At 72.6% G+C, this 54,916-nt stretch carries 57 protein-coding genes and 2 pseudogenes (1 of these 59 cut by a window edge); 13 read left to right on the top strand and 46 right to left on the bottom strand.

From position 1 onward, the window contains the following. The 21 genes and pseudogenes from ABD371_RS24305 to ABD371_RS24210 all read right to left on the bottom strand — a co-directional run. Positions 1-828, bottom strand: partial view of a PIN domain-containing protein gene (locus ABD371_RS24305; RefSeq protein ID WP_344480153.1) — the 5' portion only. 357 nt of this gene lie to the left of the window's left edge; the window shows 828 of its 1,185 coding nt (coding positions 1-828); its start codon is at positions 826-828; its stop codon lies off the left edge, out of view. A gap of 101 nt (positions 829-929) precedes the next feature. Continuing rightward, positions 930-1,421: a hypothetical protein gene (locus ABD371_RS24300; protein ID WP_344480150.1), complete on the bottom strand. Its 492-nt coding sequence runs from the start codon at positions 1,419-1,421 to the stop codon at positions 930-932. A gap of 127 nt (positions 1,422-1,548) precedes the next feature. Next, entirely contained in the window at positions 1,549-2,301 is a 753-nt protein-coding gene (locus ABD371_RS24295) for a hypothetical protein (RefSeq protein WP_344480147.1), read from the bottom strand. A gap of 110 nt (positions 2,302-2,411) precedes the next feature. Continuing rightward, positions 2,412-3,125 carry a helix-turn-helix transcriptional regulator gene (locus ABD371_RS24290; RefSeq protein ID WP_344480515.1) on the bottom strand — a complete coding sequence of 238 codons (714 nt, stop codon included), beginning with the start codon at positions 3,123-3,125 and terminating at the stop codon, positions 2,412-2,414. A gap of 131 nt (positions 3,126-3,256) precedes the next feature. Then, positions 3,257-3,742 carry a hypothetical protein gene (locus ABD371_RS24285; RefSeq protein ID WP_344480145.1) on the bottom strand — a complete coding sequence of 162 codons (486 nt, stop codon included), beginning with the start codon at positions 3,740-3,742 and terminating at the stop codon, positions 3,257-3,259. Positions 3,743-4,438: 696 nt separating this feature from the next. After that, positions 4,439-4,810 (bottom strand): annotated as a pseudogene (locus ABD371_RS35880) (NUDIX domain-containing protein); the annotation flags it as partial. A 281-nt stretch (positions 4,811-5,091) separates the two neighbouring features. Then, positions 5,092-5,526, bottom strand: a complete 435-nt coding sequence (locus ABD371_RS24280) for an NUDIX hydrolase (RefSeq protein WP_344480142.1) — start codon at positions 5,524-5,526, stop codon at positions 5,092-5,094. Beyond that, entirely contained in the window at positions 5,523-6,704 is a 1,182-nt protein-coding gene (locus tag ABD371_RS24275; protein WP_344480139.1) for a GntR family transcriptional regulator, read from the bottom strand. The genes ABD371_RS24280 and ABD371_RS24275 overlap by 4 nt, the downstream gene beginning before the upstream one ends. Beyond that, the gene (locus tag ABD371_RS24270; protein ID WP_344480136.1) at positions 6,701-7,153 is read right to left on the bottom strand and encodes a hypothetical protein; all 453 of its coding nucleotides are present in this window, start codon (positions 7,151-7,153) and stop codon (positions 6,701-6,703) included. Before ABD371_RS24270 ends, ABD371_RS24275 begins: the two co-directional genes overlap by 4 nt. 40 nt (positions 7,154-7,193) lie before the next feature. After that, positions 7,194-7,541, bottom strand: coding sequence for a hypothetical protein (locus ABD371_RS24265; RefSeq protein WP_344480133.1), 348 nt, complete (start codon positions 7,539-7,541; stop codon positions 7,194-7,196). After that, positions 7,538-8,221, bottom strand: coding sequence for a hypothetical protein (locus ABD371_RS24260; protein WP_344480130.1), 684 nt, complete (start codon positions 8,219-8,221; stop codon positions 7,538-7,540). Before ABD371_RS24260 ends, ABD371_RS24265 begins: the two co-directional genes overlap by 4 nt. Positions 8,222-8,269: 48 nt before the next feature. Then, on the bottom strand, positions 8,270-8,752 hold the full coding sequence (locus tag ABD371_RS24255) for a LuxR C-terminal-related transcriptional regulator (protein ID WP_344480127.1): 483 nt from the start codon (positions 8,750-8,752) through the stop codon (positions 8,270-8,272). 40 nt (positions 8,753-8,792) lie between these two features. Beyond that, positions 8,793-9,980 carry an acyl-CoA dehydrogenase family protein gene (locus ABD371_RS24250; protein ID WP_344480124.1) on the bottom strand — a complete coding sequence of 396 codons (1,188 nt, stop codon included), beginning with the start codon at positions 9,978-9,980 and terminating at the stop codon, positions 8,793-8,795. Between the two features lie 39 nt (positions 9,981-10,019). Further along, entirely contained in the window at positions 10,020-10,580 is a 561-nt protein-coding gene (locus tag ABD371_RS24245; protein ID WP_344480121.1) for a GAF domain-containing protein, read from the bottom strand. Beyond that, a complete protein-coding gene (locus tag ABD371_RS24240) occupies positions 10,577-11,188 on the bottom strand; it encodes a GTP-binding protein (protein ID WP_344480119.1) in 612 nt (203 codons plus the stop codon). Before ABD371_RS24240 ends, ABD371_RS24245 begins: the two co-directional genes overlap by 4 nt. After that, the gene (locus ABD371_RS24235; protein ID WP_344480116.1) at positions 11,178-11,561 is read right to left on the bottom strand and encodes a DUF742 domain-containing protein; all 384 of its coding nucleotides are present in this window, start codon (positions 11,559-11,561) and stop codon (positions 11,178-11,180) included. Before ABD371_RS24235 ends, ABD371_RS24240 begins: the two co-directional genes overlap by 11 nt. Beyond that, positions 11,551-12,006, bottom strand: a complete 456-nt coding sequence (locus ABD371_RS24230; RefSeq protein WP_344480113.1) for a roadblock/LC7 domain-containing protein — start codon at positions 12,004-12,006, stop codon at positions 11,551-11,553. Before ABD371_RS24230 ends, ABD371_RS24235 begins: the two co-directional genes overlap by 11 nt. A 47-nt stretch (positions 12,007-12,053) precedes the next feature. After that, positions 12,054-13,628 carry a sensor histidine kinase gene (locus tag ABD371_RS24225; RefSeq protein WP_344480110.1) on the bottom strand — a complete coding sequence of 525 codons (1,575 nt, stop codon included), beginning with the start codon at positions 13,626-13,628 and terminating at the stop codon, positions 12,054-12,056. 316 nt (positions 13,629-13,944) lie between these two features. Beyond that, positions 13,945-14,769: a DUF6302 family protein gene (locus tag ABD371_RS24220; RefSeq protein WP_344480107.1), complete on the bottom strand. Its 825-nt coding sequence runs from the start codon at positions 14,767-14,769 to the stop codon at positions 13,945-13,947. A 129-nt stretch (positions 14,770-14,898) separates the two neighbouring features. Next, the gene (locus tag ABD371_RS24215; RefSeq protein WP_344480105.1) at positions 14,899-15,426 is read right to left on the bottom strand and encodes a hypothetical protein; all 528 of its coding nucleotides are present in this window, start codon (positions 15,424-15,426) and stop codon (positions 14,899-14,901) included. Further along, complete coding sequence (locus ABD371_RS24210) at positions 15,423-15,653, bottom strand: DUF5999 family protein (protein ID WP_344480512.1); 231 nt, start codon at positions 15,651-15,653, stop codon at positions 15,423-15,425. Before ABD371_RS24210 ends, ABD371_RS24215 begins: the two co-directional genes overlap by 4 nt. Before the next feature lie 225 nt (positions 15,654-15,878). On the opposite strand from ABD371_RS24210, the gene ABD371_RS24205 reads away from it, so the two are divergent. Then, on the top strand, positions 15,879-17,141 hold the full coding sequence (locus ABD371_RS24205; RefSeq protein WP_344480103.1) for a helix-turn-helix domain-containing protein: 1,263 nt from the start codon (positions 15,879-15,881) through the stop codon (positions 17,139-17,141). 15 nt (positions 17,142-17,156) lie between these two features. After that, the gene (locus ABD371_RS24200) at positions 17,157-17,636 is read left to right on the top strand and encodes a hypothetical protein (protein WP_344480100.1); all 480 of its coding nucleotides are present in this window, start codon (positions 17,157-17,159) and stop codon (positions 17,634-17,636) included. Positions 17,637-17,740: 104 nt separating this feature from the next. Here the strand turns inward: ABD371_RS24200 and ABD371_RS24195 are convergent, their stop codons facing one another. Beyond that, entirely contained in the window at positions 17,741-18,049 is a 309-nt protein-coding gene (locus ABD371_RS24195) for a hypothetical protein (protein WP_344480098.1), read from the bottom strand. 678 nt (positions 18,050-18,727) lie between these two features. Between ABD371_RS24195 and ABD371_RS24190 the strand changes: the two genes are divergently transcribed. Both ABD371_RS24190 and ABD371_RS24185 read left to right on the top strand, forming a co-directional pair. Then, complete coding sequence (locus ABD371_RS24190; protein ID WP_344480096.1) at positions 18,728-19,192, top strand: ATP-binding protein; 465 nt, start codon at positions 18,728-18,730, stop codon at positions 19,190-19,192. Next, positions 19,192-20,136 carry an aldo/keto reductase gene (locus tag ABD371_RS24185; RefSeq protein WP_344480094.1) on the top strand — a complete coding sequence of 315 codons (945 nt, stop codon included), beginning with the start codon at positions 19,192-19,194 and terminating at the stop codon, positions 20,134-20,136. Before ABD371_RS24190 ends, ABD371_RS24185 begins: the two co-directional genes overlap by 1 nt. A 140-nt stretch (positions 20,137-20,276) precedes the next feature. Here the strand turns inward: ABD371_RS24185 and ABD371_RS24180 are convergent, their stop codons facing one another. The 5 genes from ABD371_RS24180 to ABD371_RS24160 all read right to left on the bottom strand — a co-directional run bounded on the left by ABD371_RS24180 (position 20,277) and on the right by ABD371_RS24160 (position 25,339). Then, positions 20,277-21,020, bottom strand: a complete 744-nt coding sequence (locus ABD371_RS24180) for a creatininase family protein (RefSeq protein ID WP_344480093.1) — start codon at positions 21,018-21,020, stop codon at positions 20,277-20,279. Further along, entirely contained in the window at positions 21,017-22,261 is a 1,245-nt protein-coding gene (locus ABD371_RS24175) for an NsdA family TPR-like regulatory protein (RefSeq protein WP_344480091.1), read from the bottom strand. Before ABD371_RS24175 ends, ABD371_RS24180 begins: the two co-directional genes overlap by 4 nt. A 3-nt stretch (positions 22,262-22,264) precedes the next feature. Beyond that, a complete protein-coding gene (locus ABD371_RS24170; protein WP_344480090.1) occupies positions 22,265-22,735 on the bottom strand; it encodes a PPC domain-containing DNA-binding protein in 471 nt (156 codons plus the stop codon). A gap of 17 nt (positions 22,736-22,752) precedes the next feature. Continuing rightward, positions 22,753-23,751, bottom strand: a complete 999-nt coding sequence (locus ABD371_RS24165) for an asparaginase (protein WP_344480088.1) — start codon at positions 23,749-23,751, stop codon at positions 22,753-22,755. A gap of 73 nt (positions 23,752-23,824) precedes the next feature. Then, entirely contained in the window at positions 23,825-25,339 is a 1,515-nt protein-coding gene (locus tag ABD371_RS24160) for a transcriptional regulator, XRE family protein (protein WP_344480086.1), read from the bottom strand. A gap of 210 nt (positions 25,340-25,549) precedes the next feature. On the opposite strand from ABD371_RS24160, the gene ABD371_RS24155 reads away from it, so the two are divergent. The 4 genes from ABD371_RS24155 to ABD371_RS24140 all read left to right on the top strand — a co-directional run bounded on the left by ABD371_RS24155 (position 25,550) and on the right by ABD371_RS24140 (position 27,721). After that, positions 25,550-26,440, top strand: coding sequence for a helix-turn-helix domain-containing protein (locus tag ABD371_RS24155; RefSeq protein ID WP_344480085.1), 891 nt, complete (start codon positions 25,550-25,552; stop codon positions 26,438-26,440). Next, positions 26,437-26,679 (top strand): DUF397 domain-containing protein, encoded by a 243-nt coding sequence (locus ABD371_RS24150; RefSeq protein WP_344480083.1) that lies wholly within the window; start codon positions 26,437-26,439, stop codon positions 26,677-26,679. Before ABD371_RS24155 ends, ABD371_RS24150 begins: the two co-directional genes overlap by 4 nt. Before the next feature lie 177 nt (positions 26,680-26,856). Beyond that, positions 26,857-27,456 (top strand): hypothetical protein, encoded by a 600-nt coding sequence (locus ABD371_RS24145; protein ID WP_344480082.1) that lies wholly within the window; start codon positions 26,857-26,859, stop codon positions 27,454-27,456. A 1-nt stretch (position 27,457) separates the two neighbouring features. Beyond that, positions 27,458-27,721 carry a hypothetical protein gene (locus ABD371_RS24140; protein ID WP_344480080.1) on the top strand — a complete coding sequence of 88 codons (264 nt, stop codon included), beginning with the start codon at positions 27,458-27,460 and terminating at the stop codon, positions 27,719-27,721. Positions 27,722-27,767: 46 nt separating this feature from the next. Here the strand turns inward: ABD371_RS24140 and ABD371_RS24135 are convergent, their stop codons facing one another. Both ABD371_RS24135 and ABD371_RS24130 read right to left on the bottom strand, forming a co-directional pair. Next, positions 27,768-28,970, bottom strand: a complete 1,203-nt coding sequence (locus ABD371_RS24135) for a helix-turn-helix domain-containing protein (RefSeq protein WP_344480079.1) — start codon at positions 28,968-28,970, stop codon at positions 27,768-27,770. 94 nt (positions 28,971-29,064) lie between these two features. Further along, positions 29,065-30,084 (bottom strand): beta/alpha barrel domain-containing protein, encoded by a 1,020-nt coding sequence (locus ABD371_RS24130; protein WP_344480077.1) that lies wholly within the window; start codon positions 30,082-30,084, stop codon positions 29,065-29,067. Between the two features lie 684 nt (positions 30,085-30,768). Here ABD371_RS24130 and ABD371_RS24125 point away from each other — a divergent pair. Next, positions 30,769-31,599, top strand: a complete 831-nt coding sequence (locus ABD371_RS24125; RefSeq protein ID WP_381734480.1) for an aminoglycoside phosphotransferase — start codon at positions 30,769-30,771, stop codon at positions 31,597-31,599. Between the two features lie 187 nt (positions 31,600-31,786). Here the strand turns inward: ABD371_RS24125 and ABD371_RS24120 are convergent, their stop codons facing one another. Then, positions 31,787-33,130: an NsdA family TPR-like regulatory protein gene (locus ABD371_RS24120; protein WP_344480073.1), complete on the bottom strand. Its 1,344-nt coding sequence runs from the start codon at positions 33,128-33,130 to the stop codon at positions 31,787-31,789. A gap of 358 nt (positions 33,131-33,488) precedes the next feature. Here ABD371_RS24120 and ABD371_RS24115 point away from each other — a divergent pair, with 358 nt between their 5' ends. Continuing rightward, positions 33,489-33,716 (top strand): erythromycin esterase family protein, encoded by a 228-nt coding sequence (locus ABD371_RS24115; protein WP_344480071.1) that lies wholly within the window; start codon positions 33,489-33,491, stop codon positions 33,714-33,716. A 79-nt stretch (positions 33,717-33,795) separates the two neighbouring features. Here the strand turns inward: ABD371_RS24115 and ABD371_RS24110 are convergent, their stop codons facing one another. Then, positions 33,796-35,757, bottom strand: coding sequence for an ABC transporter ATP-binding protein (locus tag ABD371_RS24110; RefSeq protein WP_344480069.1), 1,962 nt, complete (start codon positions 35,755-35,757; stop codon positions 33,796-33,798). After that, positions 35,754-37,562: an ABC transporter ATP-binding protein gene (locus ABD371_RS24105; RefSeq protein ID WP_344480068.1), complete on the bottom strand. Its 1,809-nt coding sequence runs from the start codon at positions 37,560-37,562 to the stop codon at positions 35,754-35,756. Before ABD371_RS24105 ends, ABD371_RS24110 begins: the two co-directional genes overlap by 4 nt. Positions 37,563-37,858: 296 nt before the next feature. Between ABD371_RS24105 and ABD371_RS24100 the strand changes: the two genes are divergently transcribed. Then, positions 37,859-38,743, top strand: a complete 885-nt coding sequence (locus ABD371_RS24100) for a phosphotransferase family protein (RefSeq protein WP_344480067.1) — start codon at positions 37,859-37,861, stop codon at positions 38,741-38,743. A 34-nt stretch (positions 38,744-38,777) separates the two neighbouring features. On the opposite strand, the gene galE is transcribed toward ABD371_RS24100, so the two are convergent. Together galE and ABD371_RS24090 are read right to left on the bottom strand one after the other, a co-directional pair. Beyond that, positions 38,778-39,740: a UDP-glucose 4-epimerase GalE gene (galE, locus tag ABD371_RS24095; RefSeq protein WP_344480065.1), complete on the bottom strand. Its 963-nt coding sequence runs from the start codon at positions 39,738-39,740 to the stop codon at positions 38,778-38,780. Next, the gene (locus ABD371_RS24090) at positions 39,740-40,279 is read right to left on the bottom strand and encodes a D-glycero-alpha-D-manno-heptose-1,7-bisphosphate 7-phosphatase (protein WP_344480064.1); all 540 of its coding nucleotides are present in this window, start codon (positions 40,277-40,279) and stop codon (positions 39,740-39,742) included. Before ABD371_RS24090 ends, galE begins: the two co-directional genes overlap by 1 nt. A gap of 140 nt (positions 40,280-40,419) precedes the next feature. Between ABD371_RS24090 and ABD371_RS24085 the strand changes: the two genes are divergently transcribed. After that, positions 40,420-41,556, top strand: coding sequence for a glycosyltransferase family 4 protein (locus ABD371_RS24085; RefSeq protein ID WP_344480062.1), 1,137 nt, complete (start codon positions 40,420-40,422; stop codon positions 41,554-41,556). Between the two features lie 188 nt (positions 41,557-41,744). On the opposite strand, the gene ABD371_RS24080 is transcribed toward ABD371_RS24085, so the two are convergent. The 12 genes from ABD371_RS24080 to ABD371_RS24025 form a co-directional block, all read right to left on the bottom strand. After that, positions 41,745-42,605 carry a galactose-1-phosphate uridylyltransferase gene (locus tag ABD371_RS24080; RefSeq protein WP_344480061.1) on the bottom strand — a complete coding sequence of 287 codons (861 nt, stop codon included), beginning with the start codon at positions 42,603-42,605 and terminating at the stop codon, positions 41,745-41,747. Next, positions 42,593-43,630, bottom strand: a complete 1,038-nt coding sequence (locus ABD371_RS24075) for a zinc-dependent alcohol dehydrogenase (RefSeq protein ID WP_344480059.1) — start codon at positions 43,628-43,630, stop codon at positions 42,593-42,595. The genes ABD371_RS24080 and ABD371_RS24075 overlap by 13 nt, the downstream gene beginning before the upstream one ends. Positions 43,631-43,679: 49 nt before the next feature. Next, complete coding sequence (locus tag ABD371_RS24070) at positions 43,680-44,282, bottom strand: SIS domain-containing protein (protein ID WP_344480058.1); 603 nt, start codon at positions 44,280-44,282, stop codon at positions 43,680-43,682. Between the two features lie 73 nt (positions 44,283-44,355). After that, complete coding sequence (locus ABD371_RS24065) at positions 44,356-45,132, bottom strand: phytanoyl-CoA dioxygenase family protein (protein WP_344480056.1); 777 nt, start codon at positions 45,130-45,132, stop codon at positions 44,356-44,358. A 61-nt stretch (positions 45,133-45,193) separates the two neighbouring features. Continuing rightward, on the bottom strand, positions 45,194-46,327 hold the full coding sequence (locus ABD371_RS24060) for a DegT/DnrJ/EryC1/StrS family aminotransferase (protein WP_344480055.1): 1,134 nt from the start codon (positions 46,325-46,327) through the stop codon (positions 45,194-45,196). Further along, positions 46,324-47,271: an NAD-dependent epimerase/dehydratase family protein gene (locus tag ABD371_RS24055; RefSeq protein ID WP_344480053.1), complete on the bottom strand. Its 948-nt coding sequence runs from the start codon at positions 47,269-47,271 to the stop codon at positions 46,324-46,326. Before ABD371_RS24055 ends, ABD371_RS24060 begins: the two co-directional genes overlap by 4 nt. After that, positions 47,271-48,251 (bottom strand): radical SAM protein, encoded by a 981-nt coding sequence (locus tag ABD371_RS24050; RefSeq protein WP_344480051.1) that lies wholly within the window; start codon positions 48,249-48,251, stop codon positions 47,271-47,273. Before ABD371_RS24050 ends, ABD371_RS24055 begins: the two co-directional genes overlap by 1 nt. Continuing rightward, complete coding sequence (locus ABD371_RS24045; protein ID WP_344480050.1) at positions 48,248-49,036, bottom strand: glycosyltransferase family 2 protein; 789 nt, start codon at positions 49,034-49,036, stop codon at positions 48,248-48,250. The genes ABD371_RS24050 and ABD371_RS24045 overlap by 4 nt, the downstream gene beginning before the upstream one ends. A gap of 38 nt (positions 49,037-49,074) precedes the next feature. After that, positions 49,075-50,139 carry a GHMP family kinase ATP-binding protein gene (locus ABD371_RS24040; RefSeq protein ID WP_344480048.1) on the bottom strand — a complete coding sequence of 355 codons (1,065 nt, stop codon included), beginning with the start codon at positions 50,137-50,139 and terminating at the stop codon, positions 49,075-49,077. Continuing rightward, complete coding sequence (locus ABD371_RS24035) at positions 50,136-51,356, bottom strand: 2-deoxy-scyllo-inosose synthase (RefSeq protein ID WP_344480046.1); 1,221 nt, start codon at positions 51,354-51,356, stop codon at positions 50,136-50,138. The genes ABD371_RS24040 and ABD371_RS24035 overlap by 4 nt, the downstream gene beginning before the upstream one ends. A gap of 5 nt (positions 51,357-51,361) precedes the next feature. Beyond that, positions 51,362-52,180 (bottom strand): DNA methyltransferase, encoded by an 819-nt coding sequence (locus ABD371_RS24030; RefSeq protein WP_344480044.1) that lies wholly within the window; start codon positions 52,178-52,180, stop codon positions 51,362-51,364. Positions 52,181-52,433: 253 nt separating this feature from the next. Further along, positions 52,434-53,672, bottom strand: a complete 1,239-nt coding sequence (locus ABD371_RS24025; protein WP_344480042.1) for a DegT/DnrJ/EryC1/StrS family aminotransferase — start codon at positions 53,670-53,672, stop codon at positions 52,434-52,436. Positions 53,673-54,517: 845 nt separating this feature from the next. Between ABD371_RS24025 and ABD371_RS24020 the strand changes: the two are divergent. Then, positions 54,518-54,916 (top strand): annotated as a pseudogene (locus ABD371_RS24020) (Na+/H+ antiporter subunit A); the annotation flags it as partial.

Genomic DNA, 54,916 nt, shown 5'->3' with positions numbered 1-54,916 from the left:
GACGGAGAGGGGGTCCGGCCGGGGTGCCGTACGCGGGGCCGGTGTCCGTCGGTGTCCGGCGGGGGTTCGTGTGCCGGGGCTCTGGAGCGGGGTGGGCGGTGGGCCTTTGACGAGGCGTTCGGCGAGGGTGCGGGCCTGCTGCGGGAGGGCCTCGCCGAGGGTGATCTCGTGTCCCCGGGAGTCCTGGCAGGTGCTGCATGCCGGGTCCGCGGTCACCTGGATGCCCGGCGCGGCCTTGCTCAGCCGGTAGCGCAGCAGGCCGGCGAGCTGGTCGAGATGCCGCGGGTTGTTCTGGCGGAAGTGCGCGGTGGGGGTGCCCAGCAGGCGCAGCACGAACAGTGTCTGGGGGACGGTGAGGTTGCCGATCGCGACGCGGCCGCCGTCGGCCCGGGGGAGGACGGAGCGCATGGGGCAGCGGTGGAGTTCGCCGAGCCGGAGCAGGACGGTGCGCAGCTCGTGCGCGGCGCGGTGGGCGTCGGGCATCTCCCGCCACACCAGGGCCGTCAGCGCCCTGACGTCTTCGGTGGTGGGCAGGGAGATCCTGGCCTGGCGGAACACGTCCTCCGGGACGGTGACGCGGGCGGTGATCCGCCGCTCGCGCAGGGCCGATTCGAGGGCGCGGGCCTGATCCGCGGTGAACTGCCGCGCCGGATCTACGGGGATACCGGCGAGGACATACGGGGTCGAGGTGGCGAACGCCACCGTGTACACGGCGCCGTCCTGCCGGCCCAGTTCGACGGGGTTGAGCAGGCGCACGGTCAGTGCCTGGCGGAGCGCGAAAAGCGCGGTGACGCCGGTTACTTCGTGTGCGGCGGTCGGCTGGGGCATCGCAGGATCCAGAGGTCGGGGCCGGTGCCGGGTGGGTCGGGCGGCGTGCAGGGCGGGCGGGGTGTGGCAGGGCGGTGTCGGCCCGTGGGGGACGCCGCTGTTCATGCCGGGACCGGTGCCGGGGCGGGGACGCCGTCGGGCCACGGGCTGCCGTGGGCCGTGAGGTGGGTGAGGAGCCGGGACAGCGGCATCCGCACCAGCTCGCCGGTGCCCCTGCGGCCGGGGGCACCGGTGCGGACCAGTACCGGATCGGGCAGGGGTGGCTGGTCGAGATCGACGAGCCAGTACCCCCCGGCGTGGTCGTGGCCGACGGTCATCCACGCGCCCCCGCCCGGGACTTCCTGCGGGGCACGGTTGCGGCACGGCAGCTCGATGACGTCCTCGCCGTCGTACAGGTCCCCGGCGACGGTGCGCAGGGTGTGGCCGTCGGGCCAGGTGACGGCCATGAGAGCCCGGACGGGCAGGGGGACCGGACGGCGCCCGGACGGCGTGATGACGGTCTGGTGCTTGCGGGCGTAGATGTCCGGGATGATGCCGCCGAGGCGGGCGAGGTGCGCCCGGATGCCGGGGTGAAGGACAACGGTTCGTGTCATGAGAGGGGTCCGTTTCAATGTCCGCCGCGGCCGGCGGCAGTGGGGTGGAGAGGAGGGGAGGGGAGGCGTCGCAGGCTCCGCCCAGTACCGTCCGCGTCGTTGGCGTGAACGAGCGCCAGTTGGGCGGTCACCGTGAACCCCCGCGCCGCTTCGCACGGGTGGGTGCGGTGGTGAGGCGGTCGGTCAGGGCGCGGATGTGGTCGAGCGGGGCGGGCCCGATGCGGATCTCGTCCGGGCAGGCGTGCCGGGCGCACCCGGGTGTGGCGGTGACGGCGACGCCGGGCATCACCCGCCGCACCCGGCTCTGGACCAGCCGCCGCAGCTCGTCCAGCCGGCGCCAGTCCGTGTAGCGGAACGCAGGGCCGCCGAGCGTGCGCTGGAGGGCGATGGCCTGGGGGACGGTCAGGGGACCGATCTCGACCTGCCCGTCGCACACGCGGGGCAGCGGCACGGACCTGAACAGGAACGGACGGCGGCGGATCGAGCAGAGCGCGGCCCGGAGCTCGACCGCGGTCTGATGCTCCTGCGGCATCTGCGACCACACCAGGCCCGCGAGCCGTGTCATCGCCTCCGAGCGTGTCAGCGTGAAACGGGGGCCCCGCACGAACGGCCCGCCAATGTCGACCCGTACCTCTATGCCCCGCTGTCGCAGCGCCTCTTCGAGCGTGCCGGCCCGGGGCTCGGCGAAGTCGTCCAGAGGGATGCCGGCAAGGGTGCCGCTCGCCCGGGTCAGGGTGATGACGAGCGTCTCGTCACTCTGACTGGCGTCGTGGTGATGGCGTGGCATCGGGCTCCACTGCCGGACGTTCAGCGCGTCGAGGAGGGCTCGGCAAGGGGTCTCGTGGTCGGCCGGATCCGGCCCGGGTGCGGGCGTGGTCATCGGGATGCTCCTCATGGGGGACGGACGTGCGGAGCGATCCGCGGTGGGACGGCGGCGCGGCTCCGGCCGGGTGCCGCCGGTCCGACGGACGGTGGGGGTGGCGGGCGGCATCAGATCAGCCCTTTCCGCAGGGCCATGCCGACGGCGTGCGTACGGTTCCGGAGCTGATACCGCCCTGTTACGCCGTGGAGCGTGTACTTGACCGTGCGCACGGAGAAGTTCTGGCGTTCGGCTATTTCGGTGATTTCGTGCCCGTGCGACAGGTCCCGCAGGACCTCCTGCTCCCGATGGCTCAGTTTCATCAGGGCGAACACCGTCAGGGCTTCCGACTGGCGGTGGCTCTGGTACAGACGTCCGATCTGGCCCAGCAGGGCCCCCTGTAGATCCGCAGGCAGATAGCCCAGCCCCGCCCCGACCGTCTTCACGGCATCCACCAGTTGGTGGTGCGAGGTGATCTGTCCGCGCCGCAGAATCCCGAGAACGCCACACTCGGCCGCTTCCGCGATCTGGTGGGCCTCAAGATGCGTCACCACCAGCATCAGATGAGCTGACGTGGTACGCCGGATCGTGCGCAGCGCATCCAGCCTGGCGTCGTCCAGTGCGTCGACGACCAGCACGATCACAGCAGCCGGGCCGTCCGATTTGTTCTGGATCCGGATCTTGGGGCTGGAGCGCAGCAGGCTGGTCATCCCGGTCTGCGACACCAGGTCGTCGGCGCGGATCTCCACCGTGATGAGGTTCTCCGTCCCTGTCGGCTGACGGCGCTGCGGTGGTCCGGTGTCGGGCGGGCTGGATTCGGTGGTCGGGTCGGCCGGTTGGGGCATGAACACGGTCCTGACGGTCGGCGTCGGGGGTGTGGTGCCGGGGGCGGGCCGGGTACGGGTGGCCGGATCCCGCTGGCGGTCGTTCGGCGCCCCGAGGAGGGCAGGGGAAACCGAGCGTTCGGCGGGATGGCTCATCGCGCCGGCTCCGGGGCTGGTCGGGTGATCAGGACGTTCAGGGTGTGCCCGAGGGCGACGAGCTGGGCGTTGGTACGGGCCCCGGCCCGTACGCGGAGCCGACCGGTCAGGGACGGGAGATCGCGCGGGTCGAGCCCGGCGGCCCGGGCGATGGCCGGGGTCTCGGAGCGGGTCGCGAGCGCATGCCGCAGGAGCACCTCGCTCCCGCTGAACACCGGCCGGTTCCCGCCACGTGCGGGCGACGCGGGGGCGGTGAGGTCCCCGGCGGTGATCGCGGCGTGCACCAGCGCGGGCCGGGCACGGACCCCGTACCGGGCGGCGGCCTTGGTGAGGAGCACCTTCACGTCGCCGACCGGGATCCGCAGGTAGTTCGCCGCCTCGGTCGTCGTCATACCCGCCGCCAGGGTCATCAGCAGCTCCCCGGCAGTGGCACGGGTATAGACGGGGCGGGCGGCGGAGAGGCCGGTTCGGCTGCGGGGCATCGGGGTTCCTGCCGGTGCGAGGGCTGCGGGCGAACAGCCGGATCGGAAGAGGACAGTGAAGGGACGTGGAGGAGAAGCACGGCGGCGAGGTGCGCCCGGTGCAGGGCGGCGGCCCGGCGTTGAAGGGTGCGTACCGCGTCCGTGGTCTCGTCGGCGGTGTGGCCAAGTCGGCGGGCGATCTGGAAGTCGGGCAGCCCGCCGGTCACGAGCTCGGCCAGCAGCCGGTCCGTGCCGTCCAGGACCAGCGGGCCCGCAGCATCGGAGGGCGAGGGGACGTGCTCCGTGGTGATCAGCCCCCGGGCGACCGCGCGGGTCACGGGGCGGACGAGCCACCGCGGCACCGGAAATGGACCCGCCAGGGGCAGTTCCGGGCACAGACCGAGGGCTGTCCGGAGCAGCGTGTCCCGCACGTCCCAGTAGCCCGTTCCCAGGGCGCGGGCCGCCTCCCACAGACTCCCCCCGGCAGCCGTGTGCCGGAGCACCGCCAGCCCCAGGTCTCCGCCGGACGGCAGGAACAGGGCCGGGACCGCCCGCCCGCTCGCCGGTATTGGGGGTGCGGGCCCGGGTGGGCGGGCGGGAAGGGGAGGGCGGGGTCCCGCCGGGCCGGGCAGCATGCGCTGTTCGCCCCTGGTCCAGGCCGAGGTAGCGCCGTACGGGTCTGGTGACAGGGTCCGCCAGGTACCCGGCAAGGTCGGTGTGGGCGATCCAGGCTGCCCCGGCGATCTTGCGCGGGTCGGCGGTGTACGCGGCACGGCTGCCCGACGCGAGCGCGCACCCCACATGGACGGGACGCTCCGGGGTCCCGGGCCCGGTACGGTCACCGAGCACCCGGACGGCGACCGCGTCGACCCCGGTCACCTCCCGTACTCCGCGCACCGCCGCCTCCGCCAACTGCTCCCCGTCCCCGACGGGCACGGTGGGGAACTGCCACACCTGCTTACCCCTGGGCAGGCGGCGCAGGACGAGCAGCACCCGGTCCTGATGGCTGATGACCGCAGCGGCGTCGCACGGCGTCCGCGGCAGCGGAGCCGTGCGGGGCAGTGCTGTGTTCGTTGGCGCGGTGGGCATAGCGGCGGTTCGTCTCCGATGGCTGAGGGCGGCGGGCATCCGGTGTGGTCAGAGCTGGGTTTCGGGACCGGCCAGGTAGAGCCCGCCGCCGGCGGCCTGGATGCGGTCCAGCTGCTGGTTGCAGAGGGCGGTGTGGGCGCTGACGGTGACCTGGCTGACGGCGGCGATGGCGTGGGCACGGCCTTCGGCGAGTGCTCGGACGGCGCGGGCCCAAGCCGGGGCCCAGGGCGGGGTCTGTGTCGCCGCAGCCGTCCCGCTCCGTGTCGGTGAGCTTCCAGTGGTTACGGCCCGCTCACGAGGTGGTCGCGGACGGGTTCGTGGAGGCCGGGCAGGTAGCTGTCGAGCACGGCTGGCTCCCTCGATATCCACGCGACCTCGGCGATCTCCCGGGGGGAGGCCCGGTACGCGGTACCGCCCGCCGGGGTACAGGCGATGTAGGTGAGGTGCCGGCCCGTGCGGATCCGCTTGCCGAGCCGCTCGCCCGCGGTGACGGTGAGACCGGTCTCCTCCCGGGCCGCGCGCACGGCGCTCTGCTCCAGACTCTCGCCCGGCTCGGTCTCACCACTGGGAAAGCGCCAGCGCGGCCCGCCCGTGGTGGTGCGCGGCCGGATCACCAGGGTCTGTCCGCGGCCGCTGATGACGGCGACGACACGGACCGGCCCCGACGGCCCGGACGGCGCGGCAGGTTCGGGGCCGGAGCCGGGGGTGGTGGTCATGAGAGCGCTCCTGTCGTGCGGGAGGGGGAACCGTGGGCCGGGACAGGCGCGGCCCCGGGGTGCGGGGCCGGAGCGGGAGACCGGGCTGTGCGGAGGGCGGCGGCGAGGACCGCCAGATGCCACGGCCGCAGCCACACCACCTCCGGCAGCGCCGCCCCGGCCAGTTCCGTGAGCACCCGGATGCTGTGGCCGGCGCGCGTCCCGTTCGCGGCCCGGCGGTCGGCCGGTGCGAAGGCGGAGGCGATGGTCCGGAGCTGGAGCCACTGCGTGTGCACGTCCTCGTCGGTGACGGGGGTGCGGCGCAGCCACTGCTGGCGGACGGTGTGGAGCAGCCGGTCCGTGACCGGGACGGTGGGGTACGGGGTGCCGGGCGGGAGCGGGTCGGCTCGCGGGCCCGGGGGCAGGGCGCGGGCGGCGGGCAGGATCTCGGCCCGGCCCGAGACCGGGAGGTCGAGCAGGCGGGCGTCGGCGAGGAGGTGCAGGGCGGCGGTGACGGGAGGCTTCTGGCAGACGAACAGCCGGGTGAGGACATCGGCGGCAGGCAGCCGGCCACCGGGCTGGTGGAGGCCGGCGGCGATCTGCGCGCGGATCCGGCCGGCGAGGTAGCGGGCCTGGGCGGAGAGGGTGTCGTGTGTGGCGGGGACGAAGTACCGCGTGCCGCGCATCTCCAGCTTCCTGGTGGCGGTGAGGTCGTCGAGAGCGTCCTGGACGCGGCCGCGCGCCACGCCGAGTTCGGTGGTGAGCTGCTTGGGGGAGAGCGCGGCCCCGGCCGGGTACCGGCCGGAGGTGATCCCGGCGGTGAGGTGTCCGGTCACGTCGGCGATCGTGGGCCCGGGCACGGTGGTGAGGGTGATCGCGCGCAGGAGTTCTCGCAGCGCGGTGGCGAGGCGGATCACGCACTCGGTGGTCGGGATGGGATCCGGCGCGCGGTCCGCTTCGGCCAGCAGGGTGTTCCACCGGGCGGTCGCGGTCGGGGAACTTGTCTCGGTGTGGCGGCAGGCGCGGGCCACCGGGACCCAGTGCCGCAGGCGCGCGGTGAGGACGGCGGCGTTCCGGGCGAGCACGGGTGGCGAGGTGCGGCCGGGCTGGGGCAGCCGCCCGGCCCGGGAGAAGTCGGCCCGGAGCACCTTCCGGGTCTGCGTGTCCAGCACCAGAACGGAGGGCGTGACGCCGGTCATGCGGCGGCCTCCGGCTCGGTGGAGAGGGCGGTGGCGAGCTGGTGCGGCAGCAGGGGCGCGGTGAGGATCCGGCCCGGGAACGGCCGGCGGACCCAGCACCCGGCAGTGGCACCGGTAGCGACACGGGCAGCCGGTGCGGGGAGGGTGACCCGGGTCCCGGCCGCCCGGTAGTCGGCGCCGTCGGGCCAGACCGGTGTGCCGGAGCGGGGCGGCACCACGAACCCCCACACCGGGCCGTCGGTGAACACGGCCCCCAGCGGCGCCGCGCGGCGGGCGAGATCGTCCACGGCGCGGCGGGCCAGGTCCGCGGGCAGCAGCACCGCCTCCCACTCGGGGCCCACCGGCACGGGCCCGGAGGTGGCAGTCAGGTGCTGGAGGGCCTCCCGTACGGCGGCATCGGGCGGCAGGGCATCGGGTAACGGTGCGGGCGGGACGAGCAGTGCGGGCATACGGGTTCCAGGGAGAAGAGGGTTTGGCGGGGCGGGGTGGTCAGGGTGCGTGGAGGAGCTGGACGGCGACGGCCGCGATGATCAGGAGGGCCGGTCCGCCCAGCCACCAGCGCGGCATCCGCATCCCGGCCGCGAGCGCGGCGGTGAGCGTCACCGCGAACGCCTCGGTGCCGACGGTGACCAGGACGTGCAGGGTGACCGTTTGCCGGGTGGCGAGATGGCTGTCCGGTGCCGTGCCGGGCTCCGCGAGGACGGCCGTGAGCAGCGCGGTCGCGGCGATCAGATGCAGCGTGCCCAGGGTGAGGGCACCGGCCGCGGTCAGTGCGGCGTGAGCGAACGAGGCCGGTGGCCGCCCCGGGCGGGAGGCGGGTTCGCGGGTGTCGCTCACCGGCCCCGCCCCTGCGGGCGGCGGGCGAGGTCGGGCTGTGGGCGCACAGTGGATTGCGGGGGTACGGGGGCCGGCTGGGGCCGGGCCGCTGGAGTGGTGGGCACGGTGGTTCCTCTCCGCGCAGCGCGCGGGATCGGGTTCGGGGCGGCGGTGCGGGTGTGCAGCGGCAGGACGGCCGCCAGGTGCACGCGGGGGCGTGAGGCGGCCCGTTGCCGCAGTTCCCGCAGTGCCGCGTCGAGGTCCGGTAGCGGATGCCGCCCTGGCGTGGCGGCTTGGCGGTTGGCGAGATGGCTGAGGATCGCGCGGGCCGCCGCCTCGTGCGCGCCGGTGGGTTTCCAGGGTCTGCCCGCCGGGACGGGCACATGTTCGGCCGTGACCGGGCCGCGCGTCACGGCCACGGTCACGGGGCGGATCGGCGGGAGCCGGGAGGCGGTGGTGATGCCGGTCGGGGCCAGGTCGGGACAGAGCGTCTGGACGGCGCGGTAGCGGGCGTCTCCGTACGACGTCCCGAGTGCTCCCGCCGAATCCCAGAGTGTCCGTCCCGCCGCTCCGGGCTCCGGGGCAGGAGTGAGCGCGCCGGCGGTGGCCGTCCGGAAGGTGTCCACCTCGTTGCCGTCGTACCGGCGCCCGCTCTGCGGCCCGGGCGGGCGTCCGGCCCGGCCCGAACGGAACAGTTCCATTGCTTGCCCTGCTCCCCTTCATGTAGTGCGGTCTGCTGGTCGGTGTGGTCAGGCGGTGCCCGGTCCGGGTTCGGAGGCGGGGTGCAGGATGCGGTAGGCGAATCCCAGATGAACCAGATGCGGGTGGGACCGGGCGCCGGTCCGCGACATGAGGTCCTTGAGCCGGGCAGAGACCTCGCCCGGGAGCAGACCGGCCGCTTCGGCCACATCCGGCATCAGGGCACAGGTGGCGACCGCACGGATCAGCTGCCGGTCCTCGTCCGTGAGTCCTTCGGGTGGCTCGACCGGTTCCGGGGCGGGCAGTTGCCCGTTCAGGTAGGCGTTGTGGACTTTGGTGGGCGCGGACGCGGCATAGAGCTTGTTGCCCGCGGTCCGCATGTGCGCGTGGACGGTGAGGACCTTGACGCCCAGCTCGACGGCTGCCTCCTTGGCGCTGAGGCCGCTCGCGACTCTCATCAGGGCGGAGATCTCCGCCGGGGTCAGCGGGGTGGGGCGCGCGGGAGCGGACGGCGGGCGCAGCGGTCGGTCCATGGCAGTTGGTTCCCATCTGGGCAGGGCAGGGAATGGGAGATCAGGCGGAGTGGGCCAGCGCGACGGACGGCGGTGTGAGGGGCCGGGCGAACCGCTGCGACCACTGGACGTGACGGCTGGGATCGAGCGCTTCCTCGGCGAGGCGGTGGCGCTGGATGTCCGAGGTGCCGGCGGGGGGTTCGACGCACAGGGCGTCGCGGAGGTAGCGCTCCATCGGCATGCTGGTGAGCAGCCCTGCGGCGCCGTGGGTCTGCATCCCGAGGTCGGTGGCGCGGCGGACGGCTTCGACCGCCTGGAGTTTCGCGGTGATGAGGTCCATGTCGCAGGGCTCGGCGCGGTCGAGGCGGCGGGCGGCGTGGTAGACGGCGAGCTCGGCCACCCGCAGGTCCGCGGCGATCTGGCCGAGCCGGTCGCGGACAACGCCTTCGCCGGCGATCCGCGGACGGCCGGAGACAAAATCCACAGTCTGGCCGAGGACGGCGCGGTGGATCCCCAGCGCGACCGCCGCGAGGTTGAGCCTCCCGTACAGCACCGAGCTGGAGTAGGCGACGGCGAGCCCTTCCCCGACTTCGCCGACGCGGTGGCTTTCGGGGACGCGGACGCCGTCGAGGATCAGCTCACCGAAGGAGAACCCGCGGAGCCCGACGCGGGGTTCGTGCGGTGCGAGCGAGACGCCCTTGCGGTCGTGCTCGACGAGGAAGGCGGTCAGCCCGCGCGCGCCGTCGCCGGTGCGGACCACCACCCCGTGCAGGCCCCCGATGTGGCTGTTGCCGACGAACACCTTCCGCCCGTCCAGGATCCACCCCCTGCCTTTGCGGCGGCCTGTTGAGGCCATGCCCAGGACGTGTCCGCCCGAGGCGGCCTCGGTGACGGCGATCGTCGGCAGCACACTGCCGTCGGCGACCTGCGGCAGCCACTCCTCGCGCTGCTCCTCGGTCCCGAAGTGGTCGATCTTCGCCGTGCCGAGGATGGACGCCTGGACCGCGGCCCCCATCGCGGCGCTCACCCGTGAGAGTTCGTCGACGAGGGCCGTCTTGGCTTCGTGGCCGGCGCCCATTCCTCCGTAGGCGGCGGGGATGGTGACGCCGATCCAGCCCTGGCGGGCCATCTCGCGCACCAGGCCGTCCTCGATTGCCCCGCTCGCCTCCATGTGGGGTATCCGGGGGGCGATCTCGGCTTCGGCGAAGGCGCGGACGGCGGCACGCAGCTCGGGGTGTCTGTCGGGCATCGGCTTCCTCTCCAGGACAGGGCGTACGGCGGATGGTGGTCAGCGGGAGAGCCGGAGCAGCGGGAGGATCCCGGCGCAGTGCTCCGTGATGAGCGCGGCGAGTTCGTTCTCGGTGGACTCGGGCCGGGGCCGGGTGTCGACCAGGCAGACGGTGCCCAGGACCAGGCCGTCGCGGGGGTCGGTGATCCGGGCGCCCGCGTAGGCCCGGATGCCGATCTGGTCCACGACCGGGTTGGACTTGAACCGGGCAATCGCGTACACGTCGGGCAGGACGAGGTTCTTGGAGCGGCGCAGGAGGGAAGGGCAGTAGCCCTCCTCCAGGGTCATCGTCCGGGTCACGATCGGCAGATCGGGACGGTCCTCGGCCCGGTAGAGGCCGATGAACGTCTGGCGCTCCCCGATCCGGTTGACCATGGCGTAGGCGGCGCCGGCGGCACGGCCCAGAGCGGCGGCGGCCTCGTCGAGGTCGGGGCGCGGGGCGTCGGTGATCCCGAAGTCGGCGAGGCGCTGCTCGCGTACGGCGGCTTCGTACGCGGCGGTGTCGGGTTCCGCGGCCCGCAGGCCGGGCGGGAGGGGGATCGGGTCGAGCGGGGAGGTCACAGGAGCGCTCCTGATGCGGACGGGGTGGACGGGTGCGTCTGGGAGCGGACGCGGATGAGGAGCGTGGCCAGGACGTTCCGGGCGGAGTCGGGGTCGCGGGCGTCGCACGTCACCACCGGAACGTCCGGAGGGACGCCGAGGGCGTCGCGGACCTCGCCGGCCGTGTACCGGTGGGGGTCCTGGGCGAATTCGTTGACGGCTATCACGACCGGCAGCCGGTGCCGTTCGGTGAAGTCGAGCGGGGTGAAGGCGTCTTCGAGGTGGCGGGTGTCGACGAGGACGACGGCGCCGACCGCGCCGCGGGCGAGTTCCTCCCACAGAAGCTCGAACCGCTTCTGCCCGGGGGTGCCGAACAGGAACAGCTCCACCGTCATGGACGGTGCGGGGTAGGTGCGGCGGCCGAAGTCGAACGACACGGTCGTCGTGGCCTTGGTCTCGCGGCCGTTCAGGGAGTCGGTGCCGGCGCTCGCCTCGGTGACGGGCGCCTCGGTCGTCACCGGGGTGATCTCGCTGACCGCGGCGATCAGGGCCGTCTTGCCCGCTCCGAACCCGCCGGTGACGAGGATCTTCATCACCGCGCGCGCCGGGGAGGTGGGCTCACCGGCCATGGCCCGCCCCCGCTTTCACGCCGTCCTTGCGGAGCCCGGCCAGGACGGCGTCGAGCACCATCAGACCGTCCTCGGCCTCGTCGTGGAGATGGACCATACGCAGCACGCCCTGCTGCACCAGATCCGCGAGGAGGACCTTGACCACGTTGGTGGGCAGGGACACGGTGCCGGCCAGCTCGACGACGGACCGGGCGGCCCCCCGGGTGAGCGCGACGAGCTCCTGCTCCTCGGGAACCCGGACCTCGTCGCCGTGGCCGGGCACCGCCTCCACCTGGGATTCCATCCGCAGCGGCAGGTGCGGAACCGTCCGGCCGCGGGTGAGGGCGTAGAGACGGACCTTGGGGTCGGCGACCCACGGGGATTCACCGCTCATGGGTCACTCCCCTTTCACCGGCAGCCAGCGGCGCACGGCTGGGGGTGGCCAGCTGCTCGCCGAGCCGCTTGCCGATCAGGCCCATCTCGTGTCCGACCGTCCCGGCGTTGGCCTCGGTGTCGGTGATCACCGTCAGCAGCGTCCCGCTCCCGGCGCTCATCACGAACAGCAGGAACTCGCTGTGCTCCAGGAAGAACTGCCGCACGGCGGTCTCCGAGTTGTCCGCGCCCAGCACCCCGGCGGCACTGCGGCTGGAGGCATGGAACGACGAGCCCAGAGCCCCGATCCGCTGGGCGTCGTCCATGCTCAGACCGCTGGAAGAGCGGGTGATGCCGTCGAGGGACGCCAGCACCGCGCGGGTGTGGTGTCCCACCTGCTCGGCGAGGTTGTCCAGCAGCCACCCCAGGCCGGTCAGCCGGTTCGGGTTGATGCTCTCGCTGGTCATGAAGACTCCTTCGATCAGGGCGTGAGGTGAGAGGAAAGAGATCGGGGTCAGCCCGGATGCTGCGCGCCGCTGCCGGTGCCGGTGGCACGGCGGGCCCCGGCACGGAAGGCGTGCACGAGCTGCGGCGTCGCCGGTGCACTCGGGGGCGCGGTGGACGGCTCGATGGGTTCCGGCTCGGGTGCGGGTAGGGGGCGGGCGCGGCGCGGAAGCCGGGGCCGGTCCCCGCCCGGGGAGTTCTCGCCCGGCTCCGCCTCCCCGGGCGCGGGCGCCGTTGCCGGGGTGCGGTGCGGCAGGGCCGGGCGCTCGCGGTCCGCGACGACGCCGCCGGCGTCCGGGGCGGGGGCGAGCGGGCGCGGAGCCGGTCGGTGCGCACTGCGGCGCGGGGCCGGCGGGGCTTCGGGCGCGGTGGTGATCAGCTCCCTCGGCAGCCACACCGAGGCGGTGTGGCCCTCCTCCGGCGAGGGATTCGCGGACAGTTCGACCCGCAGCCTGTACGAATCGGCGAGCCGGGCGACCACGGGCAGCCCGATCAGCCCGCGGTGGAGCCGCTCCCGTTCGACCGCCTGGTCGGGAGACGCCAGCAGGGCGTTCGCCTCCGCCAGGGCCTGCTCGGTCATGGGCAGCCCGCGGTCCTCCACGGTGATGAGCAGCGCACCGCCGTCCCACCGGGAATCGACCCGCACCTCGTCGTTGCTGTAGCGCATGGCGTTGTCGATGAGGGCCGCCAGCAAGTGCGTGATGCCGGGGCCCGCCCACGGGACGAGCCACAGCTCCTCGCGCGGCCAGGACGGGGTCGCGCGCTGGAAGGACTCCGTCTCCGCGATGGCGGACCGCAGCACCGTGGACAGCAGGACCGGCTCGCGGCTGGACGCGAACGGGGTCCCGCTCAGCACCAGCAGGCTCTCGATGTAGTGCCGCACCCGGGTGTTGTGGTGGTCGACCCGGTAGGCCATCCGCATCTCGGGCCCGTCCAGCTTGGCCTCCAGCGAATCCAGTTCCGCCAGCGCCTTGGAGATCAGGGCGTGCAGCCTCGGTGCGATGCTCTGGATCAGGGCCTTCTCGCCCTCGACCGCTCCCTGCGTCCGGGCCCGTGCGACGGCCTCGACCGCCTCTCCCAGCACGGTGGCCAGCGCGTGGTCGAAGCCGGTGAACGCGTCGGCCGGCGCGGGCGCGGCGAGCTCCCCGGGACTGGGGGCCGGCGCGCCCAGCGCGACCGCGATGTCTCGGTGCCCCTGGATGAGCGCCGAGGCGTACCAGGTCATCCACTCGTGCACGAGGGCCATCTGACGGCGCAGCTCCTGAGCCTCCTCCCCCGCGGCGGCACGGTCGGTCGCGAGCCCTGCGGCCACACACGCGGCGTCGCGGCCCGCCCACCGGTGCCCCACCGCAACGACGGCGGCGCCTGCCACCACCGCCCCGGACACCGGCCAGGCCGACGACACCGCCCGGACCGTCTCGACGGCCGCCCACACCGCCGAGGGAACCGCCGCCCCGGCCAGCGTCACGGCGAGGTACCGGCGGCGCAGCCGCGACCGCCACCCGGCCAGGTCGCGGGCGACCGACGGCGACGCGCTCTCGCGCCTGCGGCGCGGTCCTCTGCGTAAGAACAGATACGACTTCATGAATCCTCAAACGTCGCAAACATCGTGAATCGGATGACTGTTGGGCAGGAGGGTGGGCGGACCGGCCGCCGCGGGGTCCCGAAGCCCCGCAGCGGCCGGGAGAGTGCGGCGCCGACATGCAGCGCCGCGGGCTCGCCCCGGCTCCCGAGCCGGGGCCCTTCGGCCCGGCGTGTCGATCACGGCGTTCGCGCCACCGTTCACGACCTGCCGGACCCAGACCGTCCCGGGGCGCCTCCGGACCCGTGACCACGGGGGGAGCCGCCGGGGCCGGAGTGTGCGCTCACCCCGGGACGGTCGTCTGATGGGCCGGGCGGGCTCAGGGCCCCCGGCTCCAGCCGGGCCTCTCGGCTCCGGGTTCGCCGGGGCCGAGCAGCCCGGCTTCATGGCCCCGCAGCACGGCGTGCGGTTCCGACCGGGCCCCCAGCCGCTCACACACCGACCGCTCCAGCTCGCGCAGCGCGCCCGGCCCTCCGGCGAGATCGGCGCTCCTGATTCGGGGTGCCCCGGACGCCCAGGCGTTGAGCAGGGCCAGCCCCGCCGGTCCCAGGCTCACCGGCCGCGCGGGCACGGCCGGAACCACGCCCCGGCACACCGCCGCGTGCACGAGGGCCGTCCACGTCATCCCCCGCCAGCCGGTCAGCACCTCACCCGCCGCGACGAGCCGCTCGTGCACCTCCCGCTCGTCCGCGGCGAGACCGCAGGCGATCAGCGTGCCGACCGGCGTACCGTGCGCGAGCGCGTCGAGCGTCACCGCGTCCCGCAGCGCCAGCGGACCGGCCATCCCGGCGGCCGGAGAGCCGCCCGTCCAGTCGGTGGCCGCGCCCCGGTAGAACCGGCGGCGCCCCGCACCGCTGATCCGGGCCGGACACGACGCGCCCCACACCACCCGGACCCCGCCCCGCCCATCGGGCACCGCCCGCACGTTCTCGAACCGGGGAAGGGCCGCGAGCACCTGGGCAACCTCCGCGACGACCGGACGCGGGACCTCAAGAGACCCGCCCAGCCGGCCCGGCCCCGAAGGAACCGCGAGCACCCCGTCCGCACCCGAGCCCGGGAACCGCAGCACCACCGCCCCCGCCAGGAGAGCCGCGTCGAGAGGTGGCCACGCCGCGGAGGCGACTTGGGGTACCTCGATCGACACCGCCATACCGGCCGCGCGCGACACGTCCGGCAGACCAGGGGCGGCACTCGTCGGCTCAGCGGTACAGACAAAGGGGGTCATGACCGATCCCATCGGAGGAAGGACAGAGGGGAGAGGGACGGTGGGGCGCTACACCCGGGCGGACAGCGCGCTCTCCAGCACCGGAAGAAGATCGGCCCCGCCCGGGAACACCGCAGGCCGCCGGTGGAGTGGATGCCACGGAGGGGTGTCCCACACCACGCCCCGGGTCGGCGGCAGCGGGAGCAGCTCCTTCCCGGTGACGATCCGCACGCCGCGCAGACCCTCCAGCGCGGCGGCCGTGCCCGCGCGGATCAGCAGGGTGACGCCGTCCGGACCGCGCAGGACCGGGACCGGCATCGCGCCGGGCTGAAAGACCGGGTGCTTCTCCAGCAGCCTGTTCGCCTTCCGGCCCGCCCTCGGCCCCAGGACGACCGCGTCCAGACCGGCGTCCCGGCACCGGGTGGCGACCACCAGGTCCGCAGCACCGACCAGAAGCCGAAGCACCCGGTCGACCGGCATCCCTACGCCGTCCGCGAGCAGCGGCCACCCGAGCACGTCGGCGTACGCCTCCAGCAGGGCGGCGGGATCGCTCGAACGAGGAGGCCAGAGCGAGGCGCGGTGGGAGTTGCTGTTCACGCGGCCACCCCCGCGAAGGCGGCACGGCGGGGCGCGATGACCCCTCCGGCCGGAAGGAGCTCCCCCAGGTCCTCGAACAGCAGTACCCCGTTGCAGAGCCTGCTCCACCCCTGTTCCGGATGCGAAGCAACCGTACGGGCCGCGTCGCGGTCGGCGTCGGCGGCGGCCGGGCACCGGGGCTGATGCGGGCACTCGACCGATCCGGCGCTCCCAGGGCTGGCGAGCACCGGACTGGACGGGTGGCTTGCGGGGAGCCGGGACGGCATCGGCACGACGTCCTCCTTCGACAGGAACGGAAGATGGAGCTGCGGGGGAACGGAACGTGTTGGTGCGCTTGCAGAGGGGCAAGCCAACCGGACTGCCGCCGTGTGATCCAGGGCTGACCCGCCGGGCGCATCACCGTACGCGCGAAGCGAATCAACTCCCCGCCACAGCGTGGGATGCTGCCTACCATGGGGAGCGAGACAGTCAACTGGTACGACTTCGGAGACCTCAAGGACGCTGCCCTGGAGGGGAATTACGGCGCGGTCATCCGCCGGGTCAGACAGATCCTGGGGATGGACCAACGGCAGTTCGCCGACCAGTGCGGGATGTCCCAGACGGCGCTGTGGCGACTGGAGAACCGGGGCATCGGCGGCTACGCGATAGACCCCCTCGCCCGGATCGCCACCACCGTCCAGCTTCCGCATGACCTGGTGGGGCTGGCCCACCAACCGACAGGGGGTGAAGATTCCATGCAACGACGAGGCTTCCTCGCCGGCGCGGTCGCGGCGACCGTCCCCCTGCGCGCCGAAGCCGTCCAACAGCAGCCGGACCCCGGAGCCGTCGAGCCCAACGGGCTGCGCCAAGTCACCTCCGCCTACCGCCGTCTGGACGCCACCACCCCCTCGCGGGACCTCGCCGACGTCGCGCACCCCCACCTGCGCCTCATCCAGACCATGACGGGCAGGACCACCGATCCCGTCCAGCACCAGCGGATGGCCGCCGCCGCGTCCGAAGCCGCCTCCTTCACCGCCTGGCTCGCCTGGGACATGGCCGACCACGGCTCCGCACGCCGCTGGTACGGCACCGCGATCACCACCGCCCAGAGCGCGCAGAACGAACTCCTGACCGCCTACCAACTCGGCAGCCTCGCCTCCTTCGACGCCGAAACCGGACACCCCACCACCGCGCTCCGCCGCCTCGATCAGGCCCGCCGCCAGTTCACCGGCCCCCCGCCGCCGCTCGCCGCCGCCTGGCTCGCCTCCATCGAGGCCCTCGCCCACGCCGCCGCCCACGACCCCGCCGCATGCGACCGAGCCCTCGCCGCAGCCGCCCGCCACACCGGCCGCATCTCGCACGCCGACCCCGTCGCCTGGCCGTGGATCTTCACCTTCGACGAACGCAAACTCAGCGCCTGCCGCCTCGCCTGCGCCGCCCGCCTCCCCGACACCCCCCGCATCCGCGTCACCGACCACGACCTCACCACCGCGGTCACCGGCGGACACGACAAACAGCGAGCCCTGATCACCCTGACCGCCGCCACCACCCACCTGACCCGCGACCGCGACCCCGAAGCCGCCTTCACCCTCGCCACCCGCGCCCTGCACACCGGACTGCGCCTCGCCTCCGGCCGGATCGCCGACCAGGCCCGCCAGTTCCGCCGCGCCGCCGGACGCACGACCGGCACGTACGCGGACGAGTTCGACACCCTCCTCCACACCGCATACCTGTAAAGAAAGGACCCGCCCATGCCCCTGCGAGTCGGCATCACCGGGCACCGCGGCCTGCCCGACCCCGTCGCCGAGGACGTACGCCGCCTCCTCGCCGAAAAGGCCAAGGCGTACGACCCGGCCGACCTGGTGGCGGTGAGCTGCATCGCCGACGGTCCCGACGCCTGGTGGGCGCAGGCCGTCCTGGCTGTCGGCGGGCGCCTGGAGGTCGTCATCCCGGCCGTTGAATACCGGGCCGGGCTCCCCGACTGGCACCACCCCGACTACGACACCCTGCTCAGCCAGGCCGCCGCAGTCCACCGGACCGGGATGACCGCATCCACCTCGGAGGCCCACCAGGCGGGGAGCGAAATCCTCACCGACCGCTGCGACGAACTGCTCGCGGTGTGGGACGGTCATCCTGCCCGCGGCTTCGGCGGCACAGCGGACGTCGTCGCCTACGCCCGCCGAACCGGCAAGCCATTCACGGTCCTGTGGCCGGAGGGCGCGAGCCGCTGACTCCGGCGAAGAGCCGAGCGCGACACCGGATCGGTCCCCGGCCGGGTGAGCGTCGGATCGCGCCAACCTTCTGCCATCGCGCCGGCGACAAGGAACGGGACGGTTCATCGGGCACCTCCCGGCATGCCCAACAGCGGGTTGACCGGCCGGGAGGCCAGAGTGGGGGTGACCAGGGCGGCGAGTTCGCGCACCGACTCCGCCGCCATGAGCATCGAGATCACCGCGCCGAAGCCGGTCTCCTCACCGGCCCGGCGGAGAAATCGCCGGGCCCGGTCCGAAGCCGCCTCGGCCTCCGCCGTGAAAGCCCGCTCCGCCTTCAGCGCCCGGGGCAGCGCCCGGGTGTGGGCGGCGAGGTCCCGGCACAGCGCCGCGAGCGTGTCCTCGTCGCGGGCAAGAGGTTCGTCGTCGGCCATGAGGCGGTCGACCACGGCCAAGGCCCGGGCACACAGAACCGGTGCGGGAAGGCACCGCAAGTCCTGCCCGGCTGCGGGCGGCGACGTGCTGATCCGGTGCCAGAGAGCCCGGGGCGCACCGCACCATCCAGTGGTCCGCCGGGGAGCGGCAGGGAACTGGCGTGCCGGAAAGGGCACGGTGGGCGCGAGCATGACGGGTACTCCAGGGAGTCGGGGCGGGTCGGAGTGGCCGGGAGCCGGGATGTTAGGCGGCGGAGTCGCAGCAGCGTTCACGGCGGTGAACGGCGTCGAAGCAGGCGCTCCCAGCCGGACCGGCCGGTGTTGTGCAGAGACGAGAATTCCGGATGGGCGCTGGCATCTCTACGCCAAACCATGGCCATACCGTGGCCACCTTTGCCGGCCGGCAGGCCCGGCCTCCCTCGGTCTTCGGGTCCCACGAGGGTGCCCGGTCTTCGCGGTGGAGGGCCGTCTTCAAGCCTCCTCTGGGCTGCACTTTTGCAGTCAAGGGCTGGTGGGCGGGTTGCCGTTGGTGATCTGTGCGGCGTTGGCGTCCGGGAGGCCGTTTTCGGGGTGCGGGGGCAAGGTGGCCATGGTTTGGCCGGGGTTTGGCGTAGAGATGCCGCGCGAGGGAGGGAAACGTGGGATCCGGCAGTCAGTCGTGACCGTGTGGAGGCGAGGATGGTGCCGACGGAAATGGGTCATCGGCCCGGGGACCTGGGTGTGCTGATGCGGCACGTGGTGGTCGCGCTCGCCGGGCTCGCTGCCGCAGCTGTCGCCCGGCGCCGCGTTCGCGAGGTCTTGGCCGGGAGCGTTTCCGAGGACCAGCTCGACGGTGCTCTCCTGGTGACGAGCGAGCTTGTGGGGAACGCGGTCCGGCACGTCGGCGGCCCGGTCACCCTGACCGTGGGCCTCTTCCCTTGCGCGGTGCTCGTCGAGGTGGCGGACACCGGCACGGATATTGACGCCGTCCCTGTGCTCCGGTCCGCCGCCGCGCTGGCCCTGACCGCCGGGTCGGGTTCCGAAGAGGAGAACGGCCGGGGGATAGCGCTGGTGGCGGAGGTCAGCTCGTCGTACTGGGTCGAGCCGACGTTGGAGGGCAAGAACGTGGTCGCGATGTTCCGTACGGCGGAGGCCCCGTGCTGATGGAAGGCATGACGCCGGCCCGGCCGGACCGGTGGCCCGACGTTCGGGTCGGGGTGCACTGCACCCTTCCGGACACGTGGCCGGGGGACCACCGTGGTGACGACCGGCTGCTGAGCGGGCTGCGCGACGCGGTGGAGCGCGGCGCGAGGTTCTTCGACACCGCCGACTCCTGTGGGGACGGCCACGGCGAGCGGCTGCTGGGCCGCCTGCTGCGCGAGTATCCCGATGCGGGGCTGGAGGTGGGCAGCAAGGTGGGAACACTGCGGGGCACGGCGCCGCACCCGTACGCGGGCCCGCGGGTGCGGCTTCAGTTCCAGCAGACGCTGGAGAACCTCTATGCGGAGCGCCTGGCGCTCTACACCCTCGCGTCGGGTGACTTCGGCCCGGGCGAACGCTATCTGGGCTGTGTCGCGGACCAGATGCGGACCCTGCGGGAGATGGAGATGGTCGGCGCGGTCGGACTGGCCGCCCCGGCCCCGGCCGCCGGGCATCTCGCGGACGAGCACCCGGGGTTCGTGCGGGCGTTCGAGGCGGTGGGGCCGGAGGTGATCTGGTGCCGTCTCACCTCGTTGACTCCCCTGGTGCGGGTCGGCCGGGAGGATCTGCTGTCCTTCGCCCGCCGCCACGGGGTCGGGCTGGTGCTCGCCCCTCCCAGCGCTCTCCGCTCCCCCGTCCCGTCCGGGGCCTCGCCGGAGGATGTGGGGCTGGGGGTGTTGCGGGACCGGTTCGACCCGGGACACGGAGGGCTGGAGAGGGCGGTGTTGCGATACTGCCTTGCACGCGTGCCGGGGAGCGTCGCCGTGCTGGAGACCGGCTCCCTCGTGCAGCTGGGGGAGCCGCTGAGCGAAGCCGATCTCCAGTTGCTGGACGCAACGTACGGCGCGCTCCGGTCAGCCGTCACCGGCGGGGACCCGGCTGCCGCCCGGGCCGGCGTGCCGAGGTGAGCGGAACGAAAGGGTCAGCGCCCACCGACTGGCCCGGTTGCTGCTGAACCCGGGACGGACGGCATCGAGGGAGCATCACAGACGGCCGGGCTCGGCCCGGTCCGGCGGCGCTGATGACCCACCGCGCCCCGGGTGTCGGCTCAGGCGCCCGGTTCCCCTCCCTGCGCAGCGGGTGAGTTGATGGCCGTGAAGGTGTCCTGGAACGCGCTCGTGAGCGCGGTGAGGACGGTCTTGCCCTTGGCGGCGGTGGCGAGGGAGGGACGGCCGACGACACCGGTGGGGGTGTAGGGGCGCAGGCCGTGGACGAGGAGGTGGGGGCGGTCGGCGAGGTGGTCGGCGTCCTGATATCCGTCGCGGACCAGGTCGGGGTGGAGGTGGAGGAGGAGGCTGGTCTCGATCTCCCCGGCGTGCATGTCCTCGTGGGCGGTGGTCAGCAGTCCTGCCGCCTCGCGGGCGGCGTTCCAGTCCTCGGGGCGGGGAAAGAGCGCCATCCTCGGTCCTTCGGGGCCCGGGTGGGTGTTGGCCTCCTGGACGATGTTGGACAGGACGTAGTTGCCGCCGTGGCCGTTGACCAGGACCAGCCGGCGGATCCCTGAGCCTTCGAGGGAGCGGGCGATGTCGCCGACCACGGCGGTGAGGGTGGTCGCGCTGATGCTCACCGTGCCGGGCCAGTCGGCGTGCTCGTGCGAGCAGCTGATCGTGACCGGTGGCAGGAGGAACAGTCCGTACGCGGCGGCGGCCGCTTCGGCGACGGCGGCGGCGACGAGGGTGTCGGTGGTGAGCGGTAGGTGGGCGGCGTGCTGCTCGAAGCTGCCGATGGGCAGCACTGCCACGTTCGCGTCGCGGGCGGCCTCGTCGGTCATGGTCGCGGTCGTTATTCTCATGGGCCCATCCTGTCGTGTGCCAGGCCCAGCGCCGATCGGAAGTGGACGACTTCACCCGGTGCGCTCCGCCCGGCGGGCATCCGCTGCTCCAGGGCGGTGAGGGTGTTCAGGATCCGGGCGGATCCTCCGCTCGCGGTGCGGGTGAGGACGGCCGCGGCGTGGACGGCGGCTTCGGCCGGCTCGCCGTGGGCGAGGAGGGCTTGGGCGAGCCAGGCACGGGCCAGGTGTTCGTCCTGCCGGTATGCCGCCGGCCAGCCGGTGAGGAGCGGCTGGAGGATGGCCACGGCCCGGTCGGGGCGGTCCAGGAGGAGCTGGCAGTACGCCTCGTAGGCGCTGATGTAGGCGAGGACGCAGTGGTGCCCGATGACGGCCGGGTCGCCGGTGTCGGTCGCATCCGCCCGCTCGACCAGGCGCCGTGCCTTCTCCAGCAGGGCCGCGGACGCGGCGGCGTCGCCGGCCAGGGCGTGGCCGTGGGCGAGCCGGACGGCGGACAGGGCCCGGTCCCGGTCGGAGGCCCCGTCGGCCGCGAGCGCGGCGGTCGCCAGGTCAATCGCGGCCTGGGCCTGGTGCTGTTCGGCGGCCCGCTGGGCCTGGCGCATCAGCACATACGCCTCCATCGGGCGGTCCCGCGCCTCGCGGGCGAGATCGAAGGCGTGCCCGAGCCACCGGGCCCCGTTGCCGTCACCGAGGTTGTCGGCCGTCCAGCCGGCGAACTCCGCCCACCGGCTCTCCACCCCCAGCAGCGCGTCGCGGGCCGGGCCGCTCGCGCGGGCACGGTAGTCCCGGATCACCACCAGTTCACCGGTGATCGTGGTGTGCACCAGCTGGGGGCCGGTGGTGTTGTCGGCGGCGGCGAGCACCCCGAGCAGTCCCGTCCAGTGCGGAGCCAGCCCCGGGTTCACCCGCCCCCGCGCCCCCGGGGAGATCGAGGGAGCCGCGTCCCCGTACAGGGTGTGCAGGGGCCCGTCCGCGTCGTCGGTGGTCTCGAAGAGCCGTTCGGCCGGCGCTCCGAGCAGGGTCTGGAGCACGAGGCGGGTGTCGCGCTGGGGCAGGCCGGTGAGACGTCCGGTCATCCAGCGGTCGAAGGTGCGCCGGGGGACCGCCATACCCCGCAGCCGCGGGTTGCCGGTGGTATCGGCGAGTTCGTTCGCGGTGCGGGTGTAGTGCAGGTTGAACGTCTCCAGCAGCGTCCACTCGCGCTCGCGCACCAGCTCGGCGAACAGGGTCATCCGTACCGGCACAGGTCATTCCTCCGACGGGGCGAAGGTGAGCAGCGGGACGTCGAAGAGGTCCGGGCTCCGGGGCCGGATGAGGGTGGGGCGCAGGATCTCCTCGATGACGAGTTCGGCGACGAACTGCACGGTCGCGCCGAGGAGGTGGCTGGTGCGGGCGTGGGCACCGTCGCCCTTGAGGCCGGTGGAGAGATGGATGTGCGGGGCGAGCCGGCCGGTCGCGGGGTCGAGGGCGAGGGTGCCGCCGCCGACCGCTTCCAGGTACTCGACCTCCACCGCGTCCCACAACGGCTCCCCGGGCCGCTCCAGCGGTTCGCAGGTGCCCACCAGACGGGCGTGGGAGAGGCCGCCGATCAAAGTGGGGATGTGCCCGGAGTGCACCTGGTGCTCGGCGCAGAACTTCTCCAGGGTGGGCAGGAAGTCCTCGCCGTGGTCCATGACCAGGACGAACCGGCGGCCGGTGGTGAATTGCGCAGCGCGCATCAGGTGTCTCCCAGGGGTCAGTGGTAGCGGGGGAAGGCGGAGGCGACCCCGACACGGTCGGCGCCGCCGGCGAGGAGCGCGAGCAGGAGCAGCCGGGCTTTGAGCGGGTCCAGGGTTCCGGCGCCGATCAGACCGCGGGCCAGCAGGTCGCTCTCCGAGCCGGGGAACCCGTACGTGCCGGTGAGGGTGCTGCCGCTGCCGGTGCGGGACGCCAGCACGACGGGAATCCGCCCGGCGATCCTCTCCAGCCGCGGGACCCAGTCGGCAGGGACGTGGCCGACGCCGAACGCGGCGACCACCAGCCCGTCCACCCGGTCCTCCAGGCCCTCCAGCAGGACGCCGGAGCTGCCGAGCACGGCCGTGACGACCTCCACCCGCACCCCCGACCTCGTCGGTGCCGGCACGGCGGGGGTACGGGGCGGGGTGGTGAACAGACGGGGGGCGCCTTCGACGACATGTCCCACCGGCCCGGCCCCGGGGGAGGCGAACGCGGCGATGCTGCTGGAATGGACCTTCCGGACCCGGCGGGCCGTGTGGATCTCGTCCGCGAACACCACCACCGCCCCCGCCCCCCGCAGCCCGGGGGCCACCGCGGTCTGCACGGCCGCCAGGAGGTTCGCGGGGCCGTCGGCGCCCGGCAGGGACGGGTTGCGCATCGCCCCGGTCAGCACCACCGGCAACAGCCCCCCGTACAGGAGGTCGAGCAGCCACGCCGTCTCCTCCAGCGTGTCGGTGCCCTGCGTGATCACCACCCCGGCCACGCCCTCCGCCTCCGCGGCCCGGATCCGCTTGGCCACCCCCACCACGGTCTCCACCGGCAGCGACGCCCCGGGCAGCCGCGACACGTCCTCCGCCACCAGATCGGCGACCCGGCCGATGCCGGGGACCGCGCCCAGCAGGTCCGCCGCCGTCAGCCGCGGCACCGCCCCGCCCTCCCCCTGAGTACGGGTCATGGCGATCGTGCCGCCCAGGGACAGCACCAGCACCACCGGACGGCTCGACGATGGGTCACTCATCAACACGCCACCTTTCACGAAATGGGGCGAAGCCAGGAACAGATACCGGCCACACGGGCCGTACTCGGTGTGGTCATCGGGCCGGATCGAGGGCGCCGACGAAGACGAGGGTGTCCTCCAGCGCGGACAGGGTGATCAGCCGGCTGCGGGGCACGACCATGCCCGTCACCCCGCTCGACCCCAGGTCCCGGCAGCGGCCGACCAGCCACCCCCACTCCAGCCCGAGAAGACCGGCCAGAGCCCGCAGCCGACCGGCCGGGCCCTCGCCCTGCTTCAGGGTGTCCAGCGCCGTCGCCTCGCCGACGGTGTCCCGGTACGCGGCCAGCTCCCGCCGCTCCGTCGTCGTCCGCGCGGCCCACACCTCCTCGGTACGGACCCAGTTCGCCACCACCACCCGCTCGCCCAAGACGAGTGCGAAGCCGTCCACCCCGGCGAACCCCTCGTCGACGACAACGCGGACCGTGATGCCCAATCGTTCCATCAACGCCACCGCCAGGAACAGCAGCAGCCGCTCATACCGGGGCGAGCGCCGCACCTGCTCCTCCGGCACCACGAACACCCGCACAATCGGATCCGGCGCCCCGCCGAACCGCGCCCCCAGCTCCGTCAGATAGTCCACCTTGTGCGCGAAGAACAACCACGGCGCACTCTCCTCACCGGTCTGCTCCCGCGTCCAGAACACCGGCGCCGCCGACACCCGCTCCAGCCGGCGGCCGATGTACCGGGCGCAGAACGCCGACCCCATCCACCCCGCCGCCGCCCCCGTCAGCCCCGGCAACGCCCCCCGGCTCAACGCCGACCGCTCCAGTGGCAGATACGCCTCCAACGCCCGATGCTCCTCGTCCAGCGCCCGGTCGTGCGCGAGGAGCCCGTCGTCAAGCTGAACCAGCGACCACAGGATCCCGTACGTCAGATCGTCGAGCTCGTGCGCGCCCGGCACGACGACGGCACCGTCCTTGCCGCTCGCCCCGGCCAGGCTCCGCCGGACGGCGGCCGCGTCCACCGCATACAGGCCGGACTCCCCGTTGCCGCGCTCCTCGACACCCACCACCACACCGCGGCGGGCCGGGCGGACGAAGCCGTGCAGCACGTCCTCCTCCGCAGGGTGCAGCCGCAGCCGGCCGCTCCGGTCCCGGACGGCGGGGTGGAACTGCACCGCGACCGTCGTGCCGTCCAGACTTCCCCGGCCGCACAGCTCCCAGGCGTCAGCCGCGCTCTCGGTCAGCGACAGGAACAGCCGCGACGTCGCCCACCGCTCGCCGATCCGCACGGAGGCGTCCACGCCGGGCCGCTCGTGGACCGCGGCCGAAGCGTGCAGGACATCGGGCGCCGGGAGGAACAGCTCCGCACACGAGAAGCCGAGCATCCGCTCCAACACCGGAACGGCGTGCCGCTGGGGGGATCCGAACCACGTGCCCGAGAACCAGCGGGCGAACGTCCGCTGCGGAACCGTCGCCGAGGAGACCGCCGCAGAGCCGAGCTCCGCGCCCACCTGCCGGGCCGTCTCCTGGAAGCGCGTGTCGAACACGGCCCAGTCGTCCCAGTGCCGCTGCTGGAGCAGCACTCGGAACAGCGTCGGGCGCGGCATCGTCAGCTCTCCTCTCACAAGGGGCCCGGACCCGTCACGGTGCGGCGAGCAGCGGCATATGCCAACACGAGGCAACAGTGCGACCACGCGCGGTGACCCTCGCCAGAATGCTCCTCCACCTGACAGTTGGCAACCGGATGGCGCAATCTGCGCCGTAACTTGCGCGGTTGACCGGTTGTCGCCCACCGCCGGACCGGGCAGACTATCGCCATGTCGCAGACCAACGAGCCCGCCGCCTCCCTCCCGGGCAGCCAGATCGGCAGCGCGCTCAAAGAGTTGAGAGACTCCTGCGAGCTGAACCTCACCCAGGTCGTCGCCCACCTCCAGGCGCGCGGCATCAAGTCCGACACCGGCACCCTCAGCCGCATCGAACAGGGCAAACGGCGCGTCACCAGAGAAATGGCCGAGGCTCTCCTCGACCACTACGGCGCCGGCCCCGACAAGACCGCCCAGGTCCTCGGCCTCCTCAGCGTCGACACCACCCGCCGCCGGCGCCCCGCCCTCTGGCGTACCCACAGCGCCCTCATCACCGCGATGAGCTTCGAGCCGTTCCTCAGCCTCGAACGCCGGGCCGACCACATCACCAGCTTCCAGACCGACCTCATCCCCGGCCTGCTCCAGACCCACGGCTACGCCCGCCGCCTCATCGCCCTCCTGCGCCCCGACCTCGCCCCGGAAGAGGTGGAGGGCCTGGCCACCCTGCGCATCAGCAGGCAGAAGGCCTTCGCCCAGGGCGACCAGCGTTTCCGCGCGCTGATCTGCGAACGCGCCCTCACCCGCTCCGTCGGCGACCCCACTGCCATGCGGGAACAGCTCGAACACCTCCTGGACGCCGCGGACGAACAGCGTCACGAGATCCGCATCCTGCCGTTCGAACCCGTGATCCACCCCGGAGCCGCCGGGCCGTTCGTCGTCTTCCACTTCGACGACGCGACCCCGGACCTGGTGTGCGTGGAGACCATGACCCACTCGGTGTATTTCGAGGGGACGACCGATGTCCGGGCCTACACCGAGGTCTACTCCGGACTGTGGGACCGGGCCCTGGTGCCCGGCCACCCGCGCATCGGTCTGCAGCACATGATCAAGGAGCTGCGGACATGACCCACCACCCCAAGCCCGACCCCGCCGACCTCGACCTCACCCAGGTCGCCTGGGTGGTCTCCTCCCACAGCGGAGGCGGGGGCGACTGCGTCATGATGGGCACCGCCGCCGGCCATGTCCTCATCGGCGACACCAAGAACCCCACCCACACCCCGCTCGTCGTCACCTCGCCGAAGATCCGCTCCTTCCTCCGCAGCGTACGAGAAGGACAGTTCGACCGTCGCACCCAGACCGGCTGACCCGAAGTACTCGGCACGGGGCCGACGTCATCAGGGGGTGTGCCGCGCGGCACACCCCCTGATGACTGCCGAGGTGCTGAACCCCTGTCGCTAGGGAGGCCCGGATGGTCCCCCGATCGTGTGAAGGAAGACCGATTCGCTCCTTTCCGGGCAGGTTCCTGCCGCTACGGTGGCTCCTTGACTTCCTTCACTGTCGGACTGGCCATCAGGGAGAAGAGCATGGAACCGGAGCCGTTCTGGAGCCTTCCGCTGGCAGGGGGCTCGGTGCGTGTGCCGTCGGCACCGGCCGGTATCCGGGCCCGCCTCAGTCCCGAGGGACTGTCCGCGTTCGAGGACCGGCTCGCGCGGACCCCGGGGCAGCACCTGGTCTTCGTCGTCCTTGAAGCCGCTGTGCCGCCCGCCGCCCGGCAGCAGGACCCGGACACCGTGGCCCGGCTTCTGGACGGCGACTTCACCGGCGTCACCGACGAGACCGGCGAGCAGGTCCACCTCCCCGACATTGAGGGCGACTCCCCGGTCTGGTTCATCCCCTACACCGGACAGGGCACTGTGGAGGTCCCCGCCACCATCGCCGGCGTCCACGCACGGCTCGAAGGCGACCGGCGGGCCGAGTTCGACGCGGAGGTCGCCTCCACACCGGCGCACCTGCTGCACTTCACGATCCTCCAGTACGCCACCCCCGATGCGGTGACGGCCGAGACCGACGCCGTCGTGGCCCAGCTCCGCGCCAACACCCCCACCGCCCGCGGCGGGCACGGCGACGAGGCGGTGGCCTGACATGGCCAAATACCGAGTCCAGTACGCCGGACAGGCGGAGAAGGTCCACGCCGGGATGGACGACGCCTACCGCCGGCGCTTCGACACCGAGCTGCAGCGCAGCCTGGGACAGAACCCGTATGGCCACGGCTCCAGCCCCGTCCGCCGGGGCCAGGAGGAACACCGCAGGCAGATCACCGTCGCCGGGTCGATCGTGCAGTACTACGTATCCGATGCCGTCGCCGTTGTCACCGCCGTACAGGTCGTGCGCGGCCTCTGGGGCTGACACTTCCCATCAGCAGGGTGGCGACAACTGCCGCCACGAAAACCCCTCACGACGGTAGGTTCATCCGGCGTGCGAGCCCGGAGAGGGCGCGCCGGTCGGCGGTGGTGCGGGAGCGGGTAATGAGGTGGGCGGCGGTGTCCCGGGCGACGGGGTCGGCGTGGATTCGCTGCGGCGCTGCCGCTTCCGCGTCCAGGAGGTGCCGGACGGCCTGCTCGTGGTGGCTGGGAAGGTGAGCGTACGCGCGGGCGAGGTCGGCGTGGAGGACAGCGCGCCGGCCCGCGGTGGCGACCTGCCCCGGGTGCACCCGCTCCCCGGCCTCGGCGGCCTCCGGATGGAGCCCGAGGGCGGCATTCAGACTGACATGGTGGACACCTACGTTCGCCGGCCCGAAGTTCAGGTGCCACGCGGTGACCTCCCCGGTCCGCGCCGCGAGACGCTCGGCCTCGGCGAGGTGACCACGAACGTCGTCGCCCTCCTGGCCCGTGCCGCGTCCGAGCTGGGTGAGCGCGGAGGCGGAGATCAAGTGGAGCTCGCCGAGGAGCGCCTCGGCGGCCGGCCCGCGTCCGAGACGCGGCTGGAGCTGGTCGGCCGCGGACCGGGCGCGGGCCAGGGCCTGGCCGGGACTGCCCGCCGCAAGCAGGATGTGGGCGTGGAAGAAGCCGGAAGAGGCGGTGCGGACCGGGTCGTCGAGCTCGGCGGTCACCTCGGCGGCCCGGGTGACCGCCATCCACGCGAGATCGACGTAGCCGAGCGCTTTGAGCAGCAGCGCGCACGCCGGGTGGTAGGCGTCGGCCAGCAGGCGCAGCAGCTGCTCCCGCGCCGGACCGGCCGCGCTGACGGCGGCCTGCTGGAGGTCGTCGAGCAGCACGGGCAGGCTGACCGCGAGTGCGTCGTACGCGGCGGCGTGATAGCGCCGGTTCGCCTCCCGCACCCGCCTGGCCAGCACATCCACCGGCACCGGATCCGCCGGCCGGTCGCCGCCGGACGGGTCGAGGGGAAGACCCATGAGCAGCAGCCGGAGCGCGGGGACGGCCTCATGCGCTGCTCCGGCCCGGACGCTGACCGGCAACGACCAGGTGAGCAGCTCCGACGGCGTGACACGCAGCGCGTCGGCCACCGCGGTGATGTGGCTGGTGCGGTCCAGGAGCCGTTGCCCGTTCTCCACCATCGACAGGTACCCCGTCGACAGCCCGGACAGGTCGGCCAACGCCCGAAGGCTCATCCCCTGCCGTAACCTCCGCGACTTCACGGCCCGTCCGATGACCGCCGCCCGTGCCCCGTCCGCCCCGTTCACGCCGAACCCCCGATCCCTCCAGTCCGAACCCTCACGGTAGAGGGACCGGTCACGGCGTGTGGTGATCTTCGGCCAGATCCGGCTGCGGGCCTACTCCCGCCCAGGCAGCCAGATTCCGCAGCACCATCCCGTCGTCCCCCAACGCCCGGGGGGCGAGAGCGGAGAGCAGTTCCCGGGCCCAGGGGTCCCCCAGGGTCCGCAGAGGAGATTCGCGTCCCGCGGTGGCCAGCGACCCGGCCGCCGCCGGGGTATCTCCCGACCGGGCCTCGGCGAGCGCCCGCACCACCAGCGCCTCCCACCACAACCCGGCACCGCAGCTCTCAACGCCCGGCAGCCGCGCGAGGTGTTCCAGAGCGGCCACCGGTCGGCTGGCCTCCAGCGCCGCGGTCGCCCGCGCCACGTCCACGACGGCCAGTTCCCGTACGGAGCCCGCCGCGACCGCAGCTGCCGCCAGCACCTCGTCCGCCTCGGAAGCCCGGCCGAGAACCGCCAGAGCCACTGCCGCAACGGGCCCAGTCACGGCGTCCACCGCAACGCCCTGGCAACCGGCCCGCTCCAGAGCCCGGCCCGGCCAGCCCCCGTCCAGCAGCACCCGCATCTCCTCCGCCACCAGCACGGACCTCGGGCCGGCGCGGACGCGCGCCCGCTGGAGCACCGACCACGCCAGATCCCGGTACCCCCACCGCCGCAACCACCCCGCGACCGCCATACCCCCCTCCACCAGGAGCTCAGCACCACGGCCGTCAGAAGGCGCACCGCCGAGCGCGGCAACGACCCGGCCAGCAGAGCGGGCGACCCCCTCCTCGTCACCCACCTCGGCAGCACGGAGGGCCTCACCGGCCGCGCCGCGCACCGCCTCCTCGCCTTCGAACGCGGGAGCTGGGTTCGACACCGGAGGGGACGTGATCACCCGTCGCACCCGCATCACAGATCCCCGTATCTCGGCGAGCTCGGCACCCGGCCCGTCGCCGTACGGCTGACCCGTCAACTCCTCCGCCTCGATCCGCAACACCCCCGCCGCCGCATGGAGACGGCCACGACGGTCCCACCAGCCCGACCCCTCCTCCACCGCCGCCAGCTCCCCGGCGCCTATCTCCAGGAGCCCGGCAAGGTCCGAGACCGTAACGCCCCGCTGCCGACGCCACGCACGCAGTCGGCGCCCTATCGGACTACCACCGACGCCCTCCTGTTCGTCCACCTGTGCACTCCCGTCCGCCGCCAGCTGCCCAGGAGTTCACGGTAACCGCGCCACCCAGAAGGGCGGCGGGGGCTGTTCCCCGCCCAGACCGGAGCTGTCGGGCACGGCAGGAGCGAGGATGTCGCGGTGCCCGGGTGGCGTCCTGAGCCGACCACGGCAGTCGTGTCTCGTTGGTTGTCCTCGCGGAGGTCCGTAGCACGCCCGTGATCGTCATTCCTGTACGCGGCCAGCTCCAGCTCGGCCACGGGCCCTTGGCCTGAGACGGGTCTCTCGGGCGGTCGGTGATCCGGCCACCACCCGACCGGAATCGGCCGCAATGTAACAAAGGAGCCCATCACGCCGCGGCCCGGTGTCTACCCTGCTCGTCATGACGACCGTGGAAGCGAAGAAGCCGCCCCGGGGACCCGTGACGCCGAAACCCGCTGGACGTCCACCGGGGCCTGTCACTCCGGACAAAAACCCTCCATTTCCACTGAATCCGCCCGTACCGCCCGTGCCCGGGAACTGACGGTGGCGTCCGGGCGCATCGGCTGGGCGCAGCTTCCCGAACCGGTGGTGGCTGCGGTCGGGGAGCGTCTCGGTGCATCGTTCACCGCCCGGGACACCGAGCACTCGGCGGCGGCCGGGATCGCTTCCCTGCTGGAGCTGAAGTCGGGGGAGCTGGTCTTCGTCAAAGGGCAGCGCGAGCGTGCTCCCGCGGCCGATATCGAGTTTGAGGAGGACGACTCGTGGTGGGGTGCTGGCTGGTCGCCCGTGGACGAGCTGGATCTCGAAGAAGCGGTGAACCCGCACCTGCCCCGGAGCGCGCCGCGGGTCCTGTGGCGCCTGGACGGCCACGGCTGGCATCTCCTCGCCTTCGAGGGCGTGCGAGGCCGGGACGCGGACTTCGTGCCCGGCTCACCGGACCTCGCGCCGGTCGTCGCGGCTCTGGCCGAGCTGGTGCCCCTGCCTGCACCGCCCTCGGTGCGGCTGCCCACCGCCTGGGACCGCTGGGGCTACTACTGCGGCGACGCCGACCGGGAACTCCTTGCTGGCTCGCAGCTGCTGCATACCGACCCGGCCTCGACCAACATCGTCATGGAGGACGACGGCCGGGCCAGCCTGGTCGACTGGTCATGGGCCACGGCCGGCCCGGCCTGGATCGACACGGCGCTGTGGGGGATGCGCCTGGTCTCCACCGGCAGGCACACCCCCGAGCAGGCGTGGCAGTGGGCGGCCCGGGTGCCGGGCTGGACGGCGACCGATCCGAAGACCGTAGCCGTGCTTGCGCGGGCCGAGGCACGGCGCTGGCACGACCTCGCCGCCGAGCAGACGGCCACGGCCGACTCGATCGCCCGGTCCGCAGACGAGTGGGCCGACTTCATCGCCGGCCGCAGCAGAGCCTGACCCTTCCCGCCTTCACATGAGTACGGGGAAGAGGAACGTCTCGATGGCGCGGGGCCGTCCAAGCTGCGGCTGAGGCCGGTGGGCCGCCGTCCGTGAACTCCGCGTGACCACCCACGCCGCACAGCACGCCGGACGCCGCGGGCTGCGGCCCTGGGCTGTGTGTGTCTGATCGTGTGAGCGGCCGGGGTCAGGCGGGGCCGAGTTGTTCGAGGACGGCGCGGACGGGGCGGGATGCCTGGTGGGGTGCGAGTTCTGTGGCGAGGGTGGTGAGGAGGGTGGTGCAGCGGCCGGATTCGACAGCTTGGGCGGCGTTGAGGCCCTGGGTGGTGGCGTGGGCGGCGGCGTCGAGGTGCCCTTGTCTGACCCGGGCGGTGGCGATCCAGACGTGGTAGAGGACGCGGTCGCGGTGGGCTTCGGGGGCCAGGGCCGTGAGGCCGTCGGTGAGGAGCTGCTCGGCGGTGGCGGGGTCGCCGAGGTCGAGGAAGGCCCGTCCGGTTTCTGCCATGTGTGTGGGGCGGACCATCCAGTAGGCCCAGGCGGGGTTGTCGTCGCCGGTGCGGGAGCGTTCGTACTCGGTTTCCGCTTGGGCGAGGAGGCGGGCCGCTTGGCGGGCGACGCCGGTGGCGGCGGCTCCGCGGACCTGCCAGGTGGTGATCATCGCGGCGACGAGGGGGGTGGTGCGGGTGCCGGCGAGGTCGCGGGCGGTGGCGAGCATCTGGGCGGCGGTGGTGGCCTGGCCGTCGTAGATGCAGGCGAGGGCGAGGTTGGCGAGGAGGTAGGCGCTGTGGGCGGGGTCGGCGACTTCGGCGGCGGCGCGCAGTGCGGTGTGCCAGGCGCGGTGGGCCGTGCCGGGGCGGCCGGCGTCGAATTCGGCCCAGCCGAGGAAGCGGGCGTACTCGGCGGCGAGGTAGTGGAGGTCGGTGGTGCGCTGTCCGGTGTGGCGGGCCTGGCGGAGGATGCGGGTGATCATGGTGAGGTCGGTGTGTGCGCTGTCGGTGCAGGGTGTGCCGCCGAGGGAGTCGTCGAGGTGCCACAGGGCGGTGAGGCGGGCGTGGAGTGCGGCGGAGACTTCCTCGCCGACGTATCCGCCGTTCATGCCTCTGCCGATGGTGTCCTGGACGTGGCTGGTCCAGCGGGTGGTGAGGTCGGTGAGTACGTCGGTGGGGAGGAGTGCGGCGCGGGCGGGGTCGGAGGTGAGGTCGTCGAGGGCGGACATGGTGGCCTCCGGGGTGAAGGGTGCCCGGATGTCGGTGCCGGGCAGCGCGAGCAGGAGCCAGCCCGGCCATCCTCGCGCCCACACCTGTTCGGGGTCGCCTCTGTGAAGGTCTGCCATGGCGAGCTGGGCTGGCATTTCGGGCTCTACTCCGGCTTCCCAGCGGGCGACCTTCTCCCGCCGGAAGGCCATCCCGGGATAGCCGATCGCCGCTGCCCGGACCGCGACGGCACGGGCGTAGGTGGGCAGTGAGTGCCCGGTGGTCTCCCGGACGGCGGCCAAGAGGTGCCGGGGCGGACGATGGTCGGGTGGGGACATGCGGCGTACACCCCCGGTGTGGGTGAGGGCCTGCGTCATCGGCTGTCGGGAGTAACCGTAGCGATGCCCCGGTCCCGGCCGCCGGGGAGCAGGGCGCGGAAGCAACACCGGGGCAACAGGCGGGAGTTCAGTGTGAGTCAGGCGGAGCTGTCTGTGCCGGGCGTTGCTGCTGGCTGTGAGACGGTTGGTCGGCTCTGCTCGGGGGAGCCCCGCTGTGCCGGACTTCTTTCGGATGGGCGGACTGGTTGTGGGGGCGGGTCCGGCGGGGGTTCAGAGCCGTGTGCCGGTGGCGATCGTGGCGGGTGTGTCGACGGCGTGACGGTCCTGCAGATTCTTCATTTCTGAGTTCGCCGAAGCGGTGCTGCGGAGCGCCGCCCCCGACGCCTATCTGCTCGATCTGCGCGCCGAGGCCCCGGCCCCGGTGCGGGCCTGGCCCGACGCGCCGACCAGGACGCGGCTCGTCGGCCCCGACTACGATCCCGCCGCCGACGCCGACCACCGTCTGTCCGGCGGATCGCTCGGCGACTGGTTCGACGCCGTGCTCCACACCCGGCGGGTCACCCCGGTCCGGCCGCTCCGCCGTTGAGCGCGGCGACTGCTCCCGGGGCGAGCGGTGCACTCCACCGGCTCCGCGGCCGGGCACCGCCCCGGGGCGAGCGGCCCGGTCAGCCCATCGACGTCGTCCACCTCTCGTACAGCTTGGCGAACGGGCCGTCGGACTCGGCCAGTCGGAGCGGCGGCCCGTCCTCCAGGATGCGTCCCTTCGCCAGCACGAGGACGCGGTCGGCGGCCAGCACGGTGGAGAGCCGGTGCGCGATGATCACCGCCGTGCGGTCCGCGAGGACCGCCGCCATGGCCCGCTGGACCGCGCGTTCCGTGGGGATGTCGAGGCTGGACGTGGCCTCGTCCAGCAGCAGCACCGCCGGGTCGGCGAGGAAGGCGCGGGTGAGGGCGACCATCTGGCGCTGGCCCGCGGAGAGCCGGTTGCCGCGCTTGCGCACCTCCGTGTCGTATCCCTCCGGGAGGGTCGAGAGCAGGGATGCCGCTCCGGTCGCCTCCGCCGCCGCGCGGATGTCGGCCCCGGTCGCCCCGGGCCGCGCCACGGCGATGTTCTCCGCGACCGTGCCGGAGAAGAGGAAGTTCTCCTGGGTGACCAGCACCAGTTCGCGGCGCAGCTCCCCGTCGGCCAGTTCGCGGAGATCCACCCCGTCCAGCAGCACCGCGCCGCCCGAGGGGTCGTAGAACCGGGCCGCGAGCTTGCCGACGGTGGACTTGCCCGCGCCGGTCGCGCCGACCACCGCGACGGTCTGGCCGGCCGGCACGGTCAGGTCCAGCCCCTCCAGGATCAGCGGGCTGCCGGGACCGTACCGGAAGTCCACCGAGCGGAAGCGGAGCGTGCCCCGGTGCGGGCGGTCGGGCGGCAGGGGGACGGGGACGGCGGGTTCCGGCACCGAGGAGGGCGTGACGAGGAAGTCGGAGATCTTCTCCAGCGCGGAGGCCGCCGCCGCGTACAGATTGGTGAAGGTGGCCAGCTCGTCCAGCGGGTCGTAGAACCGGCGGAGGTATAGCAGGAAGGCGGCCAGCACGCCGAGTTGGAGATCGCCCTCGGCCACCCGCCAGCCGCCGAGCGCCAGCACCAGCGCCAGGGCGATGTTCCCGGTCAGCCGGACGCCGGCCGTGTAGCGGGCGACCACGCCCAGCGCCTCGGTGTGGGCGTCCCGGAACGCCTCGTTGAGCCGGTTCATCGCGGAGTGCTTGGTCCGCTCCGCGCGGAATGCCTGGACCGCGCGGATCGCGTTCATCGTCTCGCCGAAGCGCACGATGATGTTCGCGACGGTGTCCCGGGCCTGTCCGTACGCCTGCCGGGACCGCCGTCGGAACCAGCGGGTCATCATCAGCAGGGGCGCGATCGACGCCAGCACGATCAGGGCGAGTGGCAGATCCAGCCAGAGCAGCAGCACGGTGATGCCGGTCACCGTGATCACGGAGGTCAGTAGCCCGTCCAGGCTTGCCTCGACCAGGTCCCGGACCGCGTCCACATCGGAGGTCAGCCGGGAGATCACCCGTCCCGAGGTGTAGTTCTCGTGGAACGCCACCGGCAGCCGCTGGGAGTGCCGGAAGATCCGCGTCCGCAGGTCGAGCAGCAGGGACTGGCCGACCGACGCGGACAGCCGGAAGAAGCCGTACCGGGCCGCGGCGGAGAGCACGCCGCAGCCGATCAGTCCGACGACGCACAGGGTCAGCGGGGTGGCGTCGCCAGCCGTCGCCCGGGGGACGCCGTGGTCGATGGCGCGCGCGATGAGCAGCGGCCCGGCCAGCTGGGCCAGATTCTCCACCAGCAGCGCGACGAGCGCCGCTGAACTGGGCCACACCCAGGGGCGGAGCAGCGAGTACAGCAGCCGCCGGGACCGCCGGGCCTGCTCCTTGGGCGGCTCCGGATGGTCTGCCGGGGCGTCGACCGCCTCCCATCCGGGTTCCGTCGCCGGATCGGCGCGGGGTTTCGCCAGCGGCGGTACGCGGGCCGGGCTCGCTCTGTCCGGCCGGGGTTCCGAAACGGTGCCTCCGGCGGTGGGCCGCGGCCCGGTGGGCTCCGGCACGGTCGCTCCGGTGGTGGGCTCGGCGGTCATCGGCTCATCACCTCGCCGTCGGCGGCCCCGGCCGTCCAGTGTGGGGAGACCGACATCAGGGAACGGTAGTGGTCCGAGGACTCGAGCAGCTCCCGGTGCGTCCCGAGGGCAGCGATCCGACCGTCGGCCAGCAGCGCCACCCGGTCCGCCATCCGCGCGGTGTTGGGCCGGTGCGCCACCACCAGCGCCGTGGTGTGCGACAGCACGTGGTGCAGGGCTTGTTCGACCTCGGCCTCGGTGTGCAGATCGAGCGCGGAGAGCGGATCGTCCAGCACCAGCAGCGCCGGGCGGCCCACGATGGCCCGCGCGAGGGCGAGCCGTTGACGCTGGCCGCCGGAGAGCGACAGGCCCTGCTCACCGAGGCGCAGATCCAGCGCCTCCGGGCCGAACGCGTCCACGAACTCCAGCGAGTGGGAGATCCGCAGGGCCTCGCGGACCTCGGCGTCGGACGCCCCGGGCGCGCCCAGGGTGACGTTCTCGCGGATCGTGAGGGAGGAGAGCATTGGGTCCTCGAAGGCACAGCCGACGACCGCGCGGAGATCAGCCAGCCGCATATCGCGGACATCCACGCCGTCGAGAGTGACCCGACCCGAGGTGACGTCGGAGAGCCGGGGCACCAGCCCCGCCAGCGTGGTCTTGCCCGAACCGGTGGCTCCCACCAGCGCGAGCGTCTCCCCGGGGTGCAGCTCCAGATCGATGCCCCGCAGTACGGGCCGGTCGGACCCCGGGTGGGTGAACCGGACCCCTTCCAGCCGCAGATGGCCGCAGGCGGGGCGGACCGGGGGACGAGGTCGGCGCGGGTCGGCGAGATCCGGCGGGGTGTCCCGGATCTCCCAGTACCGGTCGCAGGCCGCCGCCGCGGTGCTGGTCTCGGCGAGCGCCCAGCCGATGCACTCGGTGGGCCAGCGCAGATAGGTGCTCACCGTCACGGCGGCCACCAGGTCCCCGAGGGTGAGGCTGCCGTCGGCGATCCCCACGCCGCCCAGCGCGAGCTGCCCCGCGATGCCCAGCTCGGGCAGGATCAACAGGGCGGTCGAGAGCGCCGCCATGATGCGCAGGACCCGCACCTCCGCGTGACGCAGCCGCTGGGCCTGGGCCCGGAAGGCCCGCAGGCGCGAACCGCTCTGCCCGTAGGAGCGGATCACCCGCACCCCGAGCATCGTCTCCTCGACCGTGGTGGTGAAGTGGCCCGCCTGGTCCTGGGCCTCCCGGGCGGCCACCTTGTAGCGGGTCTCGAAGAGGTACGAGGCCAGCAGCAGCGGCGCGGCGCTGGCCAGGCCCACTGCGGCGAGCAGCGGATCAATGCTGAACAGCACCGCCAGGCCCACGACGAGCGTCACCGAGTTGACAAACAGGAAGACCGCGGCGAAGGCGAGGAACTTGCGCAGGATGATCAGGTCGTTGACGGTCCGGGAGAGCAACTGTCCCGACTGCCAGCGGTCGTGGAAGGAGACCGGCAGCCGCAGCAGATGTCCGAAGAGATCGGCGCGCAGCCGGGACTCCACCGTCGCCGTGGGGCGGGCGATCAATTTGCGACGGCCGTAGAAGAGCAGCGCCTCCGCCAGACCGAGCGCGGCGACGAGGAGAATCAGCCAGATCGCGGCACCCATATCGCCGTCGTGCAGAGGGCCGTCGATGATCCGCTGGGTGACCAGCGGAATGGCCAGTCCGCACAGCAGCGCCGCCAGAGCCGCGCCGATCGCCCCGGCGACGGGCAGGCGGACGGGCCGTAAATAGGGGGCGAGCCGCCACAGCACGCTGAATGAGGAACGTGGCGTCCTCGGACCGGCGGCATGTACGCTCAATGTCTGCTCCTCATCGTGTACATGATGTGAGTGCGGGGCTCTATTCGGAAAATACTTACCATGGCTGAACTGCACCCCGTGACACACATCTCGGCCGTGCTAGCCTGGCGGTAATTCCTGTGGACAGACGTCTTCTGTCCGGCATTTCGTGTTCGAACATGCATGCCGTGCGCGGTGCTGCGCAATCGAATTGAGGTTTCTTCGTGGCAGACAATTCCCCGGCGAGCCTGGACCGAATCAATTCAGACGAAGCCTATGCCGAGATCCGAAACGACGGTGAGTTCTGGGAGCCTTGGGTGCGGCGCGCGCTGGACGATCTGGGGCTTCCCTCGCCAGGGCGGTTGCGGGTGCCCGGCGAGAGCACCAATCCGGTGCTGCTCAGCGACACCGGCCTGGCGGTCAAGCTCTACGGCGAACACTGGTGCGGCCCGGAGAGCTTCGCTTCGGAGTCGGAGGCGTTCAAGGTGCTGCGGGACGCAGGGCTGCCGGTGCCGCCGCTGATGGGCCGGGGCGAACTCCTCCCCGGGCGGGACGGCTGGCCCTGGCCGTTTCTGGTGATGGCGAGGGTCCCCGGGGTGACCTGGCGGGACGCTGCGGCCGTGGTGGACCGCCCGACGCTGCTCGCGCTGGCGCGGGAGTTCGGCCGGGTGCTCCGGCGGCTCCACGCCGTACCGCTGACCGGGTCCGCGGTGCTGCGGCCCGACTCGCCGACCTTCCCCGACCTCCTGCGGGAGCGGCGCGCCGGGACCGTCGCCGACCACCGCGAGTGGGGGTATCTCTCGCCCCGGCTGCTGGACGACGTGGAGGGGTTCCTCCCCGATGTGGACAAGCTGCTGGCCGGCGGGGAACCGCGGTTCGTGCACGGCGACCTGCACGGCACCAATCTCTTCGTCGATGTGGACGAGAAGGCCGTCAGCGGCCTGATCGACTTCACCGATGTGTACGCGGGTGACCCCCGGTACAGCCTCGTCCAACTGCATCTCAACGCTTTCGGCGCGGACCGGGAGCTGCTCTCGGCGATGCTGGAGGGCGCGGAGTGGGAGCGCACCAGCGGCTTCGCCAGGGAGATGCTCTGGTTCACCTTTCTGCACGACTTCGAGGTGTTCGAGGAGACCCCTGTCGATCTGACCGGCGTCGAGGACCTCGACGAACTCGCCCAGGTGCTCTGGGGGCCCGCCTGAGCCGGCGCGCCCGGCGGCGCCGCCCGCCGCCGGGTCATGGGCGTCCGCCCCGGCGGAAGGCGTAGGCGTCCTCGATCATCTCCTCCAGCGAGGGGCGGCCCGGCTTCCAGCCGAGTTCCCGGCGGATGCGCTCGCCCGACGCGATCAGCGTCGCCGGGTCGCCGGGCCGGCGGGCCGCCGGGCGGTGGGGCACGGGGGACCCGGTCACCCGCTCCACCGCCGCCAGCACCTCCAGTACCGAGAAGCCCTGCCCATTGCCCAGGTTGTAGATCGTGTGGGTTCCGGCGACCGCGCCGGAGAGCGCCGCCAGATGGGCTTCGGCGATGTCCGCGACATGGATGAAGTCCCGTACACAGGTGCCGTCCGGCGTCGGGTAGTCGTCGCCGTACACCGCGAACTCCGGCCGGAACCCCAGCGCCGCCTCCAGGGCCAGCGGAATGATGTGGGTCTCCGGGGTGTGCAGCTCCCCGGCCCGGCCCACCGCCCCGGCGACGTTGAAGTAGCGCAGGCTCACCGCGGACAGCCCGTGCGCCCGCGCGTAGTCGGACAGGGCGTGGTCCACGGCCAGTTTGGACGCCCCGTAGGGATTGGTCGGCGCGGTCGGCGCGTCCTCGGTGATCGGCACGCGGTCCGGCTGGCCGTAGGTCGCGGCCGTCGAGGAGAACACGATCCGCCCGACGCCGGCCGAGATCATCGCGTCCAGCAGCAGCAGACTCTGCGCGGTGTTGCCGTGCCAGTACCGCTCCGGGTGGCGCACCGAGTCGTCGATGAGCGAGCGGGCCGCCAGATGGACCACCCCGTCGAAGGGGCCGGAGCCGCCGAGCACCCGGGCGGCCTCGGCCATATCGCCCCGCACGAACTCCGCCCCCTCGGGGACGGCGGAGGCGAAGCCGCTGGAGAGATCGTCCACCACCACCACACCGTGCCCCTCGGCCAGCAGCCGCTGGGCCACCACACTGCCGATGTAGCCGGCCCCGCCGGTCACCAGAAGTCGCATCACCGATCGCCTCTCATCAGGGTTTCGACCGCGGTCCGCAGGTCGGTCAGCACATGGTCGGCGGCGGACGGCGTCCCCGGGGGAGCCAGGCGCACCGTGGCGCAGCCCGCCGCGCGGCCCGCTCGCACATCGGATTCGGAGTCGCCGATCATCACCGCGTCGCCCAGGGAGACGCCGGGGATCTCCCGGGCCGCCGTCAACAGCAGTCCCGGCGCGGGCTTCCGGCAATCACATTCGCCCCTGTGGTGGATGCATGCATAGTAGGCGTCGACATATGCGCCCTCGGCCCACAGTAATTCAGCCAGATGTTTTTCCACCGATTCGAGATCGGCGCGCGACATCAATCCCAGGGCCACCCCCCGCTGATTCGTCACGACGACGACACGTCGTCCATGCCGGTTGAGATGCCGAATCGCCGCCGCCGCACCCGGCAGCAGCCGCAGCTCCTCGGGTGCGCACACATATTGACCGTCCGGCGCTTTCACATTCACCGTGCCATCGCGGTCGAGGAAGAATGTGGCCGGTCCTCTCGCTGTCATCCGTATTCTCGTCTTTCGTCATCTCGTCGGTGCTGTTACTGTCACCGATGTCTGCCGTCGCCGTTCGCCGGGACTCTCCCCGAATGGCGCGGAAATGGCCGCAGGCCTCTTTCGCCGCTCTTTCCTAAGGTGGTACGCACATGAGCGACACCGCATCCGCACGCCTCCGGGTTCTCTTCGTATCGGCCAACGAGTCCGCCCCCTGGGGGCCGAGCGAGACCAACTGGGCGCTGGCCGCCGCGCACTGGCTCGGCCAGGGCGCCGAGATCCACGCGAGCGTCAAAGGGTGGGACGAGGTCCCCGGCGAACTGGCCGATCTGGAACGAGCGGGCGTGATCGTGCACCGGCGGTGGGACCTTCCCCCCTACGACTCCCGGCCGGTCCATGAGCTGCCCTGGTCGGAGCGGCGGACGAGCACCCTGGAACAGATCCGTCCCGACTTCGTCGTGGTCTCCCAGGGCGACAACTACGAGGGCCTGGGCTGGATGGAGGAGTGCGCCCGGCGCGGCTACCCCTACGTCGCCTACTCCAACTCCGCCGCCGAGTACGAGTGGAGCCCCGACGACGTCGCCGAGCGCCTGGCGAACGCCTACCGGGGCGCGCGGGCCTCCTTCTTCGTCTCCGAGAGCAACCGCGAACTGACCGAACGGCAGGTGGGCGCCCCGATCGCCAACGCGCGGGTGGTGCGCTGCCATGTCAAGGTCGACTACGACGCCGCCCCGCCCTGGCCGGACGACGACACTCCCGTCCGGCTCGCTTGCCTCGCCCGCCTCGACCCCAACAGCAAGGGCCACGACGTCGTGTTCGACGTACTCGCCCAGCCCAAGTGGCGGCAGCGGCCGGTCACCCTCTCCCTCTACGGAGCCGGGGAGTACGAGGGTGTGCTGCGGGCGCTGAGCGAGCGGCTCGGTCTGGACAGCGTCGAGTTCGCCGGATACGCCAAGGACATCGAGACCGTCTGGCGCAGCCATCACGCGCTGGTCCTCTGCTCGCGGGCGGAAGGGCTGCCCACCGTGATCATCGAGGCGATGCTCTGCGGGCGGCCGGTGATTGTCAGCGATGTGGCGGGCAACGCGGAACTCCTCCAGGACAATGAGACGGGCTTCGTGGCCGCCGCACCGGTGGCTGCCTGCCTGGACGAGGCGATGGAGCGCGCCTGGCAGCGGCGGACCGAGTGGCGGGCGATCGGGCAGCGCGCCGCCGCCTCGGTGCGGGCGCAGATGCCCCGGGACCCCATAGCCCTGCTGGTGGCGCAGCTCAGCGAACTGGCCGCCTGACCCGGCAGCCGTTTCCGGGCGGGCCGAAGCCCGGAAACGGCCCCCGGCGGCCCGGGCGGGCAGCCGCCCCACCGCGCACCGGACACCCGTGCCGCGCTGAACATCCGTGCCACACCGAGCGCCCGTACCGTGCCGGAGGGCGCGCCCGCACCCGGGCGGGGCGGCTCCCGGTCGGGACGCCACCGTCCTCACGCCTCCCTCAGCCGCCGCGCGGTCACCTCCGGTTCCAGCGACGTGAAGTAGATGCCGCTGCCCAGCTCACCCGCCGCGACATAGCGGGGCACACCCGGCGAGCGCCACACCACGTCGATCTCCAGATAGAGATGGGCCGAGGGCCACACCCCGCCGTCCGTCGGCCGCTGGTGCACCCAGAGGAAGTACGGGGCGGGCCCGCCGAAGAACCGGTCGACCCGCCGCAGCACCGTCGTCAGCAACCGGGCCAGGGAGCTCAGCGCCTCCGGCCCGCAGGTCGGCAGATCCGCGATGTGCTCCCGGGGCGCCAGCCGCAGCGCGTACGGGTAGAGCGGGGCCTCGGGCACCCATGCCGACCAGTCGCCGTCCGTCGCCACCAGCAGCTCCCGCGCCGGGCCCGCGCACAGGGGGCACGGCCCGCCGTCCGCGCCCCGCCGCAGTTGCGCGGTGGTGGTCGGCGGCGGTTCCGCCAGCCCGAACGCCTGACCGTGCGGATGGTCGACGGTGGCCCCGGCCGCGGCCCCCCGGTTCTCGAACAGCAGCACATACCCGACCCCGGGCCGGGACCCCAGGTCAAGGGTGCAGTCACGCCACATCCCGACCGCCCGCACCGCCTGCTCCACGCCCATGGTGGCCCACGCGGCCTCATGGTCGGGCGAGTACAGCAGCACATCACAGCGCCCCTCGCCCAGCGCCGGCCAGCGATTGGGAAAGCGCCGCACACGGTACGGGTCCGGCGCCTCCGTCCCGCCGGGGCAGAAGGGACAGTCCGACTCGCCCGTCCGGGGCCGCCGCTGACGGCGGCCCTCGATCATGACGCGCGCGCCGGTGAGCGGATCCACCCTCAGCTCGGCCACGTCCGCGCCTGTCCGCCGGCCCGGATCGCGACCCGGACGACCTCGGACCCGGGGTCGTCCGCGAGCCCGAACGCCTTGTCCGCCTCCGCCAGCTCCACCACATGGGTGATGACGTCCTCGGTACGGAGCACACCCCGGGTGACCAGATCGGCGGCGGGAGCCATGAACCGGCCCGGCCCCATCACGCCGATCGTCTCCATCAGCTTCAGCGGCCACCGGGCCGACTCCAGCCGTACTTCCCTACCCACGCGGTAACCGACCATCCCCAGCCGGCCGCCCGGCACAACCAGTTCGGACGCCGTCACGATCGCCTCGGGCTCACCGCTCGCCTCCAGCACCACGTCCGGCAGCCGCTGCGGATCGGTGCCGGCGATCCACGCGGCCACCTCCCCGGCGTCGCTGAGCGCCGTCCCCGCGCCCAGCAGCGCCGCTCTGCGCGCCCGCTCCGGCACCGGATCCACCGCGAGCACCACCTCCGCGCCCGCCGCCCGCGCCGCCTGGAGCAGGGTGAGGCCGATACCGCCGCAGCCCAGCACGGCCACTCGCTCGCCGGGCTCCAGCCGTACCCGGGACAGCGCGTGCAGGGCCACGGCGAGCGGCTCCACCTGTGTGGCGGCCAGCAGATCTGCCTCCGGCTCCAGCCGGACCAGATTGGTCGCCGGGATCGCGATGTACTCGGCGCAGCCGCCCGGGTCGGTGAAGCCGAACTCCCGCAGCTCCGGGCACATCACCGTCTGGGAGCGGCGGCACCAGCGGCACCGCCCGCAGCCCAGGGTGAGGTCCGCGACCACCTTGTCGCCCGCGACGACGGCCCCCGGGGGCGCCTCCACGACGACGCCGCTCCACTCGTGCCCGGGTATCGCGGGGAAGGCGGTGCCGTGCCAGGCGTTGTTGTACAGCGAGACATCGCTGCCGCAGATCGAGTTGTACGCCACCCGCACCAGCGCCCAGCCCTTGGGCGGACGCGGGTCGGGCACCTCGCACACCGCGAGGTCACGTGGGCCGTTCAGTACTGCCGCTCGCATACCGAGACCTTTCCGATCGGTGATCCGGGAGTCTGTCGCCGCCGCACCCTCAGCGGACGGCGGCGCTGTCGCGCAGGCACTGGGTGACGAAGTGGAACACCATGCTGTGCATGGCCTCGGCCATCCCGATGTCGTGCGTCGGGGTGTTGACCTCGACGTCGGCCAGTTCGCGCATCGCGCCGCCGTCGCACGCCGTCACCGCCAGGACGCGCAGACCGGCCTCCCTGGCGTGCCGGGCCGCGGCCACCACATTGGGGCTGTTCCCCGAGCAGCTGATGGCCAGCAGCCGGTCGCCCGGACGGGCCATCAGACTAAGCGGCTCCACGAAGACCCGGTCGTAGCCCTCGTCGTTGGCATAGGCCGTGAGCATCGAGAGATTGTCGGTGAGGGCCACCGCCCGCAGCGGCGCGGAGCCGGTGTAGGTGCCCTTGAGCAGATCCTGGGCGAGATGGGAGGCGGCCGACGCGCTGCCGCCGTTCCCCGCCAGATAGACGGTCGCGCCGCTGCGGCGGACCTCGTCCAGTTCCACCACGAGCGAGCGCACCTGCTCGCCCATCGCCCCCAGCACCGGGGCCGCCGTGGCGAGGTACTCGTCCCACACCTTCGGTCCTGCCTGGAGTGGGGCGGCTAAGGAGTTGTGTGTCATCGTCATCTCTGTCTCCTGCGATCCTGTTCGGTGGCCGGGTGGCCGGGTGGCCGGGTGGGTGCGCCGGGCCGCGGCGGCGTCAGCGGACGAAGTCCTCCTCCACGTCGTGGTCGACGTAACCGGCCCCGCGCAGATCGCCGGTCTCCCCGTCCAGCTCGCGCCACTCGGTGAGATACGTCGGCCCGTAGCCGAACGCCGCCAGCAGCCGGTCGCCGTCCGTGAGCTTTCGCCGGGTCCCGTGCATCAGGGCCTCGTTGAGGACCAGCACGTCCCCCGCCCGGACGAACACATCGGTGAGGGTGGGGAACCCGTCGTCCACCAGCGACGTCGTCACCCCCCGCTCGGCGCGGGGCCGCAGCAGCGGGAAGTTGGCCTTGTGCGAGCCCTGCACATAGCAGAAGGACCCGTCGTCCGGGGACTGGATGTCGCTGAGATAGACCAGCGTCTTCACATACGGGCAGAAGAGCTTGCCGTCGTGGTACGTGTGGGTGATCGACAGGTCCCGGCCCACCGAACGCCCGCCGAGGTCCAGCAGCTCCGAGTTCCCGCCGTGCATGTACAGCACACTGCCCCTGCTGCGCCGCAGCGCGTACCCCTCCAGCAGCCGCAGCGGCTGATTGACGACATCGCGCACCGGGCCCAGCAGACGTTCGTCCAGCGCCAGCTCCGCGAAGAGCGGACTGACGGACGGCAGATCACGGTAGCGACGGGTCTCCGCGAAACCGGGATCGATCGTGTCCATCCCCTCCAGCTCCGTCCGGAACGCCGTCACCTCCTCGGAGCCGAAGACCCCCGGGATCACCAGGAACCCGGTGGTGTCGAACAGATACAGTTGCTCGTCGCTCAGTGCGGACACGGCTGCCGCCTTTCACGGTCGCGAGGGGTGGGTGAACGGACACGCGGTGCGCCGGGCCGGTTCAGGATCCGACCGCCTTCAGCGCCTCGCGCAGTGCGGTGAGGACGAAGCCGATGTCGTCCTCACTCATCCGGGTGTGCAGGGGAAGACAGATGTGCCGGGCACAGACCTCGTCCGCGACCGGATGACCGCCGGTCGTCACCAGACCGTCGAAGACCGGCTGGGCCGTCAGCGTCATCTCGTAGATCTCGCCGCCGAGCTGCACACCCGCCGCGCGCAGCTCCCTCCGCAGGGCGGCCCGGTCGATCGCCGGGTCCAGCAGCACCACGTACTTGTACCAACTGGCCGGTGTGTGGAGCGGCAGCACGGGGGTGAGCCCCGCCAGGTCCGCCAGCCCCTCGGTGTAGAGCCGGGCCAGCCGCTCGCGCACGGCGAGAAACTCCTCCAGCCGGGCCAGCTGTGCCCGGCCGACGGCGGCGTGCAGCTCGCTCATCCGGGCGTTCTCGCCCAGCGCCGTGTGGTAGCTGCGCCATGCCTCGGGCTTGCCCAGATTGCGGTGCAGCCGTACGGCGGCGGCGAGTTCGCCGTCGTCCGTGATCAGCATCCCGCCCTCGCCGGAGGTGATGACCTTGGTGGCGAAGAACGAGAAGGCACCGGCGGCACCGAAGGTCCCGGCGTGCCGCCCGCCGAGCCGGCTGCCGTGCGCGTGCGCGCAGTCCTCGAAGAGCCACAGGCCCCTCTCGGCGCACCACGCCGAGATCTCCTCCAGCTCGGGGGTGAGCAGCCCGCCCATGTGCACCAGGAGCACGCCGACGGTGTCCTCGGTGACCACCTCCCGCAGGGTGCGCACCGACGGGGCGAAGGTGTCGGCCTCCACATCGACCAGCCGGGTGCGCAGCCCGGCGAGGAGCGGGGCGGCGGCCGAGGAGTAGAAGGAGTTCGCGGGCACCAGCACCTCGCCGGTACGTCCGGTGGTGAGCGCCCGCAGACCGCAGACCAGGGCGGCGGTCCCGGTGGAGAGCGCCACCGCGTGGCGGGCGCCCGTGAGCGCGCTCATCTCCGCCTCGAACGCGGCGACCTGCTCGCCCTGGGCCAGTTGCCCGGTCTCCAGACTGGTGCGGATCGAACCGAGGATGCCCTCGATGTCCTCGGGCGAGAAGTCGGGGCGGACCGGCACCACACGGGGTTCCGTCATCGTCCGGCCACCTTCGCACCGTCCGTGCCGCGAGCCCCGCCGGCCGCCGCCAGCTCCGCGCGCAGCCCCTCGTCGATGCCGACCCGCGGGGTCCAGCCGAGCTGCTCGCGCGCCTTCCTGGTGGAGACGAGCCGCTGGGAGTAGACCAGCTCGCCGCGCCGGGTCGGCTCCTCCCGGTACTCGACGGGAACACCGCCGAAGAGGTCGGACACCTTGTGCGCCAGCTCCGCCGTGGTGAGGATGTCCGGGCCCTCCAGGTTGTAGACCTGGTTGGCCCCGACGGGCGCGGTGGCCCGGTAGAACGCCTCGGCCAGATCGTGTACGTGCAGGAACGCCCGGCGCTCGGTCCCGTCGCCGAAGACGGTCAGCGCACCGCCCGCCGCCGCCGCGCGCAAGAACGCGGAGACGACCAGTCCGGGCCACATGCCCGGCCCGTAGACGGGGCTGTACCGCAGCACGGTCGACTCCAGCCCGTGCAGCCGGGCGAAGTCGCGGGCCAGCAGCTCCTTGGCGATCATGGAGGTGGTGTAGGGGTGCCCCGCGCCGGACGGCAGGAACGGCTCGTCCTCGTCCACCGCCTCCACCGGCATCGCGTTGTAGACCCAGCAGCTCCCCGCGATGACGACCCGGGACACCCCGGTGGCCGCCGCGGCGGCGAGCACTGAGGCCGTGCCGGTGACATTGATGTCCATGGCGGTGACCGGGTCGGCCAGCACGGCGCGGGCGTCGGCCACCCCCGCGAGGTGCATGACCACGTCGGGCCGCCAGGAGTCGAACAGCTCGGCGATCACATCCCGGTCCGAGACGCTGGCCGCCTGCCCCGGAAACGGGTCGTCGGCCGTCCAGCGGGTGTCGACGACCATGACCTCGTGGCCGCCCTCGTGGAAGCGGCGGGCGACATGACCGCCGATGAAACCGGAACCGCCGGTGACCAGGCAGCGCATCAGGGCCTCTTTCCCGTGCCGTAGGAGGGGAGTGCGGAGCCGGGAGCGGTGGGCTCGCCGGCCGGGGCGGACAGCCCGGCGCGCCATGCGTCGGCGTCCTCGACGGCGCATCCGTCGTCGGCGTCCGGCCGGTTCTCCAGAAGGGCCAGGAAGCGGCGGTCGGTCAGTTCCTCGGAGGTGTGCTCCTGAAGCTCCCGGAAGGTGCGCCGGTTGCGCTGCTGGTGCTCCATCCGCAGACCGACGCTCCCCATGCAGTTGCGGCAGGCGTTCAGCGGTTCGGTGCTGCGCAGATACGCCAGCAGCCGGTCGGCGAAGCCGGGGTCGTCGCTGATCCGCAGCCCGTCCCTGGTGGGGTTGAGTCCGCCGTCGAGGACCTGGGGGAGGAAGACAGACTGCGGGCATTTGTAGAAATGACCCTCGTACACGGTGTGGCAGCGCCAGACATGGGCGATCTGGCAGGTGGAGAAGATCCGCCGGACGAGCCCCTCGTCCTCGGTCCCCTGCTCGGAGTAGGAGTACCGGAAGTGCGAGTAGTACGAGATGTTGAGCCGGGCGCCGTGCTTGTCCGCGAGGGTGCGGACCCGCTCCATCTTCTCCTCGGGCAGTTCCCGGCCGGGGTAGACGGAGATCTCGACCTCGTCCACCGCCGCGTAGAACTCCTCGCCCATCCGGGGCAGCAGGATGCCGTTGGTGCAGACCGTGATGTGCGGGGCGATGCCCGAGGCGCGCACCTGCCCCAGAATGGCGACGAGTTCCGGGTGCAGCAGCGGCTCGCCGCCCAGCACCTTCACGAACCGGGCCCGGAAAGACCGGGCCAGCAGTGCCAGATCCTGCGCGGCGGTCCTGGGATCGACCAGGGAACGCCGGAAGACCGGCGAGAGATGGCTGCAGGAGGCGCAGCCCAGATTGCAGTGGTGGGCGACGTTCAGCTCGCAGCCCTCCGGGCTGACGACCTTCCCGTCCTCAAGGTGATAGCTCATCGGGTTCCCTGTTCTCGCCAGGAGAATGTCGGGTCGAAGGTGCGGGAGAAGTTGTTGGAGTAGCCGCCGAGGTAGTAGCGGAGCGTCGGCAGACCGGTGCAGGAGACCGGCTCCCGGCTCTCCCGCAGCGCCATGGCGAGCTTGTCGTCCTCGCCGACGCGGCCGGCCTCGTCATGGGCGTCGAAGTCGTCCCGGAAGGGAATCCGCAGCAGCAGCTCCCGGGCGAGCAGCCATTCGCCGGTGTCCACGGAGATCACCGGGTCCGGTACGCCGAGTGGGTCGAGCCGGTCGCGGCGGACACAGGTGCCCCGCTCCACCACCCCCTTGGCCAGCATCCGTTCGTACTCGGCACGCCCCTTCTCGTGGTCCTCGGACCAGGGGTCGCGCGGGTCGAGAAAGGGGCTGCCGTCGGGGTGGACCATCCGGAGCTGGGAGTGGACGGCCCGGTGCCCGGTCCGCTCGGCGCACTCCAGCAGGCTGGCGAGGTGTCCGGGCTCCCATTCGTTGTCGTCGTCGAGGAAGGTGATCCACGGGCTGCGGCTGATCCGTACGGCCATGTTGCGCAGCCGGGAGGAGCGGCCGGGGCCGGAGACGTCGTGGGGTCCGCGCGCGGCGAGCAGCCAGCCGGCGTGGGGCGGCAGTGCGCCGGGCCTGCGGAGGAAGGCGTAGGTCTCGGGGCAGTCGTCCACGACGATCAGATGCTCGAAGCCCTGCGGCAGGAGCTGCCGGCCCGCGCTGTCGATCGCCCGGCCAAGCAGCCCGGGCCGGGTCCGGGTGATCGTCACGACCGTGATCGCGGGAGGAGCGCTCCCGGTGCCCGCGCTCACAGCGGCAGCCGGCCGGAACGGGATCCGCTGTCGGTGAAGCGGAAGGAGAGTTCCGGCAGGCCCTGCTCGTCCATGGCGCGCCGTACCTCGGACTGCCGGTTCCGCGGGCAGACCAGCAGGAGGAAGCCGCCGCCGCCGGAGCCGAGGAGCTTCGCCCCGGCCGCGCCCGCCTCCAGCGCCGTGTCGTGCAGGGCCTGGAGGCGCGGGCTGCTGACCCGGGCGCTGAGTCGCGCCTTGAGCGACCAGTGCTCGTTGATCAGACCGGCGACCGCGCCCATGTCGCGCGACTCCAGCGCCCCGGTCATCTCATCGGCGAGGGACCGGATGGCGTGCAGTCTCCGTAGGGCGTCGCTGTGCCCCTGGAGGGTGCGCTTGTTCTGGTCCGCGAGGATCGAGCCGGCGTCCCGGCTGGTGCCCGTATGGAAGAGCAGCAGCTGGGACTCCAGCTCGGCCCGGAAGGCGGGAGCGAGGACCAGCGGGTCGGGGTCGACGGAGCCGGACGGATGGAAGCGCAGCAGCCGGATGCCGCCGTACGCCGCCATGTAGTGGTCCTGTTTGCCGACCGGGCGGCCGAGGTCGCTGATCTCCACCTCGGCGGCCGACTCGGCGAGCGTCCGCGCGGGCGGGCGGGCCCCGCCGGACCCCGCGTGCAGCACGGAGACGGCGAAGGCGCCGGAGCCGCCGAGGCCGCAGCCGCTGGGCACATCGCTGAACGCGGTGAGCTGGTAGCCGCTGTGCAGTCCGGCCCGCAGCAGACAGGCGCGGGTCATGGGGTTGGGGTGCTGATCGGTGTGGTCGTGCTCGCTGTACCCCTCGACGACGACCCGCGCCCGGCCCCGGAACTCACGGGGGAAGACGGTCACGCCGACATAGCGGTTGATGGCGCAGCTGATCACCAGCCCGCCGTACCGCGACGAGTAGCTCGGCAGATCGGTGCCGCCGCCCGCCAGCGAGACGCGCAGCGGGGAGCGGGCCGTGACGACGGCCGGGAGCTGCCGTCCGGTCGGCTCCGCCGGTGCCGGTGCGAGTGGTTCTGGCAGGGTCCAGCGGATGTCGGTCATGACGTCCCGTGCCCTTCCCGGCACTGGCGGCCCAGCCTCAGCAGCTCGTGCACGGCCGCCGCGACATCCGTGTACGGCACCGGGGTGAGGTAGTGGTCGTCGGGGTGGAGCGGGGAGCCGATGCCGTCCAGGAGGACCATCGACACCTGGTTGTCGTCGCCCCGCCGGTAGCCGCGCTTGTTGTCGAACGCGATGTGGTGCAGCACCGTCTCGGCCTCGATGCCCACGGTGAGACACCGGCAGACGCCGACCCGGCCGATCATCTCCTCGTGGACGGCGACCGCCTCGGCGTCCAGCAGGCCCAGTCGGTGTGCCACATCGGCCGCGGCGACCATGCCGAGGGCGACGGCCTCGCCGTGCTTGAGCGCGGCCTCCTCCGGGCCGTGTCCCGCGCTCGCCAGCTCCAGGGCGTGGCCGATGGTGTGGCCGTACTCCAGCAGCAGCCCGGAGTACTTCTCGTACGGGTCCTCCCGCAGCAGCCTGCTCTTGACGGCCAGGCTCAGATCGAAGATCTCGCCCAGGTCGGCCGGGGAGTAGTCGGCGTCCCGGCGCAGCAGCCGGCGCAGCCGGGGGATCTGGGCGGGCTCGATCGCCAGGGCGTTCTTGACCGTCTCGCAGGTGCCGGAGCGCAGATCCCTGGGCGAGCCCATGGCGACCACCGCGAGGTCGATGAGGATCATCTCGGGGGTGTGGTAGAGGCCGACCATGTTCTTCGCGTGCGAGGTGTTCACGGCCTGTTTGGCCGAGATGACGGAGTCGCAGGCGGCGATGACGGTGGTGGGGACGTGCACCAGACGCACGCCGCGGAAGATCAGACCCGCGAGCACGCCCGCGATGTTTCCGGGGATGCCGCCGCCGACCGCCACCACGACGGACCGCCGGGTGACGCCGAAGTCGAGGGATAGGTCGACGAACCGCGTCAGCGTCGTCAGGTTCTTGTGCTCCTCGCCGGGCGGGTGCGACAGCAGCAGCGTCGGAGCGGTCTGTTCGAGCAGATCGGCGAGTTTCCCGGCGGCGATGTCGGCGACATTGTCGTCGGTGACCACGATGAAGCGGTCCGCCCCGAGGCCGCTGAGGCATTCGGCCATCTGATCGTGGACGTTCTCGCCGATGAGGACGCGTATCCGCTTCTCCGCTATGTCGAAGGACCACTCCTGTAATCGCCGGTCGTGCGGGGAGGTGGGAGCGCCTGCCGGATGGGGGGTCTGAAGACTCATCGCCGTCACTTTCGGAGATTGTCGATGCGCTGCTTGGCGATGGTCATCGCCTCGACGGAGAAGTCATTGCAGGACCAGGTGCGGCCGGCGGACTCGGCCGCCAGCGCGGTGGACCCGATGCCCGCGAAGGGATCGACAACATGTTCGCCCTCCTCGGTGAGCAGGCGGATGAAGTACAGCGGGGCGGCGACCGGGAAGCGGTCCCGGTCGGCCTGGGTCTCCGGGCCCCGCACCGCGTCGAGGTAGTCGTGGTCGGCCGCCGAGTCGCCGAAGGTGAGGAAGTTGCCGAAGGGGTGGGTGAGATGCCCCTGGAAGCCGCGGACCCGCCGGGTGTCCGCAGGCACGTCGGGGGTGCGGGAGAGCCAGTACCAGTTGGTGACACAGTCGTGGAGCCGCGACCGCCGTCGTTCGACGTACTCCTCGTTCGCCGTCAGCAGCTCGGGGTTGTACCAGTGGAACTCCTGGAGCAGATGCCATTCGCCGCCGGCCAGTAGCCGGCTGAGCGCGGCGTAGTGCTGTACGGTCCGCACCGGACGGTCGACCGCCCAGGTGCAGCCCGCCTCGAAGACCACGCTGCCGTCGGGCAGCAGGACCCGGGCGATGTCCTCCAGATGGCCGTTCAGCCAGTCGCCGAACGCGGGGCTCGTCGGGTCGTCGGACGATGGCTCGAAGGGGCCGGTGAACCATGGCGAGGTGACGACCAGCCGCGCGCTCTGGGCCGGCAGGGATCGGAGGAAGGCGGTCGCGTCGCCCTGAGTCAGGGTTCCCAGGGAGGTCGACGCGATGGTGCTGATCGTGGATCGCGTATCGGCGGTGCTGCTCATCGAGGGCCTTTCACTCGGCAGATGCCCGGCGGGCGGGCCGGGCCGTCGGGCGCGCTGTGTCCCCGTGCCGCGGGTGCGGGCGGGTGAGGTCGTTGCCGGACCGGGCGGCACGGGGACACGGCGGCGGGCGGGACGGTGGGAGCGTCGGGGATGAGAACGGGTCGCGCTGGGGCCTTCTCCGGCCCCGAATTCGGGGCGTCGGGATTTTGTCGGACCCCGGGTGCGGCGCTCGTGGCCCGCTCCGGCCCGGGGTTCAGGACGAGACGGCCTGCGCTCTGGCCTTCTCCAGCCCGGAGAGGACCAGCTCCATGCGCTCCGGGGGAGCGAGGAAGACCCGGTGCGGGATGACCACCGCGTTCTCCCCGGCGAACTCGGCGTGCGGCAGCTCGAACCGGGCGGGGTCCAGCTCCCGCGCCCGCCCGCCGTCGGTCCGGCCCGCCCAGCCGGAGGTCAGCGGCTGGTAGAGGACATTGCGGTGGAGCGCGGAGTCGATCGGCTCCACCTGCACACCGAGTTCGCGGGAGAGGGAGGCGGCCACGGCGTCCTTGGCCCCCGGACCGAAGACCGCCGGATCGAGCCGCACACAATACTGGTAGGCGGCGTCGGCGGTGAGCCCGTCGGGCCTGGTCAGCGGCCGTGCGCCGTCGAACCCTTCGAGGAGTTCCTCCAGCCGGCGCATCGAGCGGCGTCTGCGCGCGTTCTCCTCGTCCAGCCGGGAGAGCCCGTCCAGCGCCACCGCGGCGTTGAACTCGCTCATGCAGTAGTTGTAGCCCTGCACCCCGGGCAGCTCGACCAGCTCCAGCTCGCCCACCGGGGCATCGGCCCGCCGTCGGCGCCCATCCACGCGTTTGCGGTAGAGCAGATCGTGCACAGCCGGGTCGGAGGTCACCGCCACCCCGCCCTCACCGCAGGTCAGCAGCTTGGTCTGCTGGAGGCTGAAGGCCGCGGCGTCCCCGAAGGAACCCAGCCTGGCCCCCCGCCAGGTCGCGCCGTGCACATGCGAGCAGTCCTCCAGCAGCGCTAGGTCATGACGGCGCGTCAGCGCGGTCATCGCGTCCAAGTCCACCGCCGAGCCGAAGAGATGAACAGCCATCACCGCTCTGGTCCGCGGTGTGATCGCGGCCTCGGCCGCCGCCGCCGACATGCACAGGGTGTCCGGGTCGACGTCCACGAGCACCGGCACCGCGCCGACCCGCAGCACGGTCGAGGCACACGCCACCCAGGTGAGACCGGGGATGAGCACCTCGTCCCCGGCCCGCACCCCCAGCGCCTCCAGTGCGATGGTCAGCGCCGCCGAGCCATTGCAGGTCGGCACCGCGTGGGACACCCCGAGGAAGTCGGCGAACGCGGTGGCGAACGCCTGCTCATAGGACTCCCCGCCGGTGTGCGCGCCGCTCACCGCCCAGCGGCCGGAGCGCAGCGCGGCGAGCAGATGTCGCTCCGTCCGCGCGGTGTGCGTTGGCCATGCTGGCCATGGTCGGACATCGGTCATGGTGAGCCTCCTACAGGATGACCTCAGGCTGGCTTGAGCATGCGACGACGTACGTGGAGTGAGGGGTGCCGGAAGCGGTAGCGTCGCCCCCTCATGACGTGTACCGGACATGAGGGGACCGCGTAGGCCGGCATCGTTACTGTCCGCGACCGGAGCCGACCCGTTCGGCAAGGAGCGTACGCGGGCGGGCCGGGGCAGTCGACGTACTGCAGTTGGCATCTGGGTGACCAACCTGGTTGTGGGGTGCAACGTTACGCCTGGGGGCATTGGCACTGTCAACCACCACTGGCGGCTGAGCCGATTACCGTGTCCCGTATTCATCTCTCCCCGACCCTGCCACCAGGTAGAACACGGAAACGCCGGTCCCGGGGATCTCGCCTTGTGGCCAACTGTCGATGGTGGCAGCGCAGTTGACCCGATTCTGGGGAGAGGCGCTGTTGTCACTGCCGGACGGCGGCGGTTTCATGGAGCACATGCCCGTTCCCCTTCTGTCGCCGGCGGCCCGCTCCCCGGTGGAACCGGCCCGGCGGACGGCCGGGGCCCCTCACGGACAGGAACGAGAGATGACCGCAGACGACGTCGTCGCACACCTCCCCGCCCGCCGATGTACGACGCCGGGAGGCTGACGCGCGGTGACGGCGCCCGCCGTCGCGCCCACGTGCTGACCCGCACCGGGCCGCCCCGGTGAGCCGCCGATGGGCCGACAGGGGGCGAACCCGCGCCCGGTTGGGACCTCGTCGGCGCGCCGGAGCGTGAACCGGGCCATGTCCTTATAGCAATGACGTCGTGCCTTCTGTCCTGAGTGTGGTGACCGCCGACGTCGGCGGGTCCCCGACCAGGTCCCGATGGCAGCGCTGATCCTGGGACACTTCCTGCTCGCGGCCTGCGCGGGGCCGCTCGTCGGGCGGCTCGGCGTCCGGGCCTTCCCGGTGCTCGCGCTCCCCCGGCCGCCGCGGTGGTGTGGCCTGCGGCTCACTGGGGCGAGGCCGCCGCAGGCGGCTCGGCGAACTGGTCCCTCGCCTGGCTCCCCGTGTACGTCTAGCTCGCACTGCGCCTGGACGCGCTCTCGCTGCTCATGGTGTTCCTCGCCGCCGGAGTGGGCGCGCTGGTGCTGCTGTACTGCGTACGGTACTTCTCCGCCGGGGACCCGCTGCTCGGCCGGTTCGCCGGCAATCTGCTGGCGTTCGCCGGGGCGATGCTGGGGCTGGTGCTCGCCGACGATCTGGTGCTGCTCTATGTGTTCT

This window comes from Streptomyces amakusaensis (genome assembly GCF_039532665.1).
Taxonomy (GTDB): domain Bacteria; phylum Actinomycetota; class Actinomycetes; order Streptomycetales; family Streptomycetaceae; genus Streptomyces; species Streptomyces amakusaensis.
The sequence above is the reverse complement of the archived record's forward strand: the minus strand, read 5'-3'. Positions and strand labels throughout refer to the sequence as shown.

What these genes read in the sequence shown, in the direction of transcription:
- ABD371_RS24300 (WP_344480150.1), bottom strand. Translation starts at nt 1,421, where the DNA reads ATGACACGAACCGTTGTCCTTCACCCCGGCATCCGGGCGCACCTCGCC.
- ABD371_RS24295 (WP_344480147.1), bottom strand. Translation starts at nt 2,301, where the DNA reads ATGACCACGCCCGCACCCGGGCCGGATCCGGCCGACCACGAGACCCCT.
- ABD371_RS24290 (WP_344480515.1), bottom strand. Translation starts at nt 3,125, where the DNA reads ATGCCCCAACCGGCCGACCCGACCACCGAATCCAGCCCGCCCGACACC.
- ABD371_RS24285 (WP_344480145.1), bottom strand. Translation starts at nt 3,742, where the DNA reads ATGCCCCGCAGCCGAACCGGCCTCTCCGCCGCCCGCCCCGTCTATACC.
- ABD371_RS24280 (WP_344480142.1), bottom strand. Translation starts at nt 5,526, where the DNA reads ATGACCACCACCCCCGGCTCCGGCCCCGAACCTGCCGCGCCGTCCGGG.
- ABD371_RS24275 (WP_344480139.1), bottom strand. Translation starts at nt 6,704, where the DNA reads ATGACCGGCGTCACGCCCTCCGTTCTGGTGCTGGACACGCAGACCCGG.
- ABD371_RS24270 (WP_344480136.1), bottom strand. Translation starts at nt 7,153, where the DNA reads ATGCCCGCACTGCTCGTCCCGCCCGCACCGTTACCCGATGCCCTGCCG.
- ABD371_RS24260 (WP_344480130.1), bottom strand. Translation starts at nt 8,221, where the DNA reads ATGGAACTGTTCCGTTCGGGCCGGGCCGGACGCCCGCCCGGGCCGCAG.
- ABD371_RS24255 (WP_344480127.1), bottom strand. Translation starts at nt 8,752, where the DNA reads ATGGACCGACCGCTGCGCCCGCCGTCCGCTCCCGCGCGCCCCACCCCG.
- ABD371_RS24250 (WP_344480124.1), bottom strand. Translation starts at nt 9,980, where the DNA reads ATGCCCGACAGACACCCCGAGCTGCGTGCCGCCGTCCGCGCCTTCGCC.
- ABD371_RS24240 (WP_344480119.1), bottom strand. Translation starts at nt 11,188, where the DNA reads ATGGCCGGTGAGCCCACCTCCCCGGCGCGCGCGGTGATGAAGATCCTC.
- ABD371_RS24235 (WP_344480116.1), bottom strand. Translation starts at nt 11,561, where the DNA reads ATGAGCGGTGAATCCCCGTGGGTCGCCGACCCCAAGGTCCGTCTCTAC.
- ABD371_RS24230 (WP_344480113.1), bottom strand. Translation starts at nt 12,006, where the DNA reads ATGACCAGCGAGAGCATCAACCCGAACCGGCTGACCGGCCTGGGGTGG.
- ABD371_RS24225 (WP_344480110.1), bottom strand. Translation starts at nt 13,628, where the DNA reads ATGAAGTCGTATCTGTTCTTACGCAGAGGACCGCGCCGCAGGCGCGAG.
- ABD371_RS24205 (WP_344480103.1), top strand. Translation starts at nt 15,879, where the DNA reads ATGGGGAGCGAGACAGTCAACTGGTACGACTTCGGAGACCTCAAGGAC.
- ABD371_RS24200 (WP_344480100.1), top strand. Translation starts at nt 17,157, where the DNA reads ATGCCCCTGCGAGTCGGCATCACCGGGCACCGCGGCCTGCCCGACCCC.
- ABD371_RS24195 (WP_344480098.1), bottom strand. Translation starts at nt 18,049, where the DNA reads ATGGCCGACGACGAACCTCTTGCCCGCGACGAGGACACGCTCGCGGCG.
- ABD371_RS24190 (WP_344480096.1), top strand. Translation starts at nt 18,728, where the DNA reads ATGGTGCCGACGGAAATGGGTCATCGGCCCGGGGACCTGGGTGTGCTG.
- ABD371_RS24185 (WP_344480094.1), top strand. Translation starts at nt 19,192, where the DNA reads ATGGAAGGCATGACGCCGGCCCGGCCGGACCGGTGGCCCGACGTTCGG.
- ABD371_RS24180 (WP_344480093.1), bottom strand. Translation starts at nt 21,020, where the DNA reads ATGAGAATAACGACCGCGACCATGACCGACGAGGCCGCCCGCGACGCG.
- ABD371_RS24170 (WP_344480090.1), bottom strand. Translation starts at nt 22,735, where the DNA reads ATGCGCGCTGCGCAATTCACCACCGGCCGCCGGTTCGTCCTGGTCATG.
- ABD371_RS24165 (WP_344480088.1), bottom strand. Translation starts at nt 23,751, where the DNA reads ATGAGTGACCCATCGTCGAGCCGTCCGGTGGTGCTGGTGCTGTCCCTG.
- ABD371_RS24160 (WP_344480086.1), bottom strand. Translation starts at nt 25,339, where the DNA reads ATGCCGCGCCCGACGCTGTTCCGAGTGCTGCTCCAGCAGCGGCACTGG.
- ABD371_RS24155 (WP_344480085.1), top strand. Translation starts at nt 25,550, where the DNA reads ATGTCGCAGACCAACGAGCCCGCCGCCTCCCTCCCGGGCAGCCAGATC.
- ABD371_RS24150 (WP_344480083.1), top strand. Translation starts at nt 26,437, where the DNA reads ATGACCCACCACCCCAAGCCCGACCCCGCCGACCTCGACCTCACCCAG.
- ABD371_RS24140 (WP_344480080.1), top strand. Translation starts at nt 27,458, where the DNA reads ATGGCCAAATACCGAGTCCAGTACGCCGGACAGGCGGAGAAGGTCCAC.
- ABD371_RS24120 (WP_344480073.1), bottom strand. Translation starts at nt 33,130, where the DNA reads ATGTCCCCACCCGACCATCGTCCGCCCCGGCACCTCTTGGCCGCCGTC.
- ABD371_RS24110 (WP_344480069.1), bottom strand. Translation starts at nt 35,757, where the DNA reads ATGACCGCCGAGCCCACCACCGGAGCGACCGTGCCGGAGCCCACCGGG.
- galE (WP_344480065.1), bottom strand. Translation starts at nt 39,740, where the DNA reads ATGCGACTTCTGGTGACCGGCGGGGCCGGCTACATCGGCAGTGTGGTG.
- ABD371_RS24090 (WP_344480064.1), bottom strand. Translation starts at nt 40,279, where the DNA reads ATGACAGCGAGAGGACCGGCCACATTCTTCCTCGACCGCGATGGCACG.
- ABD371_RS24085 (WP_344480062.1), top strand. Translation starts at nt 40,420, where the DNA reads ATGAGCGACACCGCATCCGCACGCCTCCGGGTTCTCTTCGTATCGGCC.
- ABD371_RS24075 (WP_344480059.1), bottom strand. Translation starts at nt 43,630, where the DNA reads ATGCGAGCGGCAGTACTGAACGGCCCACGTGACCTCGCGGTGTGCGAG.
- ABD371_RS24070 (WP_344480058.1), bottom strand. Translation starts at nt 44,282, where the DNA reads ATGACGATGACACACAACTCCTTAGCCGCCCCACTCCAGGCAGGACCG.
- ABD371_RS24060 (WP_344480055.1), bottom strand. Translation starts at nt 46,327, where the DNA reads ATGACGGAACCCCGTGTGGTGCCGGTCCGCCCCGACTTCTCGCCCGAG.
- ABD371_RS24055 (WP_344480053.1), bottom strand. Translation starts at nt 47,271, where the DNA reads ATGCGCTGCCTGGTCACCGGCGGTTCCGGTTTCATCGGCGGTCATGTC.
- ABD371_RS24050 (WP_344480051.1), bottom strand. Translation starts at nt 48,251, where the DNA reads ATGAGCTATCACCTTGAGGACGGGAAGGTCGTCAGCCCGGAGGGCTGC.
- ABD371_RS24040 (WP_344480048.1), bottom strand. Translation starts at nt 50,139, where the DNA reads ATGACCGACATCCGCTGGACCCTGCCAGAACCACTCGCACCGGCACCG.
- ABD371_RS24035 (WP_344480046.1), bottom strand. Translation starts at nt 51,356, where the DNA reads ATGAGTCTTCAGACCCCCCATCCGGCAGGCGCTCCCACCTCCCCGCAC.
- ABD371_RS24030 (WP_344480044.1), bottom strand. Translation starts at nt 52,180, where the DNA reads ATGAGCAGCACCGCCGATACGCGATCCACGATCAGCACCATCGCGTCG.
- ABD371_RS24025 (WP_344480042.1), bottom strand. Translation starts at nt 53,672, where the DNA reads ATGACCGATGTCCGACCATGGCCAGCATGGCCAACGCACACCGCGCGG.